This is a genomic window from Streptomyces sp. NPDC022910, assembly GCF_055561075.1.
Genome location: NZ_JBVHHL010000048.1, coordinates 1 through 57,671, shown reverse-complemented (window position 1 = coordinate 57,671; position 57,671 = coordinate 1). Strand labels below are relative to the sequence as shown.

Annotated in this window: 44 protein-coding genes, 1 tRNA gene and 2 pseudogenes (1 of these 47 running past the window's edge); 25 read left to right on the top strand and 22 right to left on the bottom strand. The window is 70.6% G+C overall.

The window, feature by feature from the left end:
• Together ACZ3TS_RS32430 and ACZ3TS_RS32425 are read right to left on the bottom strand one after the other, a co-directional pair.
• Positions 1–311, bottom strand: the 5' end (the start) of a protein-coding gene (locus tag ACZ3TS_RS32430) for a dihydrodipicolinate synthase family protein (protein WP_467624971.1). Its footprint begins 841 nt before the window's first position; only the first 311 of its 1,152 coding nucleotides appear in the window; its start codon is at positions 309–311; its stop codon lies beyond the left edge, outside the window.
• Positions 308–1,459, bottom strand: a complete 1,152-nt coding sequence (locus tag ACZ3TS_RS32425) for a Gfo/Idh/MocA family protein (protein WP_467624968.1) — start codon at positions 1,457–1,459, stop codon at positions 308–310. The genes ACZ3TS_RS32430 and ACZ3TS_RS32425 overlap by 4 nt, the downstream gene beginning before the upstream one ends.
• Positions 1,460–1,836: 377 nt before the next feature.
• Here ACZ3TS_RS32425 and ACZ3TS_RS32420 point away from each other — a divergent pair, with 377 nt between their 5' ends.
• From ACZ3TS_RS32420 to ACZ3TS_RS32400, 5 genes are all read left to right on the top strand, one after another.
• Positions 1,837–2,877, top strand: a complete 1,041-nt coding sequence (locus tag ACZ3TS_RS32420) for a LacI family DNA-binding transcriptional regulator (RefSeq protein WP_467624966.1) — start codon at positions 1,837–1,839, stop codon at positions 2,875–2,877.
• A 178-nt stretch (positions 2,878–3,055) separates the two neighbouring features.
• Entirely contained in the window at positions 3,056–3,988 is a 933-nt protein-coding gene (locus tag ACZ3TS_RS32415; protein ID WP_467624964.1) for a bifunctional helix-turn-helix transcriptional regulator/GNAT family N-acetyltransferase, read from the top strand.
• A 44-nt stretch (positions 3,989–4,032) separates the two neighbouring features.
• Positions 4,033–4,833 carry a sugar phosphate isomerase/epimerase family protein gene (locus ACZ3TS_RS32410; RefSeq protein ID WP_467624978.1) on the top strand — a complete coding sequence of 267 codons (801 nt, stop codon included), beginning with the start codon at positions 4,033–4,035 and terminating at the stop codon, positions 4,831–4,833.
• A gap of 205 nt (positions 4,834–5,038) precedes the next feature.
• Positions 5,039–6,865 (top strand): glycoside hydrolase family 3 protein, encoded by a 1,827-nt coding sequence (locus ACZ3TS_RS32405; RefSeq protein WP_467624962.1) that lies wholly within the window; start codon positions 5,039–5,041, stop codon positions 6,863–6,865.
• Between the two features lie 114 nt (positions 6,866–6,979).
• Positions 6,980–7,603 (top strand): hypothetical protein, encoded by a 624-nt coding sequence (locus tag ACZ3TS_RS32400; RefSeq protein WP_467624960.1) that lies wholly within the window; start codon positions 6,980–6,982, stop codon positions 7,601–7,603.
• A 25-nt stretch (positions 7,604–7,628) separates the two neighbouring features.
• On the opposite strand, the gene ACZ3TS_RS32395 is transcribed toward ACZ3TS_RS32400, so the two are convergent.
• The 5 genes and pseudogenes from ACZ3TS_RS32395 to ACZ3TS_RS32375 form a co-directional block, all read right to left on the bottom strand.
• A complete protein-coding gene (locus ACZ3TS_RS32395; protein WP_467624958.1) occupies positions 7,629–9,050 on the bottom strand; it encodes a S28 family serine protease in 1,422 nt (473 codons plus the stop codon).
• Positions 9,051–9,175: 125 nt separating this feature from the next.
• Positions 9,176–9,562, bottom strand: coding sequence for a hypothetical protein (locus ACZ3TS_RS32390; protein WP_467624975.1), 387 nt, complete (start codon positions 9,560–9,562; stop codon positions 9,176–9,178).
• Positions 9,563–9,642: 80 nt separating this feature from the next.
• Positions 9,643–13,377 (bottom strand): ABC transporter ATP-binding protein, encoded by a 3,735-nt coding sequence (locus ACZ3TS_RS32385; protein WP_467624955.1) that lies wholly within the window; start codon positions 13,375–13,377, stop codon positions 9,643–9,645.
• A gap of 115 nt (positions 13,378–13,492) precedes the next feature.
• Positions 13,493–14,603 (bottom strand): annotated as a pseudogene (locus tag ACZ3TS_RS32380) (esterase-like activity of phytase family protein).
• Positions 14,604–14,673: 70 nt separating this feature from the next.
• Positions 14,674–15,537, bottom strand: coding sequence for a serine hydrolase (locus tag ACZ3TS_RS32375; protein WP_467624953.1), 864 nt, complete (start codon positions 15,535–15,537; stop codon positions 14,674–14,676).
• 229 nt (positions 15,538–15,766) lie between these two features.
• Here ACZ3TS_RS32375 and ACZ3TS_RS32370 point away from each other — a divergent pair, with 229 nt between their 5' ends.
• Positions 15,767–18,067 (top strand): ArnT family glycosyltransferase, encoded by a 2,301-nt coding sequence (locus ACZ3TS_RS32370; protein ID WP_467624950.1) that lies wholly within the window; start codon positions 15,767–15,769, stop codon positions 18,065–18,067.
• 63 nt (positions 18,068–18,130) lie between these two features.
• Here the strand turns inward: ACZ3TS_RS32370 and ACZ3TS_RS32365 are convergent, their stop codons facing one another.
• The 3 genes from ACZ3TS_RS32365 to ACZ3TS_RS32355 form a co-directional block, all read right to left on the bottom strand.
• Positions 18,131–19,816 carry a thiamine pyrophosphate-binding protein gene (locus ACZ3TS_RS32365; protein WP_467624948.1) on the bottom strand — a complete coding sequence of 562 codons (1,686 nt, stop codon included), beginning with the start codon at positions 19,814–19,816 and terminating at the stop codon, positions 18,131–18,133.
• Positions 19,813–20,820: an agmatinase gene (gene speB / locus ACZ3TS_RS32360; RefSeq protein WP_467624945.1), complete on the bottom strand. Its 1,008-nt coding sequence runs from the start codon at positions 20,818–20,820 to the stop codon at positions 19,813–19,815. The genes ACZ3TS_RS32365 and speB overlap by 4 nt, the downstream gene beginning before the upstream one ends.
• 104 nt (positions 20,821–20,924) lie before the next feature.
• On the bottom strand, positions 20,925–22,385 hold the full coding sequence (locus tag ACZ3TS_RS32355) for a sodium:solute symporter family protein (RefSeq protein ID WP_467624944.1): 1,461 nt from the start codon (positions 22,383–22,385) through the stop codon (positions 20,925–20,927).
• A gap of 195 nt (positions 22,386–22,580) precedes the next feature.
• Here ACZ3TS_RS32355 and ACZ3TS_RS32350 point away from each other — a divergent pair, with 195 nt between their 5' ends.
• Entirely contained in the window at positions 22,581–24,203 is a 1,623-nt protein-coding gene (locus ACZ3TS_RS32350) for a helix-turn-helix domain-containing protein (RefSeq protein WP_467624943.1), read from the top strand.
• Positions 24,204–24,292: 89 nt separating this feature from the next.
• A complete protein-coding gene (locus ACZ3TS_RS32345) occupies positions 24,293–25,090 on the top strand; it encodes a phosphatase (RefSeq protein ID WP_467624941.1) in 798 nt (265 codons plus the stop codon).
• Positions 25,091–25,130: 40 nt separating this feature from the next.
• Here the strand turns inward: ACZ3TS_RS32345 and tesB are convergent, their stop codons facing one another.
• The 3 genes from tesB to ACZ3TS_RS32330 form a co-directional block, all read right to left on the bottom strand.
• Positions 25,131–25,997, bottom strand: a complete 867-nt coding sequence (gene tesB, locus ACZ3TS_RS32340; RefSeq protein ID WP_467624940.1) for an acyl-CoA thioesterase II — start codon at positions 25,995–25,997, stop codon at positions 25,131–25,133.
• Between the two features lie 35 nt (positions 25,998–26,032).
• Positions 26,033–27,190, bottom strand: a complete 1,158-nt coding sequence (locus ACZ3TS_RS32335; RefSeq protein ID WP_467624938.1) for an acyl-CoA dehydrogenase family protein — start codon at positions 27,188–27,190, stop codon at positions 26,033–26,035.
• Between the two features lie 117 nt (positions 27,191–27,307).
• Entirely contained in the window at positions 27,308–27,916 is a 609-nt protein-coding gene (locus ACZ3TS_RS32330) for an SACE_7040 family transcriptional regulator (RefSeq protein ID WP_467624936.1), read from the bottom strand.
• A gap of 86 nt (positions 27,917–28,002) precedes the next feature.
• Here ACZ3TS_RS32330 and ACZ3TS_RS32325 point away from each other — a divergent pair, with 86 nt between their 5' ends.
• The 11 genes from ACZ3TS_RS32325 (at position 28,003) to ACZ3TS_RS32275 (ending at position 41,511) form a co-directional block, all read left to right on the top strand.
• Positions 28,003–29,619: a carboxyl transferase domain-containing protein gene (locus tag ACZ3TS_RS32325; RefSeq protein ID WP_467624934.1), complete on the top strand. Its 1,617-nt coding sequence runs from the start codon at positions 28,003–28,005 to the stop codon at positions 29,617–29,619.
• 9 nt (positions 29,620–29,628) lie between these two features.
• A complete protein-coding gene (locus ACZ3TS_RS32320; RefSeq protein ID WP_467624931.1) occupies positions 29,629–31,593 on the top strand; it encodes an acetyl/propionyl/methylcrotonyl-CoA carboxylase subunit alpha in 1,965 nt (654 codons plus the stop codon).
• Complete coding sequence (locus ACZ3TS_RS32315; protein WP_467624929.1) at positions 31,590–32,528, top strand: hydroxymethylglutaryl-CoA lyase; 939 nt, start codon at positions 31,590–31,592, stop codon at positions 32,526–32,528. The genes ACZ3TS_RS32320 and ACZ3TS_RS32315 overlap by 4 nt, the downstream gene beginning before the upstream one ends.
• A 5-nt stretch (positions 32,529–32,533) precedes the next feature.
• A complete protein-coding gene (locus ACZ3TS_RS32310; protein WP_467624927.1) occupies positions 32,534–33,694 on the top strand; it encodes an acyl-CoA dehydrogenase family protein in 1,161 nt (386 codons plus the stop codon).
• Positions 33,695–33,729: 35 nt separating this feature from the next.
• Positions 33,730–34,092, top strand: a complete 363-nt coding sequence (locus ACZ3TS_RS32305) for a hypothetical protein (protein WP_467624926.1) — start codon at positions 33,730–33,732, stop codon at positions 34,090–34,092.
• Between the two features lie 284 nt (positions 34,093–34,376).
• Entirely contained in the window at positions 34,377–35,426 is a 1,050-nt protein-coding gene (locus ACZ3TS_RS32300; RefSeq protein ID WP_467624925.1) for an ABC transporter substrate-binding protein, read from the top strand.
• 47 nt (positions 35,427–35,473) lie between these two features.
• The gene (locus ACZ3TS_RS32295) at positions 35,474–36,349 is read left to right on the top strand and encodes a siderophore-interacting protein (protein WP_467624923.1); all 876 of its coding nucleotides are present in this window, start codon (positions 35,474–35,476) and stop codon (positions 36,347–36,349) included.
• A 123-nt stretch (positions 36,350–36,472) separates the two neighbouring features.
• On the top strand, positions 36,473–37,930 hold the full coding sequence (gene desA, locus ACZ3TS_RS32290; protein WP_467624921.1) for a lysine decarboxylase DesA: 1,458 nt from the start codon (positions 36,473–36,475) through the stop codon (positions 37,928–37,930).
• Positions 37,914–39,191 carry a lysine N(6)-hydroxylase/L-ornithine N(5)-oxygenase family protein gene (locus tag ACZ3TS_RS32285; protein WP_467624920.1) on the top strand — a complete coding sequence of 426 codons (1,278 nt, stop codon included), beginning with the start codon at positions 37,914–37,916 and terminating at the stop codon, positions 39,189–39,191. Before desA ends, ACZ3TS_RS32285 begins: the two co-directional genes overlap by 17 nt.
• Positions 39,188–39,736, top strand: a complete 549-nt coding sequence (locus ACZ3TS_RS32280) for a GNAT family N-acetyltransferase (RefSeq protein ID WP_467624918.1) — start codon at positions 39,188–39,190, stop codon at positions 39,734–39,736. Before ACZ3TS_RS32285 ends, ACZ3TS_RS32280 begins: the two co-directional genes overlap by 4 nt.
• Positions 39,733–41,511: an IucA/IucC family protein gene (locus ACZ3TS_RS32275; RefSeq protein ID WP_467624916.1), complete on the top strand. Its 1,779-nt coding sequence runs from the start codon at positions 39,733–39,735 to the stop codon at positions 41,509–41,511. Before ACZ3TS_RS32280 ends, ACZ3TS_RS32275 begins: the two co-directional genes overlap by 4 nt.
• Positions 41,512–41,577: 66 nt before the next feature.
• Here the strand turns inward: ACZ3TS_RS32275 and ACZ3TS_RS32270 are convergent, their stop codons facing one another.
• A complete protein-coding gene (locus ACZ3TS_RS32270; RefSeq protein ID WP_467624973.1) occupies positions 41,578–43,170 on the bottom strand; it encodes a beta-N-acetylhexosaminidase in 1,593 nt (530 codons plus the stop codon).
• A 153-nt stretch (positions 43,171–43,323) separates the two neighbouring features.
• Positions 43,324–44,805: pseudogene (locus tag ACZ3TS_RS32265) on the bottom strand (purple acid phosphatase family protein); the annotation flags it as partial.
• Positions 44,806–44,970: 165 nt separating this feature from the next.
• On the opposite strand from ACZ3TS_RS32265, the gene ACZ3TS_RS32260 reads away from it, so the two are divergent.
• Together ACZ3TS_RS32260 and glmS are read left to right on the top strand one after the other, a co-directional pair.
• Positions 44,971–45,228 carry a hypothetical protein gene (locus ACZ3TS_RS32260; RefSeq protein ID WP_467624914.1) on the top strand — a complete coding sequence of 86 codons (258 nt, stop codon included), beginning with the start codon at positions 44,971–44,973 and terminating at the stop codon, positions 45,226–45,228.
• Positions 45,229–45,280: 52 nt separating this feature from the next.
• Positions 45,281–47,098, top strand: a complete 1,818-nt coding sequence (glmS, locus tag ACZ3TS_RS32255; RefSeq protein ID WP_467624913.1) for a glutamine--fructose-6-phosphate transaminase (isomerizing) — start codon at positions 45,281–45,283, stop codon at positions 47,096–47,098.
• A 145-nt stretch (positions 47,099–47,243) separates the two neighbouring features.
• Here the strand turns inward: glmS and ACZ3TS_RS32250 are convergent, their stop codons facing one another.
• Both ACZ3TS_RS32250 and ACZ3TS_RS32245 read right to left on the bottom strand, forming a co-directional pair.
• A complete protein-coding gene (locus tag ACZ3TS_RS32250; RefSeq protein WP_467624910.1) occupies positions 47,244–47,810 on the bottom strand; it encodes a GPR1/FUN34/YaaH family transporter in 567 nt (188 codons plus the stop codon).
• Positions 47,811–48,067: 257 nt separating this feature from the next.
• Entirely contained in the window at positions 48,068–48,595 is a 528-nt protein-coding gene (locus tag ACZ3TS_RS32245; protein WP_467624908.1) for a universal stress protein, read from the bottom strand.
• Positions 48,596–48,956: 361 nt separating this feature from the next.
• Here ACZ3TS_RS32245 and ACZ3TS_RS32240 point away from each other — a divergent pair, with 361 nt between their 5' ends.
• The 4 genes from ACZ3TS_RS32240 (at position 48,957) to ACZ3TS_RS32225 (ending at position 51,943) form a co-directional block, all read left to right on the top strand.
• Positions 48,957–49,277: a hypothetical protein gene (locus ACZ3TS_RS32240; protein ID WP_467624906.1), complete on the top strand. Its 321-nt coding sequence runs from the start codon at positions 48,957–48,959 to the stop codon at positions 49,275–49,277.
• Between the two features lie 377 nt (positions 49,278–49,654).
• Complete coding sequence (locus ACZ3TS_RS32235; protein ID WP_467624905.1) at positions 49,655–50,887, top strand: helix-turn-helix domain-containing protein; 1,233 nt, start codon at positions 49,655–49,657, stop codon at positions 50,885–50,887.
• 264 nt (positions 50,888–51,151) lie between these two features.
• Positions 51,152–51,754, top strand: coding sequence for an oligoribonuclease (orn, locus tag ACZ3TS_RS32230; protein WP_467624903.1), 603 nt, complete (start codon positions 51,152–51,154; stop codon positions 51,752–51,754).
• A 116-nt stretch (positions 51,755–51,870) separates the two neighbouring features.
• Positions 51,871–51,943, top strand: a tRNA-His gene (locus tag ACZ3TS_RS32225).
• A gap of 51 nt (positions 51,944–51,994) precedes the next feature.
• Here the strand turns inward: ACZ3TS_RS32225 and ACZ3TS_RS32220 are convergent.
• From ACZ3TS_RS32220 to ACZ3TS_RS32200, 5 genes are all read right to left on the bottom strand, one after another.
• Entirely contained in the window at positions 51,995–52,381 is a 387-nt protein-coding gene (locus tag ACZ3TS_RS32220; protein WP_467624902.1) for a VOC family protein, read from the bottom strand.
• 24 nt (positions 52,382–52,405) lie between these two features.
• The gene (locus tag ACZ3TS_RS32215) at positions 52,406–53,461 is read right to left on the bottom strand and encodes a LacI family DNA-binding transcriptional regulator (RefSeq protein WP_467624899.1); all 1,056 of its coding nucleotides are present in this window, start codon (positions 53,459–53,461) and stop codon (positions 52,406–52,408) included.
• A gap of 201 nt (positions 53,462–53,662) precedes the next feature.
• Entirely contained in the window at positions 53,663–55,120 is a 1,458-nt protein-coding gene (locus ACZ3TS_RS32210; RefSeq protein ID WP_467624898.1) for a GH1 family beta-glucosidase, read from the bottom strand.
• A 207-nt stretch (positions 55,121–55,327) separates the two neighbouring features.
• The gene (locus ACZ3TS_RS32205; RefSeq protein WP_467624895.1) at positions 55,328–56,248 is read right to left on the bottom strand and encodes a carbohydrate ABC transporter permease; all 921 of its coding nucleotides are present in this window, start codon (positions 56,246–56,248) and stop codon (positions 55,328–55,330) included.
• Between the two features lie 14 nt (positions 56,249–56,262).
• A complete protein-coding gene (locus tag ACZ3TS_RS32200; protein WP_467624893.1) occupies positions 56,263–57,261 on the bottom strand; it encodes a carbohydrate ABC transporter permease in 999 nt (332 codons plus the stop codon).
• Positions 57,262–57,671: the final 410 nt, after the last annotated feature.

Genomic DNA, 57,671 nt, shown 5'->3' with positions numbered 1-57,671 from the left:
TCCGCCGCGGACCGGCGGATCAGTTCCGCCGCCCCCGCCCAGTCCAGGCCCATCCCGCGTTGAGCGGTGTCCATGGCCTCGGCGACACCCAGTCCGTGCGACCACAGATGGCGGCGGAAGGCGAGCGTCGCCTCCCAGTCGACGGCGGCGGGCGAGTCGGGGGACACGTCCGCGTAAGGGTCGGCGACGACGTGCGCCGCCGAGAAGACCGTACGCGAGGCGAAGGGGGTGCGGACGGAGAGGACGAGGGGGGCGCGGCGCGGCTCGTACACCGTCGAACCACCGCGCGCGTCCGGGAGTCGGATGGTCACAGCGAGATCTCCGGTACGTCGATGCGGCGGCCCTCGGCCGAGGACGTCAGGCCCAGTTCGGCGAGCTGGACGCCGCGGGCGCCGGCCAGCAGGTCCCAGCGGTAGGGCGCGTCGGCGTACACGTGCTTGAGGAACAGCTCCCACTGGGCCTTGAAGCCGTTGTCGAACTCGGCGTTGTCCGGCACCTCCTGCCACTGGTCGCGGAAGGCCTCGGTGGCGGGGATGTCCGGGTTCCAGACGGGCTTGGGGGTCGCGGACCTGTGCTGCGCCCGGCACTTCCGCAGTCCGGCGACGGCCGAGCCCTCCGTGCCGTCCACCTGGAACTCGACGAGCTCGTCGCGGTTGACGCGCACGGTCCAGGAGGAGTTGATCTGGGCGATCGCGCCGCCCTCCAACTCGAAGATGCCGTAGGCGGCGTCGTCGGCCGTGGCGTCGTACGGCTTGCCGTTCTCGTCCCAGCGCTGCGGGATGTGGGTGGTGGCCAACGCCTGGACGGACGTCACCCGGCCGAACAGCTCGTGCAGCACGTACTCCCAGTGCGGGAACATGTCGACAACGATGCCACCGCCGTCCTCGGCGCGGTAATTCCACGAGGGCCGCTGGGCGGGCTGCCAGTCGCCCTCGAAGACCCAGTACCCGAACTCGCCGCGGACGGACAGGATCCGGCCGAAGAAGCCGCCGTCGATGAGCCGCTTCAGCTTCAGCAGGCCGGGCAGGAAGATCTTGTCCTGGACGACGCCGTGCTTGATGCCCTTCGCGTGGGCGAGACGGGCCAGTTCCAGGGCGCCCTCCAGACCCGTCGCCGTCGGCTTCTCGGTGTAGATGTGCTTGCCCGCCGCGATCGCCTTCTTGATCGACTCCTCGCGTGCGGAGGTGATCTGGGCGTCGAAGTAGATCTCGACGTCCGGGTCGGCGAGGACCGCGTCCACGTCGGTCGACCAGTGGCCGAGTCCGTGGCGCTCGGCGAGAGCCTTCAGGGCGTACTCGCGGCGGCCGACGAGAACGGGCTCGGGCCACAGCACGGTGCCGTCACCCAGGTCGAGGCCGCCCTGCTCGCGTACGGCCAGGAGGGAGCGCACGAGGTGCTGCCGGTACCCCATGCGTCCCGTCACGCCGTTCATGGCGATACGCACCGTCTTGCGTGTCACGTCATTCCCTTCGTAGGCGTCCGGCGCCCCGTACGCCCACGGGCGAGCGTGACAGCAAGCGCTTTCTACACAGGAAGACGCTAGCCTCTGTGCGGTGGATCGGACAAGACCGCGTAGATGACGGGATCACGCGTGTCCGTATACAACGTCACATGAGGTGACACGGCGGATACGGGACGGTGAAGTTGGTCGGTCCGTCGAACACGGGGGGACCGCGGGCCTGTACACGGGTGTCCGGAGGGCTGTAGATGGATCTCTGTGGATCCGTGCGTGCCCGCACGACGATCTCCTTGCCCTGAGCAGGACGAGAACGGCGAGAACGACGTAGTACCGAGAACGACGAGAACGACGAGACGCGCGACCGGAGGACGACGACGATGACGGTGACCCTGGCGGACGTGGCGGCGCGCGCGCAGGTGTCGCCCGCCACCGTGTCGCGCGTGCTGAACGGGAACTACCCCGTGGCGGCGTCCACCCGGGAGCGGGTACTGCGCGCGGTGGACGAGCTGGACTACGTCCTCAACGGCCCGGCGAGCGCGCTCGCCGCGGCCACCTCCGACCTGGTCGGGATCCTCGTGAACGACATCGCCGACCCGTTCTTCGGGATCATGGCGAGCGCGATCCAGTCGGAGATCGGGGGCCCGGGCGGGCGGGCCGGCGGCGAACGGCTCGCCGTGGTCTGCAACACCGGCGGCTCGCCGGAGCGGGAACTGACCTATCTGACGCTGCTGCAGCGACAGCGGGCGGCGGCCGTGGTGCTGACCGGCGGCGCGGTCGAGAACAGCGGGCACATGGAGGCCGTCGGCGCGAAACTGCGCAAGCTCGCGGCGGCGGGGACCCGCGTGGTCCTGTGCGGGCGGCCACCCGCCCCCGAGGCGATCGCGCTGACCTTCGACAACCGCGGCGGCGGACAGCGGCTCACCGAGCACCTGATCGGGCTCGGCCACCGGCGACTCGGGTACATCGCGGGCCCCGAGGAGCGTACGACGACACGCCACCGGCTGGAGGGACACCGGGCGGCACTGGCCGCCGCCGGGCTGGAGGACGACCCCCGGCTGACAGTGCACGGCCGCTACGACCGCCGCGCCGGATACGAGGCGACGCTGGAACTGCTGCGCCGTGACCCGTCGTTGACGGCGATCGTGGCGGCGAACGACACGGTGGCGCTGGGCGCGTGCGCGGCGCTGCGGGACTCGGGTCTGCGCATCCCCGAAGACGTGTCGGTCGCCGGCTTCGACGACCTCCCGTTCGCGATCGACGCGGTACCGGCGCTGACGACGGTCCGCCTGCCCCTCTCGGAGGCGGGCGCCCGCGCGGGCCGGATCGCGATGGGACGGGAGGAGCCGCCGCCGGGCGGAATCGCCACGGTGCGAGGGGACTTGATGGTGCGAGGGTCGACGGGGACGCCGCGGGTGTAGCACGGACCCGGCGGTCGGCCGTCGCGCGCAGTGGCCGAGAGCCGCCAAGCGCACCCCCTGGATGCCGGAGCCCGCACGATGCCGGGCGTGCGCGGGCCATGGACGGCGGGCGCGGGCCGTCGTACGCTCGCTCCGTACCTCTGACTGAGTCAACTATCGGACAGCGGGGGATCGAACCATGACCGTCCAGGACATCCGCTCGTTCAACCGCTTCTACACGAACGTCATCGGCGCGCTGGACTACGGCCGCCATCTCTACGCCCCGTACACGCTCACGGAGTCCCGTGTGCTGTACGAATTGGCGCACGGCTCCCGCACGGACGCGGCCGACCTGCGTGCCGAACTCTCGCTGGACGCGGGGTACCTGAGCCGCATCCTCAACAAGTTCGAGCAGGACGGGCTGGTCGAGCGGGCGCCCTCCGACACGGACCCGCGCCGCCGGCGGATCACACTGACCGCGCGTGGCCGGGATGCGGCGACGCTGCTGGAGGAGCGGGCGCGCGAGACGGTCGCCGCGCTGCTCGACAGCGTCTCCCCCGCCGACCGGCCCCGCCTGACGGAGGCCATGCGCACGATCCGTACGGTCCTCGGGGACGGGCGCGCCCCGCGTCCGCGGGACGTCGTGCTGCGCGACCCGGTCCCGGGCGACCTGGGCTGGATCGTGCAGCGCAACGCGGCGGTGTACGCCGCTGAGTACGGCTGGAACACCGACTACGAGGGGCTGGTGGCGAGGATCGTCGCCGACTTCGCCGAGGACCACGACCCGCACCTGGAGCGGGTGTGGATCGCCGAACTCGAGGGACGGCCGGTGGGGTGCGTGATGTGCGTACGGGACGAGACCCCGGCCACCGCCCGGCTGCGGCTGCTGCTCGTCGAACCCGATGCGCGCGGCTTCGGCATCGGCGACCGGCTGGTCGCGGCGTGCGTCGACTTCGCGCGTGGCGTCGGCTACCGGGAGGTGGTGCTGTGGACGAACGACGTCCTCACCGCCGCTCGCCGGATCTACCAGCGCCACGGCTTCGTCCTGGTCGCCGAGAAGCCCCACCGTTCCTTCGGCAAGGATCTGGTGGGGCAGGACTGGCGGCTCGACCTGCTCGGCACGCCCGAGTGACGCCGGGGGGCGTTCCGCGCGCCTGACGAGTAGGGTCCGTGAGCATGAAGCTGGCCTTCTCCACCCTCGGCGTCCCCGGCCTGCCCATACCGGACGTGGTCCGGCTCGCGGCCACGCACGGCTACCACGGCGTGGAGCTGCGCGCACACCCTGAGGAACCGGTGCACCCCGGCATCGGCCCGGCGGAGCGGGCCGACGCGGCCGCCGAGTTCAAGGCGGGAGGCATCGAGATCCTGGGGCTCGCGGGGTACGCGCGTGTCGCCGCGCCCGGTGACGACGAACCCGTACTCGCCGAGATCCGCGGGCTGCTCGACCTGGGCCACGACTTGGGCGCCCCCTACATCCGGGTCTTCCCCGGCGGCAGCGCCGAGCAGCGCTCCGAAGAGGCCGACGCCACCGCCGCGCGGCGCCTGGGCACGGCCGCCGAGTACGCCGCCGACCTCGATGTACGGATCCTGCTGGAGACCCACGACTCGCACCGCACCGGCGCGGACGCCATCCGTGTCCTCGGCGCGGTCGGCCACCGTCATGTGGGCGCGCTGTGGGACGTGATGCACACCTGGCTGGGCGGGGAGCAGCCCCAGGAGACGTTCGCGGCGCTGTCCCCGTACCTCGGCTACGTCCAGGTCAAGGACATCGCGTCCGCCGACGACAAGGCCCCGCTGCCGCTCGGCTCCGGCGTCCTGCCGCTGACCGAGTGCGTGGAGGTCCTCTCCCGCCATGGCTGGGACGGCTGGCTGTGCTGGGAGTACGAGAAGCGGTGGTACGAGGCGGCCGCGCCGCTGCCGGAGCTGCTCGGGCGCGGGCGGGAGCACCTGGCCCGGCTGCTCAGCGAGTCGGCGTGACGGGCTGTTGTCCCGTGCCGCTGCCCGGCCAGTAGGGGTCGCCCGTCACGCGGAGCGCCCAGTGAGCCTCGCGGAGGCGCCCAGGCACCACTCCAGTACGGCGGGCCAGCCGGTTACTGTGCATTCCCTTGACTGGCAGAAACTTCCCGGATATTGGTGGCTCCTTGGAAGTTTCCTTCAGTGATCTCCTCCGGAAGGAGCGCAGGTGCACGACGCCGGCACGGGAAGCACCCCGACCCCCTCCAGACGTACGGTCCTCGCCGCCACCGCGGGCCTGACCGCGGCCCTCGCCCTCACCCCGGGCACCGGGCACGCCGCGGTGCCGCCGGACGAGCGGCTCCGGGCCCTCATCTCCCGCATGACACTCGAAGAGAAGGTCGGCCAGCTCTTCGTGATGCGGGTCTACGGCCACTCGGCCACCGACCCCGACCAGGCCGACATCGACGCCAACCTCAAGGAGATCGGCGTACGGACGGCCGCCGAGCTGATCGCCAAGTACCGCGTGGGCGGCATCATCTACTTCGCCTGGGCGCACAACACCCGCAACCCGCACCAGATCGCGGACCTCTCGAACGGGATCCAGAAGGCATCCCTCGACCAGCCCCGCGGACTCCCCGTGCTCATCGCCACGGACCAGGAGCACGGCATAGTCGCACGCGTGGGCAGGCCTGCCACCCTATTCCCGGGCGCGATGGCGATCGGCGCGGGAGGCTCACGGTCCGACGCCCGTACGCTCGGCCGGATCGCCGGTGCCGAACTGCACGCCCTCGGCATCCGCCAGGACTACGCACCCGACGCCGACGTGAACGTCAACCCGGCCAACCCGGTCATCGGCGTTCGCTCCTTCGGCGCCGATCCGGACGCGGTGGCGGACCTGGTCGCCGCGGAGGTGAAGGGTTATCAGTCGTCGGGAGTCGCGGCGACCGCCAAGCACTTCCCGGGCCACGGCGACACAGCCGTCGACAGCCACTTCGGCTTCCCGGTCATCACCCACAGCCGCGAACTGTGGGAGAAACTCGACGCGGTGCCCTTCCGAGCGGCGGTCCGCGCCGGGATCGACGCGATCATGACCGCGCACATCATGGTCCCGGCGCTCGACGACTCCGGTGACCCTGCGACGCTCTCGCACCCGATCCTCACCGGCATCCTGCGCGGGGAACTGGGCTACGACGGGGTCGTGGTGACCGACTCGCTGGGCATGGAGGGCGTACGCCAGAAGTACGGCGACGACCGGGTGCCCGTGCTCGCCCTCAAAGCAGGCGTGGACCAGTTGCTCAACCCGCCGTCCCTCGACGTAGCGTGGAATGCCGTGCTGAAGGCGGTCCAGGGCGGCGAGCTGACCGAGGCCCGGCTGGACGAATCGCTTCTGCGCGTCCTGCGGCTGAAGGCGAAGCTGGGGCTGCTCGACCGGCCGTACGTCTCCGACGGGGGCGTCGAGCGGACCGTGGGCATCCCGGAGCATCTGCGCGCGGCGGACCGCATCGCGGACCGCACGACCACGCTGCTGGTCAATGAGGGGAGCCTGCTGCCGCTGTCACGCCGTACGCACCCGAGGCTGCTGGTGGTCGGCGCGGACCCGGCATCGCCGTCCGGCACCGACGGACCGCCCACCACCGTGCTGGCGAACGCCCTCACCGGCCTCGGCTTCACGGCCACCGCACGGTCCACCGGCACCGCACCCTCCTCGACGACGATCGACGCGGCGGTGACGGCGGCGGGGAACGCGGACGCGGTGGTCGTGGCCACGTACAACGTGAGCGCGACCAGCTCCCAGCGGACCCTGGTCAACCGGTTGATCGCCACCGGGAAGCCGGTGATCGCGATCGCCGTACGCAACCCGTACGACGTGGCCCAGCTCCCCGACGCCAAGGCCTGCTTGGCGTCCTACTCCTGGACGGACGTGGAACTGCGCGCGGCCGCCCGGGTGATCGCGGGGCAGGTGAGTCCGCGCGGCAGGCTGCCGGTGCCGGTGCAGCGGGCGGACGACCCGGCGCAGGTGCTGTACCCCATCGGGTACGGGTTGTCGTACTAGGGGTACGCCCCGCACCGGGCACCTCACCCCCAACGGTCGCAAAGCACCCCCCATGTCTGGCGTGGGCCGTGATCGCGGGTCACGCTGGACCGGGGTGGACCAGGGGGTTCGCAGATGCGAGGGACACGAGCGTTGCTGGGTGCGCTGCTGACGACCGTACTGGCGGGGGCCGGGCTCTCCGGGTGCCAGACGTCGCCGGGGGCGGCGAAGGACCGTCCGGGCGGGGGTGCCACGTCCACGCAGCCGTCCGGGTACGGGGCCGAGTTCCTCGCGGACGACGAGTGCAGCTCCTTCGGGACGACGAGCTTCACGGAAGTGCCGTGCACGAGCGAACGAGCGGCGGCCCGGGTGATCGCACGGTACGACGGCAACCCGTCCGAGGGGCCCGGCTGTCCGGCGACCACGGACTTCGTGCTGCACATCAGCGAGTCGAAGGCCGCGGCGGACGAGGACGGGGACGGGGCGGTGCCGCGGGGCTACGCCTGCATGCGGAACCTGGAGCCGCCGCATCCGGGCGACCCGGGGGGCGGCGGCGGACCGCGCACGATCGCGGGCGACTGTGTGTACGGTGCCGGCAAGGGCGAGGTCCGCGAAACGGCCTGCGACGGCAAGGGCAAGCACGCGCCCGAGTACAAGGTGACGTCGGCGGTGACGCGGCGCTCGCAGTGCCCGAAGTCGACGGTGCTGTACGTGCAACTGGGCGGCACCAAGTCCGTGGGGTGCGCCCGGCCGGTATGAGCACCGGCCGGGCACGGTACGGGAGTTACGGCCGCAGTCCCGGCTCGCGTTCCACGTCCCGGCGGTCCAGCTTCGCGTCGAACGTGGCCAGTGGCTTCGCCGACGACGGGTTCGAGCGGACCGCCGCCGACGCGACGCCCGCCCAGTCCAGGATGCGGGCCGTGGCCAGAGCCTTCTGGTCGGGGACCAGGCCCGCCACGTTCGCGCCGTGGTTCAGACCCGGGGCCGTGAAGACGTACGCGTCACGGGCGCCCGTGCCGAGCCGGAAGCGTTCCGCCCCCCATGGATCGTTCTGGCCGTACACGAAGAGCATGTGGTGCGCGTGGTGCCGGACCCAGGTGTCCACGTCCCGCATCGCCGACGGCTGGAACCTCATCGGGATGGAGCGGGGCACGAAGTTCCGGGGCGGCTGGTAGCCGTAGCGGACGTACTTCTTCTCGATGTACGGGAAGTGGATCGTCGGCGCCCCCAGCTGCGTGCCCGCCTGGTAGTAGTATGGCGTGTACGGCTCGAGCCCCTGGTCGGTGTAGAAGGAGAAGCCGGAGATCGTGTCCACGGAGTTCCAGATCTCGTCGTCCGTGGCGTTCTTCGCGTCCGCCGGGATCGTCTCGCAGTCCGACAGCAGGCTGTACTGCCAAAAGCCCCACACGTAGTCGAGGACGACCGCCTCGTACGCCCGGTCCAGGCTGCCGATCGTCGTGAACGTGTAGCCGTTCTGCGCCGCGTACTGCGCGTATTTCTTCTCCAGCGGCTCCCGGCGCACCAGCGCCTCGCGCTGCACCGCCTGCAGCCGGTCGCGGCACTCCTTCGTGCCGACCGTCGTGAAGAAGCGGTCGTAGGCCGAGTCCTCGTCGTTCACGACGTCGTTCGGGGCGACGTACGCGACGACACCGTCCATGTCGTGGGGGTAGAAGCGCTCGTAGTACGTCGCCGTCATGCCGCCCTTGGAGCCGCCCGTCGAGATCCACCGCTGGGTGTAGATCGGCTTGAGCGCCTCGAAGATGCGGTGCTGGTCGCCGGCCGCCTGCCAGATGTCGAGCTTCGACCAGTCGGCGGGCTGCGGGCGGGAGGGCGTGAAGAAGCGGTACTCCATGGAGACCTGGTTGCCGTCCACGATCTGGGTCGGCTCACGGCGGCCCGGGTTCGTGGAGACGTTGTAGCCGCCGGTGTAGAAGACCGTCGGGCGGGAGACGTCCTTGTGCAGCACGGTGATCCGCTGCTGGAACGTGCCCTTGGACGGGTGCCGGTGGTCGATCGGCTGGGTGTAGTTCAGAACGAAGAAGCGGTACCCGGTGTACGGCTTCTCCTCGATCAGGCTCATGCCGGGTATGGCGAGCAACCGGTCCTTGATGTCCGTGTCGGCCGCGGTGGCGGTGGCCGCCCCGGCCGTACTCAGCGTGCCGATGAGCACCACGAGCGCCAGCAGCCATCTGAGCGCCTTGCGCATGCACCCTCCCCTGGTAACGCGGATGTCCGCCGGAACCTAGCGGAGCAACTGCCGTCACACCAGGGGACGTTGGAGAAACCTGTGAAATGGCGAAGAAGGTCCCCCGGGTCCCTTTCAGCGACCCTTCAGCACAGGATCCAGCCCGAGCTGACCGACCCCGACCCCACGGAACCGCGCACCCACACACACCGGTGGCCGGCGTGCACGGTCACGGGACCGGCGTGATGCCTGTACCGGCCGATGTCCGCGACGGGACGGCTGCCGCGCGCCTGCACGCTGACGGACATCGACTTCCGGCCGGACACCTTCTTCGCCACCGTCATCGCGCACACATAGCCGTTGTGCTTGTAGATCCGCACGGAGCCGGTGGAGAACGGGAGCGTTCGGACCTGCCGCCCCGAACAGTGGTCGGCCGCCTGAGCGTTCGCCGGGCTCGCCACCGCGAGCAGACCGGACGCCGTCAGCGCGGCCAGGCCGAGCGCCACACGTCGGCGTATCGCACCACTGTCCACTGTTGTCCTCCCCGCGACGATCAGCGTACTGATGTACGGACGCAGGACGTACGTCGGACGGTTGCGTCGTACCGATGCGGTCATGCCGTGGAGCCCACCGGCTCCTCCGGCTCCGGCTCGCCCACGAAGGTCCGCCACAGCTCCGCGTACTGTCCGCCGCGCGCCAGCAGTTCCTCGTGGGTGCCGTCCTCGGCGACCCGGCCGTGGTCCATCACCACCACACGGTCCGCCCGGGCGGCCGTGGTCAGCCGGTGGGCGACCACAAGCGTCGTACGACGGCCGGCGAGGCGGTCCGTCGCCTGGTTGACCTGTGCCTCGGTGGCCAGGTCGAGCGCGGCGGTCGCCTCGTCGAGCAGCAGGATGTCGGGGTCGACGAGCTCCGCACGGGCGAGGGCGATCAACTGCCGCTGCCCGGCGGAGAGGTTGCGGCCGCGCTCGGCCACCTCGTGCAGATAGCCGCCCGTAAGCCGGGCGATCATGTCGTGCGCACCGACCGCCCGTGCCGCCGCCTCCACCTCGGCGTCCGTCGCGTCCGGACGCCCGTAGGCGATGGCGTCCCGCACGGTCCCCGCGAACAGGTACGCCTCCTGCGGGACGACGCCGAGACGGTGCCGGTACGAGGACAGGTCGAGCAAGCGCAGGTCGGTGCCGTCGACGAGCACCCGGCCGCGCGTGGTGTCGTAGAACCGGGCAACCAGCTTCACCAGGGTCGACTTGCCCGCCCCCGTCTCGCCGACGAAGGCGACGGTCTGCCCGGCGGGGATGGTCAGGTCGACGCCGCTGAGCGCCTCCTCGTCGTCCCCGTAGGCGAAGTCGACGCCCTCGAAGGCGATGTCGCCGCGCAGCGACAGCACCTCCAGTGGCTGGTCCGCTGCCTTCGTCGTGGTCGGTTCCTGGAGCAGTTCCTGGATGCGGCCGAGCGACACCGTGGCCTGCTGATAACCGTCGAAGACCTGCGACAGCTGCTGCACCGGCGCGAAGAAAAGGTCGATGTACAGCAGGTACGCGACCAGCGCACCGGTCGTCAGCGTCCCCCCGTCGACCCGGTGCGCGCCCACGATCAGGACGGCCGCCGCGGCCACCGACGACAGCAGCTGCACGAAGGGGAAGTACACGGAGATCAGCCACTGGCCGCGGATGCGCGCCTGGCGGTAGCTGTCGCTGCCCTCCGTGAACCGCCGTCCGCCGTCCCTCTCCCGCCGGAACGCCTGCAGGATCCGCAGCCCGGACACGGACTCCTGGAGGTCCGCGTTGACCGCCGACACACGCTCCCGGGCGAGTTCGTACGCCTTCACGCTCGCCCGGCGGAAGAAGACGGTCGCCACGATCAGCGGCGGCAGCGTGGCGAAGACGACGAGCGCGAGCTGTATGTCGATCACCAGCAGCGCGACCATGATGCCGAAGAAGGTGACGACGGAGACGAAGGCGGTGACGAGGCCCGTCTGCAGGAACGTGGACAGCGCGTCCACGTCGGTCGTCATACGGGTCATGATCCGGCCGGTCAGCTCCCGCTCGTAGTAGTCGAGTCCGAGCCGCTGGAGCTGGGCGAAGATCTTCAGCCGGAGCGAGTAGAGGACGCGTTCGCCGGTCCGTCCGGTCATCCGCGTCTCGCCGATCTGCGCCACCCACTGGATGAGGACGGCGACCAGCGCGAGCAGGGACGCGGCCCAGACGGCGCCGAGGGCCATCCGGGAGACGCCCTGGTCGATGCCGTGCCGGATCAGGATCGGCAGCAGCAGGCCCATGCCCGCGTCGACCGCGACCAGGGCCAGGCTGACGAGGAGGGCCAGGCCGAAGCCGCGCAGCAGCCGGGTGAGTCCGTACGACTCCTCGGGCCGGACCGCGCGGGCCTCGTCGATGCCGGGGGTGTCGGTGGCCGGGGGCAGCTTCTCGACCTGGGCAAGGAGCTCCGGGGTCGCCGGGGAGCCGGTGAGCGCCTGGTCCTTGGGCTCGCGGTCGCCGGTCCACAGGTGCGGGGTGACCCCGCGCTCGGCGTCGAACTCGGCGTCCAGCTCCTCCCGGACGGTGGTGTCCTCCTGCGGGGATGGGGAGGGCAGTGCGTGGCCCGGGGAGACGCCGCCCAGCTCGTCCGGGTCGGTGAGCAGCCGTCGGTAGAGGGCGGACCCCTCCTGCAGCTCCTCGTGCGTGCCGATGTCGGCGAGGCGGCCGCCGTCGAGGACGGCGATGCGGTCGGCGAGGTTGAGGGTCGAGCGCCGGTGGGCGATCAGCAGGGTCGTCCTGCCCTCCATGACCTGCTTGAGGGCCTGGTGGATCTCGTGCTCGACGCGCGCGTCCACCGCGGAGGTCGCGTCGTCGAGGACCAACAGCCGCGGGTCGGTGAGGATCGCGCGGGCGAGGGCGATGCGCTGGCGCTGACCGCCGGAGAGGGTGAGGCCGTGCTCGCCGACCTTGGTGTCGTACCCGTCGGGCAGCTCGGCGATGAAGCGGTCGGCCTGCGCGGCCCGAACAGCCCGCTCGATCTGCTCGTCGGTCGCGTCGGGGCGGCCGTAGGCGATGTTGTTGCGGACCGTGTCGGAGAAGAGGAAGGAATCCTCGGGGACCAGGCCGATCGCGCAGCGCAGCGACGAGAGGGTCAGCTCGCGCACGTCGTGGCCGCCGACGAGGACGGCGCCGTGTGTGACGTCGTAGAAGCGCGACAGCAACAGCGAGACCGTCGACTTGCCGGAGCCGGAGGAGCCCACGACGGCGAGGGTTTCACCAGGTCGGATCTCGAAGGAGAGCCCGTCGAGGACCGGCCGCCCGTCGCGGTAGGCGAAGGAGACGTCGTCGAACTCGACCGTCGCGGGAGCGTCGGCGGGCAGCTCCTTGGCGCCGTCCTTCAGCGACGGCTGGGTGTCGATCAGCTCCAGGACGCGCTCGGCGCCCGCGCGGGCCTGCTGGCCCACGGTGAGGACGACGGCGAGCATGCGCACGGGGCCGACGAGCTGGGCGAGGTACGAGGAGAAGGCGACGAACGTGCCGAGCGTGATGTGTCCGCGCACCGCGAGCCAGCCGCCGAGCGCGAGCATCGCGACCTGGCCGAGGGCGGGCACGGCCTGGAGGGCGGGGGTGTACGTGGCGTTCAGCCGGATGGTCCGCAGCCGCCCCGCGAAGAGTCGGCGCCCGACCTCGCGGAGCTTCCCGGTCTCCTGCTCCTCCTGCCCGAAGCCCTTCACCACGCGTACGCCGCTGACGGCGCCGTCGACCACGCCCGCCACGGCGGCGGCCTGGGCCTGGGCGTACCAGGTGGCCGGGTGCAGCCGGGCGCGGCTGCGCTTGGCGATGAACCACAGGGCGGGCGCGACGGCCAGCGCCACCATCGTCAGCGGCAGCGACAGCCACGCCATGATCACCAGGGAGATCACGAAGAGGAGCAGGTTCCCGATGGTCATCGGGAGCATGAAGAGGAGCCCCTGGATCAGCTGGAGGTCGCTGGTGGCGCGGCCGACGACCTGGCCGGTGGACAGCTCGTCCTGACGCCGCCCGTCGAGCCGGGTGATCGTCCCGTACATCTCCGTGCGCAGGTCGTGCTGGACGTCGAGGGCGAGCCGACCGCCGTAGTAGCGGCGGATGTAGGTGAGGACGTAGACGACGACGGCCGCACCGATGAGGGCGCCGGCCCAAGGGGTCATGGACCGGGTGTGGTTCCCGACGACGTCGTCGATGATCACCTTGGTGAACAGCGGGACCAGTGCCATGACGGCCATGCCGCCGAGGGAGGACCCGAGCGCGAGGACGACGTCCTTCGGGTGCCGCCAGGCGTAACCGGCCAGCCTCCGCGCCCAACCCCGCGTTTCCCCCTGGTGCGCTGCCACGCCGGTGCCTTCCTCGAGACCTGATCTTCCGCAAGGCACTAACGCGAACAGAAGCGGATTTCATCCCTCCGCAACAATTCCCCGACCAAGGTCGGAGGGAAGGGGTGCCTCGGACCTAGGACGCCGTGGGGTGTGGGAGACGGACCCGCAGCGCGTACAGACGGGTGATCCGTGCCGCGTTCTGGTTGTCGTCGCTGACCAGGAGGAGGTTCAGCCGGCCGTGGGGGGTGCCCGTGATCGTCATGCCCTCGATGTTGTCGAGGAGCGGGTTCGGCTGGGGCTGCTTGGCCTGCGCGCCGAGGGAGGGACAGTTCACCAGGTCGGCGAGGAGGGTCTTGCGGGCGAGGCGCACACCGTCCTGGCCGGTCAGCGTGTCGATGCCGCTCGTGTCGGTGGCGTGGCGCACATCGGCCAGGTAGAGGCGGATCGTGTTGCCGTACCCGGACGTGAACCCGCGCTCCAGGACGAGCAGCCGGCCGTCGGGGGTCGCCGTGGTCTCGGAGACGCCGAGGCCGGTGTCGGTGCGGTAGCCGTACTGAGTCCCGAGCGCGAAGTGCTTCCCCTGCCGCGTCCACGTCTGGAAGCGGACGACGCCGGAGGTGTCACCGCTCAGCGAGCCCTCCATGTCGGCGAGCAGCGTGTGTCCGCCGGGCAGCAGGGTCAGCCCCTCGAAGGTCTGGTTCGAGGTGGCGCGGCCGGCCGGGGCGGCCCCCAGCGCGTCCGGCACCGGGAGGCGGTCGAGGATCTTCCCGTCGCGGGAGTGGCGGCGTATCGACGGCTCGGTCTCGGAGGTGACGAGCCGGGTGCCGAGGGGGTCCCCCCGCTCGAGCGAAGCCGAGAGTGGGGGAGGTCGACGGCGAGTCCCTCGGAGTCGAGGGCGGCGCCCTTCTCGTGGGCGAGGTTCACGACGCTCGTGGGCTTCAGGCCGCCCCGGCCGAGGGTGAAGAGCGACGAGCGGTCGGAGAGCGCGGCGATCTGCCCGATGGGGTCCCCCTGCTCGAGCGAAGCCGAGCGTGGGGGAGGTCGACGGAGAGCGCGGAGAGGTTGCCGACGAACGTGCCCTCGTACGTCGTCTTGTCGAGGGCGTCGGAGAAGCTCTCGATGCCGACGGTGGAGGAGCAGGCGTGAGCGGCCGTGCCGGTCGCGGCGGCAGATCCGGTGGCGGCCGGCGAGGTGGCCGCCACCAGAGTGGCGGTGACGGTGGCGAGAAGGATTCTCAGGCGCAAGCCGCCACCGTAGGGCGAGACGCGTGGCACGGAGGTGGACTCCCCGTGAACCGCGGGGAGTTCGACCGTGTCAGCTCGCGGGGACCGCCGGAGTGGCCTCCTGCGGCGTGCTCGTGGGTACGTACGCGCTCGTCGTGGAGGTCGTGGGCACCAGGTCCTTGTGGATGGCCTTGGCCACGTTCTGGATGGTGGTGACGCCGTAGCTCATGGTGCTGTTGTCCTGGGTGAGCACGGTGATCATGTAGTCGTGGCCGCGGCCGTTGAACGTGCCGACGCTGTGCACGCGCCAGCCGTGCGTGGCGCGCGGCAGCCAGCCGTTCTTGACGTGCACGGAGACCCCGGACGGAGCGCCCGCCGGGGTGCCCCAGCGCTGCGAGGAGACGACCTTCCCCATCAGCTTCAGGATGTACGCGCGGGAGTTGTCGCTCAGCACGGAGTTCTTGGCGGTGATGAGTTTGAGCAGCTTCTGCTCGTCCTGCACGGTGATCTGGGTCAGACCCCAGTAGCCGTTCGCGCCCGGCTTGGTGTGCGTCATGCCGGCGGCGGCCAGGAAGCCTTTGATCTTCGTCATGCCCAGCTGCTTCCACAATGTGCTGGTCGCGCTGTTGTCCGACTTGGTGATCATCGCCGTGGCGAGGCTCGCCTCACGACTCGTCAGATAGCGGTTGTGCTTCTTGGCGTCCCACAGCAGCGTGGCGAGCACGGTGACCTTGACGACGCTGGCCGAGTCGTAGGCGCTGGTGCTGCGCAGCGAGCAGGTGGTGTTGGTGGAGCGGTCGTAGAGGCCGACCGCGACGCTCCCCTTGCGGCCCGCGAGAGCCGCGGTGATGTCCTTCTGCAGTTTGGCGGCCAGGCCCGCCTTGCCCGACGTACAGCTGACCGTCGGCGTGACAGCGGCGGCGGGCGCGGCGGCCGCCACGAACGGTATGAGCATCCCGGCTCCGAGGCCCGCACAGAGCACACGGGCACGCCGGGACATCCGGTGAGTCATGAAGGTCCCATCCCTTGCGTGGATTCGTACGTGCCCCGGCACGTACGACCCTCATGACGCACAGGTGGTGGCGAATGGTTGTATGAGGCCTTACTCATTCCTCGGAGAATTCACAGGGAAGCGCCAGGTACGACACAGCGCTCGCCCACTCGGGCCGTGCAGCATGCGCCTCGTGACGTCTGCCACTGATCCGTATCCCCACACCCCCGTGTCTCCCGTGGCGCCTCCCGCGCCACCGCCACAGCCGCCGGCTCCGCCGGGGAAGGCACCGCGCTGGTCGCTTCCCGCGCTGCTCGCCGTCATGGCGCTGGCCGCGGTCCTGTACTCGTGGAACCTGTCCGGCTCCACGCTCAACAGCTTCTACAGCGCGGCCGTGCTCAGCGGCACGCAGAGCTGGAAGGCGTGGTTCTTCGGCTCGCTCGACGCGGGCAACTTCCTGACCGTCGACAAGCCGCCGCTGGCGCTCATGGTCATGGGGCTGTCGTGCCGCGTGTTCGGCTTCGGCACCTGGCAGATGATGCTGCCGATGATCGTGGCCGCGCTCGCCACGATCTGGATCGTGCACTCCTCGGTGAAGCGGGTGTGGGGCCACGGCGCCGCGGCCGTCGCGGCACTGGTGCTGGCGCTCACCCCGATCACGGTCGCCATCAACCGCGACAACAACCCCGACACACTGCTCGTCCTGCTGATGGTCGGCGGCGCGGCTCTCGGGCTGCGCGCGGTGACGAACGGCAGGCTGCTGCCGCTGGTCGGCTCGGCGGTGTGCTTCGGGCTCGCGTTCAACACGAAGATGCTGCAGGGCTACATCGCGCTGCCCGCCGTCTTCGCGGTCTACCTGTACGCGGCCCGGATCGGACTCGCGAAGCGGATCGTGAACCTGCTGCTCGCAGGCGTGGCCCTGGCCGTCTCCAGCTTCTGGTGGGCGGCGGCCGTGTCGCTGGTGCCCGCCTCCGAGCGGCCCTACATCGGCGGCTCGACGGACGGCACCGCCTGGAACCTGATCATGGGCTACAACGGCCTCGGCCGGATCTTCGGCGGCGAGGGCAACCGCGGTGGAGGCGGCGGTGGCGGCGGTGGCGGCGGCTTCTCCGGCACCGCGGGCCTCGGACGGATGTTCAACGACATCCTCGGCGGCCAGATCTCCTGGCTGATCCCCTTCGCGGGCATCGCTCTCGTCGGCGGCCTGGTGCTGTGCGGCCGCGCCCCGCGCACCGACCTGAAGCGTGCCGCGCTGCTGCTGTGGGGCGGCTGGACCGCGCTGCACTACCTGACCTTCAGCATGGCCGAGGGCACGATGCACCCGTACTACACGACCGCGCTCGCGCCCGGTGTCGCGGCGCTGTGCGGGGGCGGCGGCACGATGCTGCTGCGCGCGTTCCGTACGGACAGGCGGTGGGTGTGGGTGCTGCCCGTGGGGCTCGGCGTGACCGCCGTCTGGGCGGTCGTGCTGCTGCGCCGGGCCTCCGGTTGGAACACCTGGCTGTGGCCGACGGTCGCGGTGCTGATGGTGCTGGCGATCGCGGGGCTGTTCGTCTTCCGCTCCGGCAACCGGGTACGGCTGCTCGCGGCCTCCGTGGGGGCGGCGATCGTGGCGGCGGTCGCGGGCCCGGCCGCGTACGCCTGGTCGGTGCCCTCCGGCTCGGGCGGCGGCATGGGCGGCACCAACCCGACGGCCGGCCCTTCGACGGGCAGCGGCTTCGGCGGCGGACCGGGCGGCGGCCGGGGCCACTTCCCCGGCGGCGGAAACGGCGGCCCGGGCAACGGCGAGATGCCGGGCGGTACCCAGCAGGGCGGCCAGAACAGCCAGGGGAGCGGCGGCTTCCCGGGCGGCGGCACTCCCAGCGGCGCCCCGAACGGCGAGCTGCCCGGCGGCACCCAGCAGGGTGGCGGCTTCCCGGGCGGGCAGCAGGGCAACGGCGAGGCTCCCGGCGGCCAGACGGGCGGTACGCCACCGAACGGCACCGGGAACGCCCGGTCCGGCCGGACCGGCGCCGGCGCCATGGGTGGCTTCGGCGGCGGCGCGAGCAGCGAGCTCGTCTCGTATCTGAAGAAGCACCAGGACGGCGCCAAGTGGCTGCTCGCGGTGTCCAGTTCGCAGAGCGCCGCACAGCTGATCCTGAGCAGTGGTGAGCCCGTGATCTCCATGTGGGGCTGGTCCGGCACCGACAAGGCGATGACGCTCGCCACACTCAAGGAACTGGTGAAGAAGGGCGCGCTGCACTACATCCAGCTCGGCGGCGGCATGGGCGGCGGGATGGGCGGCGGCTCCGGCGTCAGCTCGGAGGTCACGGCCTGGGTGCAGAAGCACGGCACCGCGGTGAAGAAGAGCGCGTACAGCAAGAGCACGGCGTCGGGCTCCGGTTCGGGATCCGGTTCGGGATCCGGCTCCGCCTCGTCGAACTCCTCGTCGAACTCATCGTCGCAGAGCAACCAGTCGTCTCTCTACCGCCTGGACCCCTCGGACCTGACCTGACGGACCCGCGACGCGTGGCGGCCCCCGACCATCCCGGCGGGGGCCGCCACGCGTGGCAGACCGTCAGCCGAGGTGCGTCGGCGCGAACATCCGCAGGACCGCCGGGAGGACGACCACCGACGGGCCCGGCTCGGCCAGTGCCTTCGCCAGGTCCGTCTCCAGCGTCTCGGGGGAGGTCCGGACCCCCGGGACGCCGAACGACTCGGCGAGGGCCACGTAGTCCGGGCGCGTCAGTTCCGTCGCCGTCGCCTGACCGAAGGCGTCCGTCATGTACTCGCGCAGGATGCCGTAGCCGCCGTCGTCGACGATCAGCCAGGTGACGTTGAGGTGGTACTGCCGTGCCGTCGCCAGTTCGGCGATGGAGTACAACGCGCCTCCGTCGCCCGAGACTGCCAGGACCGGCCGCGTCGGGTCCGCCGTGGCGGCGCCCAGTGCGGCCGGGAAGCCGTAGCCGAGGCCGCCCGCGCCCTGCGCCGAGTGCATGGTGTTCGTACCCCGCGGGTCGAAGGCCGACCACGCCCAGTAGGCCAGGATCGTCATGTCCCAGAAGGACGGCGAGTCGGCAGGGAGGGCGCGGCGTACCGACGCCAGCACGTTTTGTTCCAGGGTGAGTTCCTGGGACGCGATGCGGTCGGCGACCTTCGCGAGCAGCGTTCGCACGCGGCCTGGAGCCGTGTCGTCCTCGCGCGTCTCGACGGTCTCCAGCAGCGCCTGCAGGGCGAGGCGGGCGTCCGCGTGGATGCCCAGGGCGGGGTGGTTGGACTCCAGCTTGCCGAGGTCCGCCTCGATCTGGATCACCCGGCCGCGCGGCTTGAACGTGTGGTAGTTCGAGGACAGTTCACCGAGGCCCGAGCCGACCACCAGCAGGACGTCCGCGTCCTCCAGGAGGTCCGTCGTGTGGCGGTCCTCCAGCCAGGACTGGAGGGAGAGGGGGTGCTCCCAGGGGAAGGCGCCCTTGCCGCCGAAGGTGGTCACCACCGGAGCCTGAAGCCGCTCCGCCAGCGCCAGGAGCTTGCCGACGGCGTCCGCCCGGACCACCCCCCCGCCCGCGATGATCGCCGGGCGCTCGGCACGGGAGAGCAGGTCGGCGGCCACAGCCGTCAGTTCGGGGCGCGGCACCAGTTCGTCCGGCGTCGCGTCCACCGCCGTCACCACGGGCAGACGCGTCTCCGCGAGCAGCACGTCCTGCGGGATCTCCACCCACACCGGCCCGTGTGGAACCGTCAGCGCCGACCTCCACGCCGCCGCGATCGCCGACGGGATCTGGGACTGGGTGCGGACCGTGTGGACGGACTTGACCACGCCCCTGAACGAGGCCGTCTGGTCGGGGAGTTCGTGCAGATAGCCGTGTCGGCCGCCGCCCAGACCCGCGGTCGGGATCTGGCTGCTGATCGCCAGGACCGGGGCCGAGGCCGCCGCCGCCTCCTGGAGCGCGGCCAGCGACGTCAGCGCGCCCGGGCCGGTCGACAGCAGGAGCGGGGCCGCCTCTCCGGTGATCCGGCCGTACGCGTCCGCGGCGAAGCCCGCGTTGTTCTCCACCCGCAGGCCGACGTACCGCAGATCGGAGCGACGGAGCGCGTCGAACATGCCGAGCGCGTGCTGGCCGGGCAGTCCGAAGACCGTCGTCGCGCCCAGCCCGGCCAGGGTCTCCACGACCAGATCTCCGCCGTTGCGGCCGGGGGGAGGGTTCAGCGCGGCCTCGGTCTGCGCCGCCGTGGGGCGCAGGACCAGGTCGTGGTCGTGGGTCACTTGGTCTCGCTCTCCTCACCTGCGCGGGCCGCCGCGATCTGGCGGGTCATGACGGTCGTCAGCTCGTACGCGGTGTGGGACGCGGCCACCGACGTGATCTCCGCATGGTCGTAGGCGGGCGCCACCTCGACGACGTCTGCGGAGACCAGGTTGCAGGAGGCCAGGCCGCGCAGGATCTCCAGCAGCTCGCGCGAGGTCATGCCGCCGGCCTCGGGGGTGCCGGTGCCGGGAGCGTGGGCCGGGTCGAGGCAGTCGATGTCGATGGAGATGTACAGCGGGCGGTCGCCGATGCGCTGACGGAGCTGGTCGGCGACCTCGTCCGCGCCGCGCCGGTAGATGTCGGCGGACGTGACGATGCCGAAGCCCATCTTCTCGTCGTCGGTGAGGTCCTGCTTGCCGTACAGCGGGCCGCGGGTGCCGACGTGGGAGAGCGCGGAGGTGTCGAGGATGCCCTCCTCGACGGCGCGGCGGAACGGGGTGCCGTGGGTGTACTCGGCGCCGAAGTACGTGTCCCAGGTGTCGAGGTGGGCGTCGAAGTGCAGCAGGGCCACCGGGCCGTGCTTCTTGGCGACGGAGCGCAGCAGCGGGAGCGCGATGGTGTGGTCGCCGCCGAGGGTCATCAGGCGGGCGCCCGTGCCGAGCAGCTCGTCGGCGGCGGCCTCGATGGTCTCCACGGCCTCGTTGATGTTGAACGGGTTCACCGCGATGTCGCCGCCGTCCGCGACCTGCGCGAGGGCGAAGGGGGAGGCGTCCTGCGCCGGGTTGTAGGGGCGCAACAGGCGGGACGCTTCACGGATCGCGTTGCCGCCGAAGCGGGCACCGGGACGGTAGGAGACGCCCGAGTCGAAGGGCACGCCGACCACGGCGACGTCCGCGGTGCCGACCTCGTCGAGACGGGGCAGCCGGGCGAAGGTCGCGGGGCCCGCGTACCGGGGGATGCGGGAGGAGTCGACGGGGCCGCGGGGCCGGCTGTCGCCTGCTGCGGTGGTCTCGGTGCTGCTCATCGTCGAACTCCTCCAGGTCATGCGTGTTTCCTCCAGTGTCGCGGACCCCGCGGAAGGGCCCGACCGGCCCGGCGCCGCACGGCTGCCGGGCCGAAGCAACGGGGCTAGGCGCCCACCGCCGCGGGCTCGTCCGCGGTCGCCGCGCCGCGTCCCGCGAGCCGCTCGCGCCATGTGGCCAGCACGGCCGCGTCCGTCGGCTTCGTCACGAGCGACACCACGACGTACGCCGCCAGCGAGGCCAGCAGTCCGTAGTAGACGGGCTCGTTCGCGAGGATGCCGTAGGACACCATCAGGCCGATGACGGCGAGACCGCCGACCACCACCGAGGCGAGGGCGCCCTGCACGGTGCCGCGCTTCCACAGCAGTCCGCCGAGGATCGGGACGAGCAGACCGCCGACGAGCAGGTTGTAGGCGACGGTCAGCGCCTCGACCACGTTGTTCAGCGCGATGGCCGTACCGATCACAGCGACCCCCATGATCAGGATGAAGGCACGGTTGCCCTTGACCTCGTCGTGCGCCCCCTCGTCGTGACGCCCGACACCGCGCAGCCGCGACCAGATGTCGTTGTTGGCGACGGTCGCACATGCGATGAGCGCGCCGGAAGAGGTCGACATCACCGCGGCGAGGGCGGCGGCGAGCACCAATCCCCGTACGCCGACGGGCAGTTCGTCCTTGACGATGGTCGCGAAGGCGTCGTCCGGGCTGCTCAGCTTCGGGTACATGACCTTGGCGGCGGTGCCGATGACGGCGCCGGCGAGGGCGTACACCAGACAGTAGGTCCCGGCCACCGTGCCGCCCCACTGGGCGGTCTTGTCGCTGCGCGCGGTGAACACGCGCTGCCAGATGTCCTGCCCGATGAGCATGCCGAACGTGTAGATGAGGACGTAGGTGAAGATCGTCTCGCCGCCGATGCCCAGCGGGTCGAAGTACGAGGTCGGCAGCTTGGCCTTCATCTCGCTGAAGCCGCCCGCCTTGACGACCGCGATCGGCAGCAGCAGGAGCAGGACGCCGATGGTCTTCACCACGAACTGCACCATGTCGGTGAGCGTGATGGACCACATCCCGCCGAGCGTCGAGTACGCGACGACGATGGTGCCACCGAGGATGATCGCGACGGTCCGGTTCATGTCGAAGAGGACGTCGAAGATGGTGGCGTAGGCGATGGTCGAGGTGACCGCGAGCATGAGGGTGTACGCCCACATGACCACGCCCGATATGACGCCCGCCCGGCCGCCGTATCTCAGGTCGAGCATCTCGGAGACGGTGTAGACCTTCAGACGGGCGATACGCGCGGAGAAGAAGACCGACAGCGCGAGCAGGCCGAGACCGATGGTGAACACCATCCAGGCGCCGGAGAGCCCGTACTGGTAGCCGAGGCCGACGCCGCCGATGGTGGACGCGCCGCCGAGGACGATCGCGGCCATGGTGCCGGAGTACATGGCGGGCCCGAGGCGACGGCCCGCCACGAGGAACTCGCTCTTGGACCTGGCGCGGCGCATGCCCCACCAGCCCATGGCCAGCATGCCGGCCAGATAGACGACGATCACTGCGTAGTCGACGGCCATGTGGGGCCCTCCTTCGTGCACTTTCCGGTGGCGTGTCGTGCAGGTACGTGGGGAGTGGGGACGTCGGCAGCGGCTCGCGGGGACATCCGCCCGTACCCGCGGCTGCCGGTCCGGACCGACACTAGGTGGCCGGAAAGCGACTGCGAAGTGTACGTTTCATCCATTCGAGCGGAACGGGCTGGAGGGAACGCACATATGCCGGACGCATCCTCACCAGCGGTCCCACCCACCCCGCCGGTCCCGCTGTCGGCGCTCCTGGCCCGGGAGGACCTGGCCCTGCGCCAGATCGCCGGGCCGGCCGGCCCCGACATCGTGATCCACTGGGCGCACACCTCGGAGATGGCGGACCCCTACCCGTATCTGCTGGGCGGCGAGCTCCTGCTGACGGCGGGCGTGCACGTGCCCCAGGCAGCCGGCTCCGGCAGCTGCTCCGACTACTTCGACGACTACGTCTCCCGGATCGTGGCCGCCGGCGGCGCGGCCCTCGGCTTCGGCCTCGCTCCGGTGCACGACACGGTGCCGCGTGCGCTGGTCGCGGCCTGCGACGCCTACGGGCTGCCGCTCCTGGAGGTGCCGCCGCAGACCACCTTCTCCGGCGTGGCCCGTGCCGTCTGGCAGCTGATGGCCCAGGCGCGCCTGGCCGAGCTGCGCCGCGTCACAGAGGCCCAGCAGAGCCTCGCGGCCGCCGCCTCCCGGCCCGACCCGGTGCCGTCCGTGCTGCGGCAGCTGGCCCAGCGGCTCGGCGGCTGGTCGGTGCTCTACGGACCGGACGGGACGGAAACCGCCTCGGCGGGCCGGGAGCCGGGCACCGAGGCACGGGGGGCGATGGCGGAACTGGCGCGGGTCGTGCGGCCCGCCGGCGCCGCGACACGGCCGCCCGGCACGGCACCGCACTCCGCGACGGCCGCGCGGCCGGAGGGTCCTGCCGGGGCGGTTCGCCCGCAGCCGGCCGGGAGACCGGCTCCGTCCTCCGCCGCCGACACCGTCGCCGGCACCCACCTCGCCGCCTACGCCCTGGCCCCCGGTCAGGGCTTCGTCCTCGGGGTCGCGTCCCCGCAGCGCGACCCCGGGGACCACACCATCGCCTCGGTCGCCGCGGTACTCCTCTCCCTCCTCACCGGCGAGCAGCAGAGCGGCGCGGGTGCGGCGCGTTCGTCGGCGCTCGTGCGGCTGCTGCTGGGAGCCGCGCCGGAGGCGGTCGCGCCGCTGCTGGGGGCCGAGCGGTGGCTCGTCGTGCACGCGCGCCCGGACGCACCGGCCGCGCCACGATCCCGGCCGCACCCGACCGGAGGAGACTCCCCTGACGCCATGGCCGCCTCCGCGCTCGGCGCGGCGCTCGGGTCCACGCTGATCGACCTCATGGACGACGTCGTACGAGTCCTCGTCCCGGCCGACCGCGAACCGGCCCCGCAACCCGGCTGGGCCCTCGGCGTCAGCGCCGCCGCCGCCCCGCACGACTGGTCCTCCGCCGACACCCAGGCGGCCCGCGCCCTGGCCCGCGCCCGCGCCACCCGCGCGACCCTGGTCCGCCACGGCAGCCGTCCAGGCCTCGCCGACCTCGTCCCCCACGAGGAGGCCGAGGCGCACGCGCGCACCCTCCTCGCCCCGATCAGCGCCACCTCCGCGCTCACCGAGACCCTGCGCACCTGGCTCTCCCTGCACGGCAGCTGGGACCGCACGGCAGTGGCCCTCTCCGTCCACCGCAACACGGTCCGCCAACGCATCGCCCGTTGCGCGGCGTTGCTGAACGCGAACCTGGACGATCCGGACGTACGCATGGAGCTGTGGTTCGCGCTGAAGCAGACGGGACACGGCTGACGGGCCGGTACCCCCGACGCCGAGTGACGCACGTCCCACGGTGCGGAACAACGGCTGACCCGGCGCGGCGCACCGGCAGAATGGGGAGCATGCCGATACCCGGGACCCCCAGCCGCGCCGAACTCGTCGACCACCTCGTACGGACCCGTATCGCGGGCGACGTCGCCACGCCCCGTGAGAACAACCTCTCCCACTACCGCAAGCTCGCGAACGGCGACCGCAACTACTGGCTCGGCCTGGAACTCGGGGACCGCTGGACCGACGAGCAGGACGTCCTCGCGGTCATGGCGGAGCGCTGCGGCGTCCACGACGACCCCGAGTACCGCTACGGCCAGGACACCATCGACCCGGAACTGACGGTCGACGCCCTGGAACGCCTCGCGGCCCGTCTGCGCAAGGCCGCCGACGGCGAACAGCGGGTCCTGTTCGCCACCGGTCACCCCGGCGGACTCCTCGACGTCCACCGCGCCACCGCCGCCGCGCTGCGTGCCGCCGGCTGCGAGATCGTCGTCGTCCCGGACGGGCTGCAGACGGAGGAGGGGTACGTCATGCAGTTCGCCGACGTGGCCGTCCTGGAGCACGGCGCCACCCTCTGGCACACACACTCCGGCGAGCCGATGCGTGAGATCCTGAAGGGTCTGGAGCGCGAGGGCCGCCCCCTGCCCGACCTGGTGGTCGCCGACCACGGCTGGGCGGGCTGCGCGGGCCAACTCGGCGTCGACTCGGTCGGCTACGCGGACTGCAACGACCCGGCCCTCTTCCTCGCCGAGGCCGAAGGCACCGTCCAGGTGACGGTGCCGCTGGACGACCATGTCGTCAGCCCCCGCCACTACGACCCGCTGACGGCCTACCTGCTCGGCGCGGCGGGACTGACGAACGGCGACTGACCCGCCCGGGGATGCGACCCCGCACGGTCCCTCGGAACGGTCACCGCGGGACGCGGACCACTCCCTCCTGGATCACCGATATCGCCATCCGGCCGTCCTGGGTGTAGATGCGGGCCTGGCCCAGACCGCGGCCGCCGTTCGCCGACGGGGACTCCTGGTCGTACAGGAGCCACTCGTCGGCCCGGAACGGGCGGTGGAACCACATCGCGTGGTCCAGCGAGGCCCCGACGACGTCACCGACGGCCCAGCCGCCGCGCCCGTGCGCGAGCAGGACGGAGTCGAGGAGCGTCATGTCGGAGACGTAGGTGGCGAGCACGACGTGCAGCAGGGGGTCGTCGTCGAGTTTGCCGTTGGTGCGGAACCACACCTGGGAGTGCGGTTCGCGCGGCTCGCCGAACTTCCCGTACGGCGGTTCGTCGACGTAGCGCAGGTCGACCGCCTCACGCGCCTCCAGGAACCGCTCCACCACGTCGGACGGGAGGTGGCCGTAGCCGCGCATCCGCTCCTGCGAAGTGGGCAGCGTCTCCGGGTCGGGCGCGGGGGGCATCGGAGCCTGGTGGTCGAGACCTTCCTCGTGGGTCTGGAACGACGCCGAGAGGTGGAAGATCGGCTGCCCGTGCTGGACGGCGACGACCCGGCGCGTGGTGAAGGAGCGGCCGTCGCGGATGCGGTCCACGGTGTAGACGATGGGTGCGCCGGGGTCGCCGGGGCGCAGGAAGTACGCGTGCAGCGAGTGGGCGTGCCGGTCCTCGGGGACCGTCCGCCCCGCGGCGACCAGCGCCTGGGCCGCCACCTGCCCGCCGAAGACCCGCGGGACGACGGCGGACCGGGACTGGCCGCGGAAGATGTCCTGCTCGATCCGCTCCAGGTCGAGCAGATCGAGCAGGGACTGAAGTGCCTGACTCATGGGGTCAGTTGTACCGTGCAGTAATTTCGCGGGCCTTACAGGCCCATGTCCTTCGCGATGATCGACTTCATGATCTCGCTGGTGCCGCCGTAGATGCGGTTGACGCGGTTGTCGGCGTACAGACGGGCGATCGGGTACTCGTTCATGTAGCCGTAGCCGCCGTGCAGCTGGAGGCAGCGGTCGATGACCCGGTGCGCGACCTCGGTGCAGAAGAGCTTGGCGCTCGCGGCCTCGGCCGCGGTCAGCTCGCCCGCGTCCAGTGCCTCCAGGGCGCGGTCGGCGACCGCCTCGGCGGCGTCCACCTCGGCCTGGCAGGCGGCCAGCTCGAACTTGGTGTTCTGGAAGTGGGCGACCTGCTTGCCGAAGACGGTGCGCTCCTGCACGTACTGCTTGGCGAACCGGACGGCGGCCTTGGCCTGCGCGTAGGCGCCGAAGGCGATGCCCCAGCGCTCGGAGGGCAGGTTGGCGCCGAGGTAGTAGAAGCCCTTGTTCTCCTCGCCGAGCAGGTCCTCGACCGGCACCTTCACATCGACGAACGCCAGCTCGGCGGTGTCGGAGGTCTTCAGGCCCAGCTTGTCGAGCTTGCGGCCGACGGAGTAGCCCTCGGACTTGGTGTCCACGGCGAGCAGGGTGATGCCGTAGCGGCGGTCCTCGGCGGTCGGCGGGGAGGTGCGGGCGCAGACGATGACCTTGTCGGCGTGGACGCCGCCGGTGATGAAGGTCTTGGCGCCGTTGAGGACGTAGTGCGTGCCGTCCTCGGAGAGCTTGGCGGTGGTCTTCATGCCCGCGAGGTCGGAGCCGGTGCCCGGCTCGGTCATCGCGATGGCCCACATCTCCTCGCCGGAGACGAACTTCGGGAGGTAACGCTTCTTCTGCTCGTCGGTGGCGAGCATCTTGATGTAGGGCAGGGCGAGCAGCACATGCACGCCCGAGCCGCCGAAGCTGACGCCCGCGCGGGCCGTCTCCTCGTACTGGATCGCCTCGAACTTGTGCGTCTCCAGGCCGGCGCCGCCGAACTCCTCCGGCACGTTGATGCCGAACAGACCGAGCTCGGCGATCTTGTAGTAGAACTCGCGCGGCGCCTGGCCGGCGGCGAACCACTCGTCGTGGACCGGTACGACCTCGGCCTCGATGAAGGCGCGCAGGGTCTCCCGGAACGCCTCGTGATCCTCGTTGAACACCGTACGGCGCACGCGCCACCTCCACCTGTGCTCTGTCTAAGCGCTTGCTCACCCACCGTACCGGTGGGTACGAACACCCGTCCAGGGGAGTGGGCCCGTAACGCTCGTCACGCTTGCGGAGCAGCCGCCTCAGTCCGCCTCGGCCGCCGCGAACGCCCCCCGGGCCATCCGGTGCAGCAGCTCAGCAGTCACCCCGCGACCCGGCAGTGAACCAGGGCGGCCGAGATGCGGCGTCGAGTTCAGCAGGCCGAACACCGAGTGCACGGCCGAGCGGGCGGTCGGCTCGGCGAGCTCCGGATACACCTCGCGGACGACCTCCACCCACAGCTCGACGTACTGCCGCTGCAGCTGCCGTACGAGCTTGCGGTCGCTGTCCCGGAGGCGGTCCAGCTCCCGGTCGTGCAGGGTGATCAGGGGACGGTCGTCGAGCGCGAAGTCGATGTGCCCCTCGATCAGCGAGTCGAGGACCGCCTCGGGGTTCCGCCCCACGACTCCCCCGTCGGCCTCGGCGACCCGCCGCCTGGCTCCGGTCAGCAGCTGCCCGCTGATCCCCACGAGCAGCTCGGCGAGCATCGCGTCCTTGCCCGCGAAGTGCCGGTAGAGACCGGGTCCGCTGATGCCGACCGCGGCTCCTATCTCGTCCACGCCGACGCCGTGGAAGCCGCGCTCGGCGAACAGCCGCGCCGCCTCCTTCAGGATCTGCTCGCGGCGGGTGGGGGCGTCGGTTCTCGTGGCCATGAAATCAATTCTAGACAGGGAGGTTAGCGCTCGTTAACCTGAAGGAAATGCGTTAACGCTCATTAACAAGGTGAGGGGACCGCAGGATGCTGGAGGCACCGGAGCTGACGAGCGCGGCAGACCCCGCGTCGGAGGCCTGGCGGGCCAACGAGGAGGCGCATCGCGCGCTGGGCGAGGATCTGCGGGCCAAGCTGGCCGCGGCCCGGCTCGGCGGCGGTGAGAAGGCCCGCGCTCGTCACACCGCGCGCGGCAAGCTGCTGCCGCGCGACCGCGTGGACACCCTGCTCGACGCGGGGTCGCCCTTCCTGGAGCTGGCACCCCTCGCCGCCGACGGGATGTACGACGGGCAGGCGCCGGCCGCCGGGGTGATCGCGGGGATCGGGCGGGTCAGCGGCCGCGAGTGCGTGATCGTCGCGAATGACGCCACGGTCAAGGGCGGCACGTACTACCCGATGACGGTGAAGAAGCATCTGCGGGCCCAGGAGGTGGCGCTCGAGAACCGCCTGCCCTGCGTCTACCTCGTCGACTCCGGGGGTGCCTTCCTGCCCCTGCAGGACGAGGTCTTCCCCGACCGCGAGCACTTCGGGCGGATCTTCTACAACCAGGCGAGGATGTCCGGGGCCGGCATCCCCCAGATCGCGGCCGTCCTCGGCTCCTGCACGGCGGGCGGGGCGTACGTGCCGGCGATGAGCGACGAAGCCGTGATCGTGCGCGACCAGGGCACGATCTTCCTGGGCGGTCCGCCCCTGGTGAAGGCGGCCACCGGCGAGGTGGTGACCGCCGAGGAGCTGGGCGGCGGCGAGGTCCACGCGCGCGTGTCGGGCGTGACGGACCACCTGGCGGAGGACGACGCGCATGCACTGCGGATCGTCCGGACCATCGTCTCCACGCTCCCCGCGCGCGGCCCGCTGCCCTGGGAGGCCGTCCCGTCGGTGGAGCCGAAGGTGGATCCGTACGGCTTGTACGGGGCGGTGCCGGTCGACTCCCGCACCCCCTATGACGTCCGTGAGGTCATCGCGCGCGTGGTGGACGGATCACGCTTCGCCGAGTTCAAGGCGGAGTTCGGGCAGACCCTCGTCACCGGCTTCGCCCGTATCCACGGCCACCCGGTCGGGATCGTCGCCAACAACGGCATCCTGTTCTCCGAATCCGCCCAGAAGGGCGCCCACTTCATCGAGCTGTGCGACCAGCGCGGCATCCCGCTGGTGTTCCTGCAGAACATCTCGGGCTTCATGGTCGGGCGCGACTACGAGGCCGGCGGGATCGCGAAGCACGGCGCCAAGATGGTCACTGCGGTCGCCTGCACGCGCGTACCGAAGCTCACGGTCGTCATCGGCGGCTCGTTCGGCGCGGGCAACTACTCGATGTGCGGCCGGGCGTATTCGCCGCGCTTCCTGTGGATGTGGCCCAACGCCAAGATCTCGGTGATGGGCGGCGAACAGGCCGCGTCGGTCCTCGCCACCGTCAAGCGCGACCAGTTGGAGGCGCGCGGGGAGTCCTGGCCCCTGGAGGACGAGGAGGCCTTCAAGGCCCCGATCCGCGCACAGTACGAGCACCAGGGGAACGCCTACTACGCGACGGCACGCCTGTGGGACGACGGCGTGATCGACCCGCTGGAGACCCGGCAGGTGCTGGGCCTGGCGCTGACGGCGTGCGCCAACGCCCCGCTGGGCGAGCCCGGCTTCGGCGTCTTCCGGATGTGAGGGGGATCCATGTTTGACACGGTGCTTGTGGCCAACCGCGGCGAGATCGCGGTCCGGGTCGTCCGCACGCTGCGGTCGCTGGGCGTGCGCTCGGTGGCCGTCTTCTCCGACGCGGACGCCGACGCCCGGCACGTCCGGGAGGCCGACACGGCGGTACGGATCGGACCGGCGCCCGCGGCCGAGAGCTATCTGTCGGTGGAGCGGATCCTTCAGGCGGCGGCACGGACCGGCGCTCAGGCCGTGCACCCGGGGTACGGATTCCTGGCCGAGAACGCCGCGTTCGCGCAGGCGTGCGCGGAGGCGGGGCTGGCCTTCATCGGGCCCTCCGCGGAGGCGATCTCGCTCATGGGAGACAAGATCCGGGCCAAGGAGACGGTGCGGGCGGCCGGGGTCCCGGTCGTGCCGGGATCGAGCGGAAGCGGGCTGACGGACGCGCAGCTTGCCGACGCCGCCCGCGAGATCGGTATGCCGGTGCTGCTGAAGCCGAGCGCGGGCGGCGGCGGCAAGGGCATGCGGCTGGTGCGGGAGCCGGAGCGGCTGGCCGACGAGATCGCCGCCGCCCGGCGCGAGGCCCGCGCCTCCTTCGGCGACGACACGCTCCTCGTCGAGCGCTGGATCGACCGCCCCCGTCACATCGAGATCCAGGTCCTGGCGGACGCCCACGGGAACGTGGTGCACCTGGGCGAGCGCGAGTGCTCCCTCCAGCGCCGCCACCAGAAGATCATCGAGGAGGCGCCGAGCGTGCTCCTCGACGAGGACACGCGCGCGGCGATGGGCGAGGCGGCGGTCCAGGCGGCCCGCTCGTGCGGGTACCGGGGGGCGGGCACGGTGGAGTTCATCGTGCCGGGCGGCGACCCTTCGTCGTACTACTTCATGGAGATGAACACCCGCCTCCAGGTGGAACACCCGGTCACCGAGATGGTCACGGGCCTCGACCTGGTGGAGTGGCAGCTGCGGGTGGCGGCGGGCGAGCCCCTGTCCTTCGGGCAGAAGGACGTCACGCTCACCGGGCACGCGGTCGAGGCCCGCATCTGCGCCGAGACCGTTTCCATCAAGGAGGGGGCCCGTGGCTTCCTCCCGTCCGGCGGCACGGTGCTGTCGCTGCACGAGCCGCAGGGCGACGGGGTGCGCACCGACTCGGGCCTGACCGAGGGCACCGAGGTCGGCAGCCTCTACGACCCGATGCTGTCGAAGGTCATCGCCTACGGCCCCGACCGCGCGACCGCGCTGCGGAAGCTTCGGGCGGCCCTGGCGCGGACCGTCATCCTGGGCGTGCAGACCAACACCGGTTTCCTGCGCCGACTGCTGGACCATCCGGCGGTCGTGGCGGGCGAGTTGGACACCGGGCTGGTGGAGCGCGAGATGGACGGCCTCGTACCGGCGGACGTGCCCGAGGAGGTGTACGAGGCCGCGGCCGCCGTGCGTCTCGACGCGCTGCAACCGCGCGGGACGGGCTGGACCGACCCGTTCTCCGTGCCGAGCGGCTGGCGGCTCGGGGGCGAGCCAAAGCCGCCGGCTTTCCCGCTGCGAGTGTCCGAACCGGTGGAGTACGCCCCCAGGGGGACCCACACGGTCACCGACGACTCGGTGTCCGTCGTGTTGGACGGCGTCCGCCACACCTTCCACCGCGCCGCCGACTGGCTCGGCCGCGACGGCGACGCCTGGCACGTGCGTGACCACGACCCGGTCGCCGCCTCGCTCACCGGAGCCGCCCGCTCCGGCACCGATTCGCTGACCGCGCCCATGCCCGGCACGGTGACCGTCGTGAAGGTGGCCGTCGGGGACGAGGTGACCGCCGGGCAGAGCCTGCTGGTGGTCGAGGCGATGAAGATGGAGCACGTCATCTCCGCCCCGCACGCCGGGACGGTCGCCGAACTCGACGTCTCCCCCGGCACGACGGTCGCCATGGACCAGGTGATGGCCGTGATCGCACCGCACGAGGAAGCCCACGTGGACACGGAGGCGGAGCAATGACCGCTCGGGGACTGCCTATGGTCGTACCGTCCGAGGACCTGCCCCCGCGGGTCAGGATCCACGAGGTCGGCGCGCGGGACGGGCTGCAGAACGAGCAGCGCACCGTGCCGACGGAGGTGAAGGCGGAGTTCATCCGCCGCCTCGCCGACGCGGGCCTGACCACCATCGAGGCCACCAGCTTCGTCCATCCCAAGTGGGTGCCCCAACTCGCGGACGCGGAGCAGTTGTTCCCGCTCGTCGCCGATCTGCCGGTGACGCTCCCGGTCCTCGTGCCGAACGAACGCGGCCTGGACCGCGCCCTCGCGCTGGGCGCACGCCGGATCGCCGTCTTCGCCAGCGCCACCGAGTCCTTCGCGACGGCCAACCTCAACCGCACGGTGGACGAGGCCCTGGCGATGTTCGACCCGGTGGTCCGGCGCGCGAAGGACCGGAAGGTGCACGTCCGCGGCTATCTGTCGATGTGCTTCGGCGACCCCTGGGAGGGCCCGGTTCCCATGCACCAGGTCGTCCGCGTCAGCAAGGCGCTCATGGACATGGGCTGCGACGAGCTGAGCCTGGGCGACACGATCGGCGTGGCGACACCGGGCCACGTCCAGGACCTCCTGTCCGAGCTGAACGAGGAGGGTGTGCCGACGAGCGCGATCGGTGTGCACTTCCACGACACCTACGGACAGGCGCTCGTCAACACCCTGGCCGCGCTCCAGCACGGAGTGACGACCGTCGACGCCTCCGCGGGCGGCCTCGGCGGCTGCCCCTTCGCGAAGTCCGCCACGGGAAACCTCGCCACCGAGGACCTCGTGTGGATGCTCCAGGGCCTCGGTATCGACACCGGGGTCGACCTCGGCCGGCTCACCGCCACAAGCGTGTGGATGGCCGCACACCTGGACCGGCCCAGCCCGTCCCGCACCGTCCGAGCCCTCTCCCACAAGGAGTGAACCCCATGGACCACCACCTCTCTCCCGAGCTGGAGGAACTCCGGCGCACGGTCGAGGAGTTCGCTCACGACGTCGTGGCACCCAAGATCGGCGACTTCTACGAGCGCCACGAGTTCCCGTACGAGATCGTCCGCGAGATGGGCCGCATGGGCCTGTTCGGGCTGCCGTTCCCGGAGGAGTACGGCGGTATGGGCGGTGACTACCTGGCCCTGGGGATCGCCCTGGAGGAGCTCGCCCGGGTGGACTCCTCGGTGGCCATCACCCTGGAAGCGGGTGTCTCCCTGGGCGCCATGCCGGTCTACCGCTTCGGCACGGAGGCCCAGAAGCAGGAGTGGCTCCCGCGCCTGTGCTCCGGCGAGACACTGGGCGCCTTCGGCCTCACGGAACCGGACGGCGGCTCGGACGCGGGCGCGACACGCACCACGGCCCGGCTGGACACCACGACGGACGAGTGGGTGATCAACGGCACGAAGTGCTTCATCACCAACTCGGGCACGGACATCACGGGCCTGGTGACGGTCACGGCGGTCACGGGCCGCACGGAGGACGGCCGCCCGCAGATCTCCTCGATCATCGTCCCGTCCGGCACGCCCGGCTTCACGGTGGCGGCCCCCTACTCCAAGGTCGGCTGGAACGCGTCGGACACCCGCGAACTGTCCTTCGCGGACGTCCGCGTGCCGGCCGCGAACCTGCTCGGCGAGGAGGGCCGCGGCTACGCCCAGTTCCTCCGCATCCTCGACGAGGGCAGGATCGCCATCTCGGCGCTGGCGACGGGTCTGGCGCAGGGCTGTGTGGACGAGTCGGTGAAGTACGCGAAGGAACGGCACGCGTTCGGCCGCAGCATCGGCGCGTACCAGGCGATCCAGTTCAAGATCGCGGACATGGAGATGAAGGCCCACACCGCCCGCCTGGCCTGGCGCGACGCCGCGTCCCGCCTGGTCTCCGGCGAACCCTTCAAGAAGGAGGCGGCCCTGGCGAAGCTCTACTCGTCCACGGTCGCCGTCGACAACGCCCGCGACGCCACACAGATCCACGGCGGCTACGGCTTCATGAACGAGTACCCGGTGGCCCGTATGTGGCGCGACTCCAAGATCCTGGAGATCGGCGAGGGCACGAGCGAGGTCCAGCGGATGCTGATCGCTCGGGAGCTGGGGCTGGCGGGCTGAGCCACCCAGAACCGAATGCTCACTACTCTGGGAACATGGACTACGCGACGATGCGCGCGATCGCCGAGGACCTCACGGCGTACGCAGAGCACCTGGAGGGGGCCTGGAACGTCGAGATCGGACCGTCCGGCCCCTTCCTCGCGATGATCAGCCCTTCGAAGCGACCCGAGGGCACGGTCCGCTGCGTCCGCAGCCAGCTCAACGCACAGCTTCCAGCTACCCGGCCGGGGTATATGTGCGAAATCGGGCCCGCGATCGAGCACGCCGCGATCGGCCGTATGAGGCGTCCGGACGCCGCGCCTGGCCTCTCGGCCCAAGGACGTCCGTCGCACCGAGCACTCGGTCGAGCGCGACAAGTGGGTGCGGGGATCGCCACCCCGCGACAGCCAGGCCGATGACGGCGGCCCCGCCCGTCGCATGTGGCCCGCCGGAGTGCCGGGCACCTGCGCCCAAGGGGAGTTCAGCGCCGCGCTGCCCACCGGCGGCGGAGGGCGCAAGCCGTCACCCGGCGTCATCCGTGCGGGCATCATCCCTTCCGCACTGCCAGGGGCCGAGTGTCTTACGGGCACCACGCCCGACTCCGTAGCGTCGCCCCACCCTCTGGACAAGTAGTGAGGTTAGGCTAACCTACCTTCGAACTCGCCCGGCGGATGCTCCGCCCCGTTCGAAAGCAGCCACACTCATGTCCAACGCCCGTGCCACCCGTCTCACCCGCCGCGGCATCCTCGCCGCCGGCGGCGCCCTCGGCCTCGGTGCCGTACTCGCGGCCTGCGGCGACGACAACGGCAAAAGCACCGGCTCGGACGGCGGGACAGCCGCGGCCAAGTCCGGCCCCTGGTCCTTCAAGGACGACCGCGGGCAGACCGCGAAGGCGGACAAGACCCCGTCGGGCATCGTCGCGTTCGTGGGCGTGGCCGCCGCGCTGCACGACTACGGCATCGACGTGAAGGGCGTCTTCGGGCCGACGAAGACCAAGGACGGCAAGGCCGACGTCCAGGCCGGCGACCTCGACATCAGCAAGGTCACGATCCTGGGCAACGAGTGGGGCCAGTTCAACATCGAGAAGTACGCGGCCCTCGCTCCCGATCTGCTCGTCACCACGATGTTCGACGACGCCGGAACCCTGTGGTATGTCCCGGAGGAGTCCAAGAAGAAGATCCTCGCCGTCGGCGCCCCGACCGTCGGGATCTCCGTCTACGACCGCCAGATGACCGAGCCGCTGCAGCGCATGCTGGAGCTCGCGAAGTCGCTCGGCGCGGACACCGCCTCCACGGAGATCAGCCAGGCGAAGAAGCGGTTCGAGGACGCGGCGGCCCGGCTGCGCGCGGCCGCCAAGGCCAAGCCCGACATCAAGGTGCTGGCGGGTTCCGCGAGCCAGGACATCTTCTACGTCTCCGGCTCGAACCTCTCCGTCGACCTGGAGTACTTCAAGGCACTCGGCGTGAACTTCGTCGAGCCGTCCGCCTCCGCGCTCAAGGCCAGCGGCGGCTGGTTCGAGAACCTGAGCTGGGAGAACGTGGACAAGTACAAGGCCGACGTCATCATGATGGACAACCGCACCTCGGCCATCCAGCCCACCGACATCACCGAGGCGACCTGGAAGAAGCTCCCTGCCGTCAAGGCGGACCAGGTCATCGCCCGCAACCCCGAGCCCATCCTGTCGTACGACAAGTGCGCCCCGCTGCTCGAGGACCTCGCCAAGGCGATCGAGACGGCGAAGAAGGTCAGCTGACCCGCCACCTTCCTGAATCCCAGGAGCTCTGCCCCTCAGGAGCCCATATGACGACGGCCGTAGCCGCCCCGTTCCGTTTCTTCTCCCTCCAGGTCGTACGGACGAGGCGGCTCGGTCCGTCTCTGGTCCGTATCACCTTCGCGGGAGAAGACCTGCGCGCGTTCCACTCCGACGGACGCGACCAGAGCCTGTCCCTCTTCCTGCCGCACCCCGGCCAGAGCGAGCCCGCCGTACCGATCGAACTCGGCGACCAGTGGTGGCAGGGCTGGCGCGAACTCCCCGACGACGTACGGGCGGTGATGCGCTCGTACACGCTCCGGGACCTGCGGCGCGATCCCGACGAGATCGACATCGACTTCGTGCTGCACGGCGTGGAGCCGGGTGCCGCCGTCCCGGCCGGGCCGGCCTCGCTCTGGGCCTCCCGCGCCACCCCCGGAGACCGGGTCGTCCTCCTCGGTCCGGCCGTCGCGGACAACCGCGCGATCCGCTTCCGTCCGCCCGAGCACACCGACTTGGTGGTGATCTGGGCCGACGAGACCGCCGTGCCCGCCGCCTCCGCGATCCTCGAATCGCTGCCCCCGGGCACCCGTGTCCGCGCCTGGCTGGAGTCCGGGCACTCCGGTGACATCCAGGACCTGGTGACCGAGGCCGACGCCGAGATCACCTGGCTCGTGCGCGGCGAGGTCCCCCACCACCCCAAGGGCGCGGGAGGTGCCCCCGTCCCCGTAGCCCTCGCCGCGCTTCAGGATGCCGAACTCCCTGCGGCGCAGGCCCCGTACATCTGGATCGCGGGTGAGTCCGGGCGCGTCAAGGAGCTGCGCCGGCACTTCGTCGGCGAGCGCGGGATCGACCGCCGCCGCGTCACCTTCGTCGGCTACTGGCGCCGCGGGCTCAGCGAGGAACAACTGCGCGCACAGGAGTGACGGCGGTCACGAGGGAGGGCGAAAGTGCGCGAGATCAAACTTAGGTTAGGCTAACCTAAGTTTGACGAGGCGACCCCGCCCTCTCCTGTCCCGCACGGACTGTCCCCACCGGGAGGCCCCCACATGCGCTCGCACCTGCTCAATGACCTGACCGCGGAGCACTACCGCCGCTCCGTGACCGAAGGAGTCGAGCGGGTGGCCGCCAAACTCGCCGCCACCGACCGTCCGTTCACCGGCGTCACGGTCGACGCTCTCGCGCCGCACATCGAGCGGATCGACCTGGACCGCCCGCTGCAAGACACCTCCGCGGTCCTGGACGAGCTGGAGGAGATCTACCTCCGCGACGCGATCTACTTCCACCACCCCCGCTACCTCGCCCATCTCAACTGCCCGGTCGTCATCCCGGCCGTCCTCGGCGAGGCCGTCCTGTCCGCCGTCAACTCCTCCCTCGACACCTGGGACCAGTCGGCCGGCGGCACCCTCATCGAGCGCAGGCTCATCGACTGGACCGCCGAGCGCATCGGCCTCGGCACCTGTGCCGACGGCGTGTTCACATCCGGCGGCAGCCAGTCCAACCTCCAGGCGCTGCTGCTCGCGCGCGAGGAGGCCAAGCCAGGGCGGGAAGCTGGGGACACGCTCGCCGAATTGCGCGTCTTCACCTCCGAGGCCAGCCACTTCAGCGTGAAGAAGTCGGCCAAACTGCTCGGCCTGAGCCCCGAGTCGGTGGTGTCCCTCCCCGTCGGCAACGACAAGCGCATGCAGACCGTCGCCCTCGCCCACGAGCTGGAGCGCTGCACCCGGGACGGCCTCGTTCCGATGGCCGTCGTCGCCACCGCCGGCACCACCGACTTCGGCTCCATCGACCCGCTGCCCGAGATCGCGGAGCTGTGCGCGCAGTTCGGCGTGTGGATGCACGTGGACGCCGCCTACGGCTGCGGACTGCTCGCCTCCCTCAGGCACCGGGACCGCCTCGCCGGCATCGAGCGCGCCGACTCGGTCACCGTCGACTACCACAAGTCCTTCTTCCAGCCGGTGAGTTCGTCCGCCGTACTGGTCCGGGACGCCTCCACCCTGCGCCATGCGACCTATCACGCGGAGTACCTCAACCCCCGGCGCATGGTCCAGGAACGCATCCCCAACCAGGTCGACAAGTCCCTCCAGACGACCCGCCGCTTCGACGCCCTCAAGCTGTGGCTGACCCTGCGCACGATGGGCGCCGACGGCATCGGACAGCTCTTCGACGAGGTCTGCGAACTGGCGCAGGACGGCTGGAAGCTGCTTGCCGCCGACCCGCGCTTCGACGTGGTGGTCCGGCCGGAGCTGTCCACCCTCGTCTTCCGCTACATCCCGGCGGCCGTCACCGATCCGGCCGAGATCGACCGCGCCAACCTGTACGCCCGAAAGGCCCTGTTCGCCTCCGGCGACGCCGTGGTCGCGGGCACCAAGGTCGCCGGCCGCCACTACCTGAAGTTCACCCTGCTCAACCCCGAGACGCAGGCGGACGACATCGCCGCCGTACTCGATCTGATCGCCGGCCACGCCGAGCAGTACCTGGGAGAGTCCCTTGACCTCGCTTCCTGAAGCCACCGACAAGACGTACGACTTCGTGGGGATCGGGCTCGGCCCCTTCAACCTCGGGCTGGCCTGCCTCACCGAGCCGATCACCGGGCTCGACGGCGTCTTCCTGGAGTCGAAGCCGAACTTCGAATGGCATGCGGGGATGTTCCTGGACGGCGCCCACCTCCAGACCCCGTTCATGTCGGACCTGGTCACCCTGGCCGATCCGACGTCCCCGTACTCCTTCCTCAACTATCTGAAGGAGCAGGGCAGGTTGTACTCGTTCTACATCCGCGAGAACTTCTACCCGCTGCGCGTCGAGTACGACGACTACTGCCGCTGGGCCGCCTCGAAACTGCACTGCGTCCGTTTCGGCACGACGGTCACGGAGGTGACGTACGAAGGGGAGCTGTACGTCGTCCGGACGCAGTCCGGGGACAGCTACCGGGCCCGCCATCTGGTCCTCGGCACGGGCACCCCGCCACACATCCCGGAACCCTGCCGCGGTGTCGGCGGCGACGTCATCCACAACTCCCGCTATCTGGACCACAAGCACCGGCTCCAGGCCAAGGAGTCGATCACCCTGGTCGGCAGTGGACAGTCCGCCGCCGAGATCTACTACGACCTGCTCGGCGAGATCGACGTCCACGGATACCAGCTGAACTGGGTCACCCGCTCCCCGCGCTTCTTCCCGCTGGAGTACACCAAACTCACCCTGGAGATGACCTCCCCCGAGTACGTCGACTACTTCCACGCGCTGCCCGAGCGGACCCGCTACCGCCTCACCGAGCAGCAGAAGGGCCTGTTCAAGGGAATCGACGGCGATCTGATCAACGAGATCTTCGACCTGCTCTACCAGAAGAACCTCAACGGCCCGGTCCCCACCCGCCTCCTCACCAACTCCGCGCTCACCGGCGCCCGGTACGAGGACGGTGCCTACACGCTCGCCTTCCGCCAGCAGGAGCAGGAGAAGGACTACGAGCTGCGTTCCCAGGCCCTCATCCTCGCCACCGGCTACAAGTACGTCGAGCCGGAGTTCCTGAAGCCCGTCCGCGACCGCCTGCGCTACGACGAACACGGCAACTTCGACGTGGCCCGCAACTACTCCGTCGACACCACGGGCCGGGGCGTCTTCCTGCAGAACGCCGGTGTCCACGCGCACAGCATCACCAGCCCCGACCTGGGCATGGGCCCGTACCGGAACTCGTACATCATCCGGGAGCTGCTCGGCACCGAGTACTACCCCCTCGAGAAGACCATCGCGTTCCAGGAGTTCGCCGTATGAGCACGACCGCCGGTGCCCTCGGCACCTTCACCTTCCGTCCCCTCGACCCGATCGAGGACGCCGAGCTCCTGCACGGCTGGGTCACCCACCCCAAGGCTGCCTTCTGGATGATGCAGGACGCCAGGCTGGAGGACGTCGAGCGCGCCTACATGGAGATCGCGGCCGACGAGCACCACCACGCGCTCCTCGGGCTGCACGACGGCGAGCCGGCCTTCCTGATGGAGAGGTACGACCCGGCCCACCGTGAGCTGGTCGGCCTGTACGAACCCGGGCCCGGTGATGTCGGCATGCACTTCCTGGTCGCGCCGGCCGAGACCCCTGTGCACGGATTCACCCGGGCCGTCATCACCGCCGTGATGCGGCACCTGTTCGACGACCCGGCGACCGAACGTGTCGTCGTCGAACCGGACGTCCGCAACACGGCCGTGCACGCCCTGAACGCCGCCGTCGGCTTCGTTCCCGAGCGTGAGATCCAGAACCCCGAGAAGACGGCGCTGCTCAGTTTCTGCACCCGTGAGCAGTTCGAGAGGGCGGTGGCGGCATGACCCTCGCCGACGCCGTCTCCCACCTCTCCCCCGAGCGCTGGGAGCGCGCCAACCGCCTCCTCGTCCGCAAGGCCCTGGCGGAGTTCGCCCACGAGCGCCTGATCACCCCCGAGCCGGAGGACGGCGGGGACGGCACGTACGTCGTCCGCAGCGACGACGGGCTCACCCGCTATCGGTTCTCCGCCGTCCTGCGCGGCCTCGACCACTGGCAGGTGGACCCCGACTCGATCAGCCGCCACCGCGACGAGGCCGAACTGCCGCTCGCCGCACTGGACTTCTTCATCGAGCTGAGGACGTCGCTCGGCCTGGGCGACGAGGTGCTCCCGGTCTATCTGGAGGAGATCTCCTCCACCCTCTCCGGCACCTGCTACAAGCTCACCAAGCCGAAGGTGACCTCCGCCGAGCTGGCGATGAGCGGGTTCCAGGACATCGAGACCGGGATGACGGAGGGCCACCCCTGCTTCGTCGCCAACAACGGGCGGCTCGGCTTCGGCGTCCACGAGTACCTGTCGTACGCGCCCGAGACCGCGAGCCCCGTCCGGCTGGTGTGGCTGGCCGCGCACCGCTCGCGGGCGGCGTTCACGGCGGGGGCCGGGATCGAGTACGAGTCCTTCGTACGTGATGAGCTGGGTGAGGCGACGGTCGAGCGGTTCCACCGGCGGCTGACCGACCTGGGCCTGGCGCCCGCCGACTACCTCCTCATACCCGTGCACCCCTGGCAGTGGTGGAACAAACTCACGGTCACCTTCGCCGCCGACGTCGCCCGACGGCACCTCGTCTGCCTCGGCGAGGGCGACGACGAGTACCTGGCCCAGCAGTCCATACGGACCTTCTTCAACAGGAGCAACCCCGGGAAGCACTATGTGAAAACGGCCCTGTCCGTCCTCAACATGGGCTTCATGCGCGGGCTCTCGGCCGCCTACATGGAGGCCACCCCGGCGATCAACGACTGGCTGGGCCGGCTCATCGAGAGCGACCCGGTGCTGAAGTCGACCGGCCTCACGATCATCCGCGAGTGCGCGGCCGTCGGCTACCGCCACCTGGAGTACGAGGCCGCCACCGACCGCTACTCCGCGTACCGCAAGATGCTCGCCGCCCTGTGGCGCGAGAGCCCGGTGGCCTCGCTCCAGGAGGGCGAGACCCTGGCGACCATGGCGTCGCTCGCCCATGTCGACCAGGACGGCGCGTCCTTCGCGGGAGCGCTGATCGAGCGGTCGGGGCTCGCGCCGACGCAGTGGCTGCGTCGCTATCTGCGGGCGTACCTCACGCCGCTGCTGCACAGCTTCTACGCCTACGACCTGGTCTTCATGCCGCACGGCGAGAACGTCATCCTCGTCCTGAGGGACGGCGTCGTGCAGCGCGCGGTCTTCAAGGACATCGCCGAGGAGATCGCGGTCATGGACCCGGACGCGGTGCTGCCGCCGCAGGTCGCGCGGATCCGCGTCGAGGTCCCGGAGGAGAAGAAGCTCCTGTCCATCTTCACGGACGTCTTCGACTGCTTCTTCCGGTTCGTCGCGGCGAACCTCGCCACCGAGGGGGTCTTGGAGGAAGAGGACTTCTGGCGGACGGTCGCCGAGGTGGTCCGCGAGTACCAGGACGCGAACCCCCACCTCGCCGAAAGGTTCCGGCAGTACGACATGTTCGCCCCGGAGTTCGCCCTGTCCTGCCTCAACCGGCTCCAGCTGCGCAACAACCGGCAGATGGTGGACCTGGCGGATCCGTCGGGTGCGCTCCAGCTGGCCGGGAACCTGAAGAACCCGATCGCGGGGCTGTAGCGCCGCGCGAAGACGGGCGGGCACCCCGGTGCACGGTCCACCGGGGTGCCCGTCGTGGTGCTCGGACTACCGCGTCGGCCAGGGCACCTGCGGCGACCGGTAGTACCTGATCCCCAGCGCCTCCCAGCGCGGCCCCTGCGCCGCGAGCCGCAGCCGGTAGGCGTTCCAGTCGTGCGTGGAGGCGGGCGACCAGCCCAACTCGGCCGCGCCCGGCAGCCGCGGGAAGGTCATGTAGTCGATGTCGGCGTCCGTGACGATCGTCTCGGACCACAGCGGTGCCTCGACGCCGGCGATCGCCGAGGCCGGCACGCCCGGAAGGTAGTTGCCCGGGTCCCAGTCGTAGGACCGCTTGACCTCCACCAGGCCCGCCCAGTCCTGACCGAGCGGTGTGTCCTCGGTGTACTTCATGTCGAGGTAGACCCGGTCGGCCGGGGACAGGATCAGCCCGGTGCCGTTCTGCGCGGCCCTGGCGACCTGGGCCTTCTCGTCGGCGCTGGTGTCGTCGAGCCCCCAGTACTGCGCGAGCGCGCCCTTGTCGGGGTGCGCGCCGGTGAGCTGGTGCCAGCCGATCACGGTCTTGCCGTACTCGGCGACGATCGGCTGCACCCGGTCCATGAACTTCACGTAGTCGTCGTGGCTGGTGGAGTGCGCCTCGTCGCCGCCGATGTGGAGGTAGCGGCCCGGTGTGATCGCGGCCAGCTCGCGGATGACGTCGTCCACGAAGTCGTACGTCACCTGCTTGGAGACGCACAGCGAGCTGAAGCCGACGTCGGTACCGGTGTAGAGCGGGGGTGCGACGCCGTTGCAGTTCAGCTGGGCGTACGAGGCGAGGGCGGCGTTGGTGTGGCCCGGCATGTCTATCTCCGGGACGACCTCCAGGTAGCGGGAGGCGGCGTAGCGGACGATCTCCTGGTACTGCGCCTTGGTGTAGTAACCGCCCTTGCCGCCGCCGACCTGGGTCGAGCCGCCGTAGGTCGCGAGGCGCGGCCAGGAGTCGATGGCGATGCGCCAGCCCTGGTCGTCGCTCAGATGCAGATGCAGGGTGTTGATCTTGTAGAGGGCCAACTCGTCGATGTACCGCTTGACCTGGGCGACGCTGAAGAAGTGGCGGGAGACGTCGAGCATGGCGCCGCGGTAGGCGTAGCGCGGGGAGTCCTTGATGGTGCCGCCCGCGACCGTCCACGGCCCGGGCTGCACGGTCTTCTTCTCGACGGCCGCCGGCAGGAGCTGGCGCAGGGTCTGGACACCGTGGAAGAGCCCGGCGGGCTTTCGGGCGGTGATCGTGACGCCTCGGGCGCCGCTGTCGAGGCGGTAGCCCTCGTCGCCGAACGGGCCGCTGTCCAGGCGGAGTCGGATACCGCCGGTGCCGCGCGTGGTGACCGGCAGGGGGTAGCCGGTCGAGGGCCGCAGGACGTCCGCGAGGTACTCGCCGACCTGACGGGCCGTGTGCGAGTCGTCCACAAGGATGTGCGTGCCACGGGTGATGCGGTACGGGGATCCGCCGGCGTCGGCGGAGGCGGGCGCCGGTATCACCCCGCTGAGGGGTGCCGCGGTGCCGTCGGCCGCGGCGGGTGCCGTACCGACCGCTGCGTAGAGTCCGGCAGCCGCCATGAGCAGCAGCGTACCGAGGAGGCAGGGTGTTCTGTGGTGCTGCCTCACATGCGCTCCCTTCCAGGAGGGTTCACGGGCTCGTCCGACCCGGAGCCGATGGGTATAGACCACTCTCTCGCACAGCCGGTGGAACGCTCCCCCCTCATCGCGTAAATCATCCAGAAGGACGGCCCCTGGACGTTCGACGGCGACGCCCCGCGGCCGACCCCGGGACGCGACAGGAGCGTCGGTCTGTGCCGCAAGACGCTGGGCGAACTCACCGTACCGTGAGCGTGTCTCGTCCTGCTTGCCACCGCTGACGTTGATGAACGAGCACACGGACTCGACCTCGTTCTCGTGGCCCTCGTACGACAGCGGGGCGCTGAACGCGTACAGGCTGCGGCCCGCCGCGCCGGCCGTCACGTACACGACGCCTTCGGTCTCGGGGTACGCCGTGCCGCCGATCGGGAGCTTCTTGGTGACCGCGCCCGCCTTGATGACGTCGGTGCGCTCGTACTGGTGGTTGTGGCCGTTGATGACCAGGTCCACGGTGTACTTCTCGAACAGCGGCACCCACTCCTGACGGACGCCCCCCTCCGAGGCGTGCGCGGTGGAGGTGCAGTACGCGCAGTGGTGGAAGAAGACGACGATGAAGTCGACGTCCTTGCTCGCCCGGTACTTCTTCAGCTGCGCCTCGAGCCACTTGGTCTGGGTGCCGCCGGAGATGCCGAGGTTGGCCGGGATCTCGAACGAGATGTCGTTGGCGTCCTGCGAGATGACCGCCGTGTTGCCGTAGACGAAGGAGTAGACGCCCGGAAGGTTCTTCTTGTCCGGTCCGTTGTCCGGCAGGGTCCAGCGGGCTTCCTCACCGCCGTAGCCGTTGGGCGAGTACCAGGCCTCCATGTCGTGGTTGCCGTAGGCCGGCATCCACGGGACCTGCTTGGCGACGGACTCGGTCTGGTACAGGAACTGGTCCCACACGCGCGAGTCGAAGCCGGTGTCGGTGGTCTTGCCCTGGCCCGCCGGGTCGCCGTAGGCGATGTCACCGGCGTGCAGGTGGAAGGCCGGGTTCTGGCCGAGCAGCAGGCTGTTGTTGGCCAGGGCGTGGTAGCTGACGCCCTGGTCTCCGAAGGCCGTGAAGGTGAACGACTCGGCGCGCGAGGGCGCGGTGGTGAAGGTGCCGAGGGTGCCCAGCAGGTGACGCTCGGCCGGGTCGAAGCCCGCGTGGCCCACGCCGTAGTAGTACGTCATGCCGGGGCGCAGGTTGGTGAGCTTGGCGTGCAGGTAGTACTGCGTGTGGTCGCCGCTCGCGCCGACGCCCGCCGGGGTGTACAGGGTGCGGACCTCCGCGGGGATCTTGCGGGAGAGGTCCGTGGGGTGGGCACCGATGCGGATGAACGGGTTCTTCACCGCGACCGGGACCTGCCAGGAGACGGTGATCTCGGTGCGGGGGTCGTTGCCGAAGGCGAGGTGGCGGCCGAAGGGGGCGACGAGGGCGCCGTCGACCGTCTCGACCGCGGGGGCCGTGCTCTGGGTGGGAACGGCGGCCTCAGCGGTGGCACCCGAAACGAACGCGCCACCCGTGACGGCGCCGAGGGCGACGGCACCCCCCCTGATCATTGTGCGCCGGGAGAATCTCGCGCGCAGGTACTCGTGCTGCTCCGCCATGCTCATGCGGGCCGCGAGCTTCCCAGGCACTCCCATACGAGGTATGTCCGTGTGGCCAGAAGTTCCTCCCCATAGGAAACGTGGCGCAAGACACCGGATGGACAGTTGTCAAACAGGGCCCCATAAGAGTTTCAACAGCCATCTGCCCGAAATCGGGCACGATTCTTGCGATCCCGGCGCTCGTACTTCAGGATCTACCGGGTGCACGACGAACTTGTTGATCATCTGACGCGGTCCACGACCCTCAGCCGGGGCGAGGCGCTGCGCGTGGTCCAGGACGTGCTCGCCTACTTCGACGAGACGACCGAGGATTTCGTCCGTCGCCGCCACCGCGAGCTGCAGGCCCAGGGCATGGTGAACGCGACGATCTTCGAGCGGATCGAGGCGGACCTGAAGTACCGCGCGGTCGCACCGCCCGAGCTCACACTCCGGCAGTTGCGCCGCATCGTCTACGGCTGAGACGCCGAGGCCACTTCATCACAATAGGGACAAAAGGGACTTAAGGACTTATATGTGCGGAATCGTCGGATACATCGGTAAGCGCGACGTGGCCCCGCTGCTGCTCGAGGGCCTGCAGCGGCTGGAGTACCGCGGCTACGACTCGGCGGGCATCGTCGTCACGTCCCCGAAGACGGCCGGGCTGAAGACGGTCAAGGCCAAGGGCCGGGTCCGCGACCTGGAGGCCAAGGTCCCCGCGCGCTTCAAGGGCACCACAGGTATCGCCCACACCCGATGGGCCACCCACGGCGCCCCCTCCGACGTGAACGCCCACCCTCACCTGTCGGCCGACAACAAGGTCGCGGTCGTCCACAACGGCATCATCGACAACGCCTCCGAGCTGAGGAAGAAGCTGGAGGCGGACGGCGTCGAGTTCCTCTCCGAGACCGACACCGAGGTCCTCACCCACCTCATCGCCCGCTCCCAGGCCGAGACCCTCGAGGAGAAGGTCCGCCAGGCACTGCGGGTCGTCGAGGGCACCTACGGCATCGCCGTGATGCACGCCGACTTCTCGGACCGCATCGTCGTGGCCCGCAACGGCTCCCCGGTCGTCCTCGGCATCGGCGAGAAGGAGATGTTCGTCGCCTCCGATGTCGCCGCGCTGGTCGCCCACACCCGCCAGATAGTCACCCTCGACGACGGCGAGATGGCCACCCTCAAGGCCGACGACTTCCGCACGTACACCACCGAGGGCACCCGTACGACGGCCGAGCCGACCACCGTGGAGTGGGAGGCCGAGTCGTACGACATGGGCGGCCACGACACGTACATGCACAAGGAGATCCACGAACAGGCCGACGCCGTGGACCGCGTGCTGCGCGGCCGCATCGACGACCGGTTCTCCACCGTGCACCTGGGCGGCCTGAACCTGGACGCCCGCGAGGCGCGTGCCGTGCGCCGCGTGAAGATCCTCGGCTGCGGCACCTCTTACCACGCGGGCATGATCGGCGCCCAGATGATCGAGGAGCTGGCCCGCATCCCGGCGGACGCCGAGCCGGCCTCGGAGTTCCGCTACCGCAACGCGGTCGTGGACCCCGACACGCTGTACGTGGCGGTCTCCCAGTCCGGCGAGACCTACGACGTGCTGGCCGCCGTCCAGGAGTTGAAGCGCAAGGGCGCGCGGGTGCTGGGCATCGTCAACGTCGTCGGTTCGGCGATCGCGCGTGAGGCGGACGGCGGTATGTACGTCCACGCGGGGCCCGAGGTGTGCGTGGTGTCCACCAAGTGCTTCACCAACACCACCGTGGCCTTCGCACTGCTCGCACTGCACCTCGGACGCACACGTGACCTGTCGGTGCGCGACGGCAAGCGGATCATCGAGGGACTGCGCAGGCTGCCCGGGCAGATCTCCGAGATCCTTGCGCAGGAGGAGGAGATCAAGAAGCTGGCGGACCAGTTCGCGGACGCCCGCTCGATGCTCTTCATCGGACGCGTGCGCGGCTACCCGGTGGCCCGCGAGGCCTCGCTGAAGCTGAAGGAGGTCTCGTACATCCACGCCGAGGCGTACCCGGCCTCCGAACTCAAGCACGGCCCGCTGGCCCTGATCGAGCCGGCTCTCCCGACCGTCGCGATCGTGCCGGACGACGACCTGCTGGAGAAGAACCGCGCGGCCATGGAGGAGATCAAGGCCCGAAGCGGCACGATCCTCGCGGTCGCCCACCAGGACCAGGAGAAGGCCGACCACACGATCGTCGTCCCGAAGAACGAGGACGAGCTGGACCCGATCCTGATGGGCATTCCGCTGCAACTCCTCGCCTACCACACGGCCTTGGCGCTGGGCCGGGACATCGACAAGCCGCGCAACCTGGCCAAGTCGGTGACCGTGGAGTAGCAACTCCCCCACTGCGGGCCCGAATGTGAACGACCCCCTGTGTGCCACCAGCACAGGGGGTCGTTCCTTCAGGGGCCGGGGCCGCCCTCCCCCACGTTCTCGCCTTCACGCGAACAGGGGGACCCATCCCCGGCCAGGCGCTGCGTCAGCCGGCGGCCGTCACCCCCCGGCCGGCAGCACGTCGCGGCAGGGCCGTGGGCCACTTGGCCAGCACCGCCGTCGCCGCGTACCAGGCGACGGCGCCCGCGGCGACCGCGAACCAGCCGCCGGCCTTGCCCAGAGAGTCGTTGCCCGCCAGGCGCGCGATGGCGAGCAGGAGCAGCGAGACGAAGAGCAGCCCGTAGGTGCCCTGGTCGAGGACACCGCCGGTGGCTCCGAGCGCCAGGCTCAGCGCCACGAGGGCGAACAGCAGAAGGAAGAGTCCGGCTGCGTTGTCGGACATCTGGTTGCCGGCCGTGACGGCCCAGGTGAACCACAGGGCGCCGAGCGCCGAGAAGGCCGTACCCGTGGCGGTGTCGCGGTCGCGGAGAGCGAACAGGCCGGCGAGGAACAGGGCCACGCCGCCGACATAGTGGGCCAGTGACACGGCGTCGGCCGTCGTCACGCCGTCGATCACCTTGGTTGATCCGAGACCGAAGGCCAGCAGCGTGATGCCCAGTGCCAGTCGGCCGACGGTCGAGGTGGTGCTTCCCGCAGAGACGTCGTTGTCCACGGCGGGCTCCCTTCTTGTCCTGCATATACGGTGGTGCGGTGACCGATATATGCCCTTCACAAGGGCACAAACACCTCTACGCGCGAGTAGGTTCAGGCGGTCACACAAGGGAGTTGGCGCTACCCACCGTGCATCTCACCTGGGCCAACGCCGAGTTGCGGAATGACAACACCGGGATTGCGACGGCACTGTGCGGGGGCGACGCCGAACGGTCGGACGCAAGAGCGCACCGGCCGTGACGGTGCGCCTGAGAAGTGTCAGGGGATGACGACCACGGGGCGCTGGGCGCGCTTGGCGAGGCGGCCCGCCACCGAGCCGAAGATACGGCCCACTATGCCGTGGGTGGACCCGACGACGATCGCGTCCGCCTCGTACTCCCGCCCGACCTCTTCGAGTTCGTGGCAGATGTCACCGCCGCGCTCCACCAGGATCCAGGGCACTTCGGCGAGGTGGTCCGCGCAGGCGAGTTCGAGGCCGAGGACTTCGGTGCGGTGGTCCGGAACGTCGACGAAGACCGGGGGCTCACAGCCCGCCCACACCGTGGTGGGCAGCCGGTTGGCGACATGGACGATGATCAGGCCCGAGCCGGAGCGGTAGGCCATGCCGATCGCGTACGCCAGGGCACGCTCGCTGGAGGTGGAACCGTCGAAGCCGACCACGACGCCGTGCTTGAAGGCGGGGTCGCAGGACGGGCGTGACTCTTCGGCCGCCAAGGGCTCGGCCGCCGTGGGATCGGCGACGGGGCGCTTGCGGTCCGCGGGATCGAAGAATTCGTGACCGGCCATGAGTGTCTCGGCGTTGTGATCCTCGTGGGTGGGACGACAGTGTGCGGCGGAGCTGTGTCCGGGAATCATCTTCCCAACCCCATACCCCCAAGGGTACGGCGGCACGCCTCCTTAGCCCAGATCCCGCGCACACCGCACGGGGTTCCAGGGAGCATGCACGAGGGGGCGCCCGCAACGCAATGGTTGCTGCCCCGTACAGGCGGTTTGCACAGGGTTCACCCAGGAACGGGGCCGCGCCACGCGCCCGGCGCAGCCCCGGGGCCGTACGCCGGAGCGCGGACCGCAGACCGCGGGACCCGGCAGTGACCCACCGGTCGAACAGGCGTTGAATCCGGTGACCCACCGCCGTAGGGAGCACCCCGTGTCCGGACCCCGCACCGCCCCCCAGAAACACCCCGAGCCGGACACCACGAGCGACGTGGTGCGCTGGGCCGCCTTCTGCTGTGTCCTGGTCCCCGTCATCCTCGTCTGGTACGGCACCTCGCCGGCCGCCGCGCTCAGCACAGCACTGGGCCTCGCGGTCGTGACCGGGGCGTGCCGCGCGCTGCTGCGGCAGTCCGAGCGGGGCGCGGCGCAACTTCAGGCCGAAGAGCCCACCCCGCACCGGGCACGGCACGGCTGGACCGGAACGGGGGCGCACAGGGGCGGACGCCACACTGGGGGAAACACTCCGGTCGACTGACCGGTTTCCGCGCACGCGCCCGCTTCTTTTCAGCCAACTTCTGAACCGTATGCGTCACGGGCCCGTAGGACCCCCCACCCCCCGTTCGACCTGCGCCGAAAGGGACTCGAAGGGCGCGCGCACCCTACGTGGATTGGCCACTGGGACGAGGCGCACTTCCCTGCACGGCCCACGAGTGCAACGCTTCGTGATCGAATGCTTCACGCCAAGTTGCCATGTCGACAATGTGCCGGATGGTGAACTGGTCACGCCGGCACCACGGGACACAGTAGATTCGATCATGATTGTCTACGGCGGGGGACTCGTGCAGGACCGAGGGGAAACGTGCAGGAGCGACACAACCGAGGAGCCGCGACCACCGAGGGGGGCTTAGCAGTATGAGCCACGACTCCACTGCCGCGCCGGAAGCCGCGGCCCGGAAGCTTTCCGGGCGACGCCGCAAGGAGATCGTCGCGGTGCTGCTGTTCAGCGGCGGCCCCATTTTCGAGAGTTCCATACCGCTTTCGGTGTTCGGGGTCGACCGCCAGGACGCCGGAGTGCCGCGCTACCGACTGCTGGTGGCTGCCGGCGAGGAAGGCCCGCTGCGGACCACAGGGGGCCTGGAACTCACCGCGCCGTACGGCCTCGAGGCGATCTCGCGGGCGGGCACCGTCGTCGTGCCGGCCTGGCGGTCGATCACCTCGCCGCCGCCGGAGGAGGCGCTCGACGCACTGCGCCGGGCGCACGAAGAGGGCGCCCGCATCGTCGGGCTGTGCACCGGCGCCTTCGTACTGGCCGCCGCCGGACTGCTGGACGGACGGCCGGCCACCACACACTGGATGTACGCGCCGACGCTGGCCAAGCGCTATCCGTCGGTGCACGTCGATCCGCGTGAGCTGTTCGTGGACGACGGAGACGTCCTGACGTCCGCGGGTACCGCGGCCGGCATCGACCTCTGTCTCCACATCGTGCGCACGGACCACGGTAACGAGGCGGCCGGCGCGCTCGCCCGGCGTCTCGTGGTCCCGCCGCGACGCAGCGGCGGCCAGGAGCGCTACCTCGACAGGTCTTTACCGGAGGAGATCGGCGCCGACCCGCTCGCGGAGGTCGTCGCCTGGGCGCTGGAGCACCTCCACGAACAGTTCGACGTGGAGACGCTGGCCGCGCGCGCGTACATGAGCCGACGGACCTTCGACCGGCGCTTCCGCTCGCTCACCGGGAGCGCGCCGCTGCAGTGGCTGATCACCCAGCGGGTATTGCAGGCGCAGCGGCTCCTGGAGACCTCCGACTACTCGGTCGACGAGGTCGCCGGGCGCTGCGGCTTCCGCTCCCCGGTCGCGCTGCGCGGGCACTTCCGGCGCCAGCTCGGCTCGTCGCCCGCCGCGTACCGCGCCGCGTACCGGGCGCGCCGCCCGCAGGGCGACCGGCCGGGGGACGCGGACGGTCCCGGAGGCCCATCGGCGCCGCAGATCCCGCAGGAGGCGGCCCCGGTCCCCCTGCAGACCCGCCGCACGGCGGCCGCGAGCGCGCTCGGCCCCACGGCCTCCCTGTCCACGGACAACGGCAGGCACGTCCCGGAGCTGTACGCGACGAGCCGCCCCAGCCTGCCCGGCCAGCGCAGCGCGCCGTAGCACCGCCGTACCACTGAGGACGGGCGGGATCCCGAGAACGTACGCGCCGGGGACCCCGCCCGTCCCCCGTGCCGCGCGCCGGACCCGCGTGCTTCCGGGGCCGGGCCCCCTTGTCTTCGGCTGTCTTCGGCTGTCTTCGGCGCCCACCCCGCATACCCCGGACCCCCTCTTCGCGCTCTCGGCGGGGTCTCCTCGCGCCGGCGACGGCCGTCCTGTCATGCACGGGCGGTCCGCCCGGCCCCGACGGGCCATAAGGTGGGACACATGAACGATCGCATGGTGTGGATCGACTGCGAGATGACGGGGCTCTCGCTGTCCGACGACGCGCTCATCGAGGTGGCCGCGCTGGTCACCGACTCCGAGCTGAACGTACTCGGCGAAGGAGTGGACATCGTGATCCGGCCGCCGGACACGGCGCTGGAGACGATGCCGGAGGTGGTGCGTCAGATGCACACCGCCTCGGGACTGCTCGACGAGCTGGCAGCCGGCACGACGCTCGCCGACGCCGAGGAGCAGGTCCTCGCGTACGTACGGGAGCACGTCAAGGAACCCGGCAAGGCCCCGCTGTGCGGCAACTCCGTCGGCACGGACCGCGGCTTTCTGACCCGCGACATGCCGACGCTGGAGGACTACCTCCACTACCGGATCGTGGACGTCAGCTCGATCAAGGAGCTGGCCCGGCGCTGGTATTCGCGGGCGTACTTCAACAGCCCCGAGAAGAACGGCAACCACCGGGCACTGGCCGACATCCGCGAGTCGATCGCGGAGTTGCGCTACTACCGGGAGGCGATTTTCGTGCCGCAGCCGGGTCCCGACTCGGACACGGCGCGCACGATCGCGGCCCGGCACGTGGTGCCCGCCAAGTAGCGGCCTCGACGGGGCCCGGCCCGGGCCCCGGAGAAACGCTGGCGCGAGCATCCCTTCGGACCCTGTACACTTTTTCTCGGCCGGTGGGGGAAACCACTCGAAAAACACCGGTCATGGTGGGTGTAGCTCAGCTGGTAGAGCACCTGGTTGTGGTCCAGGATGTCGCGGGTTCGAGTCCCGTCACTCACCCTGTTCGGTCAGCCGGTGGCCCGCGGAAGCGGGCCACCGGCTGACCGGTTTTCAGGAACCTTCCGCCCCGTGCCCGGTGTCGATGACACAGAACCGGTTGCCGTCCGGGTCGGCCAGCACGACGAAGTCGGCGTCCTCGGGATACAGGTCCCAGTCGACACGCCGCGCGCCGAGCGCGACGAGCCGCTCGACTTCGGCCGCCTGATCGGCGGCGTCGCCCGCGTACAGATCGAGATGCACGCGCGGATGCTCCTGTACGGGCGTCTCGCTCAGCCCGAGCGACAGCCGCGGTCCGGCGGCTGTGCCCGGCGGCACCAGCACGACCCAGTCGTCCTCGATGACCCCGTCCCGTGGCACATGGCCCAGCGCTTCCGTCCAGAACGCGGCGGCGCGTCGCACATCGGACACACCCATCACGACCGACCCGATGCTCAGCATGCCCCCATTCTGTCCACCACGGGCTCAGGAGGAGTCCCGCAGCACCAATTCCGTCGGCAGGACCACCTGGCGGCGTTCCAGGGTCCGGGGCGCCGGCGGACGGCGGTCCGCGATCTCGTCCAGCAGCAGGTCGATCATCGCCCGGCCCATCTCGTCGATCGGCTGGCGCACGCTCGTCAGGGGCGGGTCCATGTGGCGGGCGATCGCCGAGTCGTCGTAGCCGACCAGCGCCACGTCGTCGGGGATGCGCCGGCCCACTTCGCGCAGCACCTGACGGGCGCCCGCCGCCATCACGTCCGACTCCGCGAACACCGCGTCCAGACCGGGGCGGCGGGCCAGGAGTTCCGTCATCGCCCGGCGGCCGCCCTCCTCCGTGAAGTCACCCGGGACGATCAGGGCCTCGTCCACCTCCCGGCCCGCGTCCCGCAGGGCGTCACGGTAGCCGTCGATACGCCGCTGGGCGCCGTACACGTCGAGGCGGCCGGTGATCGTGGCGATGTGCCTACGACCGCGGGCTATCAGGTGCTCGACGGCGGAGCGGCCGCCGCCGTAGTTGTCCGAGTCCACCGACGGCAGCGTCTCGTGCTCCGAGCGCGGACCGCTGATCACCGCCGGGATCTCCAGCTGGGCGAGCAGGTCGGGCAGCGGGTCGTCCGCGTGCACCGAGACCAGCAGCACCCCGTCCACCCGGTGCGCCGCCAGGTACTGGGCCAGTCTGCGGCGCTCGCGGTCGCTGCCCGCGAAGATCAGCAGCAGCTGCATCTCCGTGTCCGACAGCTCGGCGCCCACGCCTCTCAGCATGTCCGAGAAGTACGGCTCCGCGAAGAAGCGGGTCTCCGGTTCGGGGACGACGAGGGCGATGGCGTCCGTACGGTTGGCGGCCAGCGCCCGGGCCGCCGTGTTCGGCACGTAGCCGAGCTCCGCGACCGCCGCCTCGACGGCCGCGCGCGTCGCATCGCTGACCCGGGGCGAGCCGTTGATCACCCGGGAGACCGTGCCGCGGCCGACGCCGGCGCGTGCGGCGACCTCCTCCAGCGTCGGCCGTCGGCCGCCCCGGCCCCGCCCTCCGTTGACTGCCATGGTCTCCGCCTCCCGTTCCCGGCCGTCAGGCCAGGAATGTGTTCGCAGCCGTCTGGCCAGGAATGTAACAAGCGGGAGCCTGCCGCATCCGGTCCCATCATCCCGCCCCGTCGAGGTGGCCTTTTCCGTCGGGCCGGGTAAGCGCCGCCGAGGGGCGCCGCAACGGCCACGGCGGCGCCCCTCGGGTCGGGCGGTCAGGCGTTACTGCTGCCCACCGACGGTCGGCAGCGCGTTCCTCCGGATCACGTCGGCGTACCAGTGGGCGCTCGCCTTGGGGATGCGGCGCTGGGTCGAGTAGTCGACGTAGACGGTGCCGAAGCGCTTCGAGTAGCCGTAGGACCATTCGAAGTTGTCCAGCAGGGACCACAGGAAGTAGCCGCGCACGTCCGCTCCGTCGGCGATGGCCCGCCGCACGGCGTCCAGATGGGCGTGGAGGTAGGCGATCCGCTGCGGGTCGTTCACCTCGCCCTCGGGCGAGATGTAGTCGTCGAAGGCGGCGCCGTTCTCGGTGACCATCAGCGGCAGCCGCGGGTGCGACGCGGCCAGATCGGTCAGCAGGGTGTGCAGCCCGCTGGGGTCGATGGCCCAGTTCATCGCCGTGAGGTCGCCGTTGGCGAGGTGGAAGGCGACGTGCTCGGAGCCGGTCCACGGCGAGTGGTCGCTCGCGCCGTGGCCGTCGTTCTTGGTGGTGCCGGCGCCGTCGGTGGCCAGGGAGACCACGGTCGGCGAGTAGTAGTTGACGCCGAGCACGTCGATGGGACGGGAGATCTCGGCCAGATCGCCGTCCTGCACCAGCTGATCCCAGTCGACGATGCGCGCGGTGTCTTCGAGCAGGTCCTCCGGGTAGGCGCCGTCGAGGATGGGGCCGGTGAAGACCCTGTTGCCGACCGCGTCGATGCGGCGTGCGGCCTCTGCGTCCTCGGCGCTGCCGGTGAGGGGGCGCACCTGGTGCAGGTTGAGGGTGATGGAGGTCTGCGCGGACGCCGGCAGGGCCGAGCGCAGTGCCCCGATCGCCTGGCCATGGGCCAGGTTGAGGTGGTGGGCGGCGCGCAGAGTGGCGGCCGGGTCGGTGCGGCCCGGCGCGTGCACGCCGGAGCCGTAACCGAGGAACGCCGAGCACCACGGCTCGTTGAGGGTGGTCCACACACCGACCTTGTCCCCCAGGGCCCGGGCCATGATGTCGGCGTACTCGGCGAAGCGGTGCGCGGTGTCGCGGTGCGGCCAGCCGCCCGCGTCCTCGAGTTCCTGAGGCAGGTCCCAGTGGTAGAGGGTGGCGACGGGGGTGATGCCCGCCTCCAGGAGCTCGTCGGTGAGCCGACGGTAGAAGTCCAGGCCCCGCTCGACGGCGGGCCCGCGGCCGGTGGGCTGCACCCGGGACCAGGAGACGGAGAAACGGTACGCCTTCAGTCCGAGGTCCTTCATCAGCGCCACATCGTCGCGGTACCGGTGGTAGTGGTCGGCAGCGATGTCACCGGTGTCGCCGTTGCGGACCTTTCCGGGGGTGTGGCTGAAGGTGTCCCAGATGGAAGGGGTGCGGCCGTCCTCGGTGGCGGCGCCCTCCACCTGATACGCGGCGGTTGCGGCGCCCCAGACGAAGCCGGGCGGGAAGGATGTGGCCGAGGCCGACTGGGTAGTCGTCTCGGGTCGTACGGCGGTCATCGTGAGAACGCTCCCAAAGTGGCGGATGGAAAGGTCGGAGGGTGGTCCGGCGGTAGGGGAAGGCGAGCGGGACGCGGAGGTGGATGCCCGTCCGGTACGGCCCGCGCGGGCGGGCCGTACGGGACGGCGGACGGGGCGAGCCGTGGGGACGGCGGACGCGGCAAGCGCCTCGGGCCGCCGGTTGCGTGCTCCGGCGCCGGCCCGGCGTCAGCCCTTGACGGCGCCCGACATGATGCCCCCGACGATCTGCTTGCCGAAGATCACGAAGACCAGCAGCAGCGGCAGCGTGCTGATCAGGGCTCCGGCCATGACGATGCTCTGGTCGGGGGTGTAGGAGGCACTGAGCTGGCCGAGGGCCACCTGGATGGTCGGGTTCTCCTGGTTCAGGGCCAGGAAGGGCCAGAAGAAGTCGTTCCAGGCCTGTACGAAGGTGAGCATGCCCAGCACCATCATCGCGGGCCGGGCCACGGGCAGGACCACGCTCCACACGATGCGGATGTTGCTCGCGCCGTCCACCTTGGCCGCCTCGACGAGTTCGTAGGGCAGGGCCTCCACCAGGTACTGGCGCATGAAGAAGACACCGAAGGCGCCGACGAGGGTCGGAAAGATCACCGACTCGAGCTTTCCGCCCCATCCGATGTCCGACATCATCATGAAGAGCGGGACGACACTGAGCTGCGGTGGAATGGTCAGCGTGGCGATGACCGCGGTCATCAGGACGCCGCGCCCGCGGAAGCGCATCTTGGCGAAGGCGTAGCCGGCGAGGGTGCAGAAGAACAGCGTCGCGGCGGTGATGCAGCCGGACACGATGACGCTGTTGACGATGGCCTTCCCCAAGTGCGCCTGTTCCCAGGCCGACTGGAGGTTGCTCCACAGATGGCCGCCCGGCACGAGCGGCGGCGGGCTGTCGAGGACCCGCTGCTGATCGTGCGAGGCGGCGACCAGGGTCCAGTACAGGGGAAATATCGACCCCAGGCCGACGATGATCAGGGCCGCGTAGGTGAACGGGCCACCCTTGAGCTGCTGGCCGGCGCCGAGCTTGAAACGGCCGCGGCCCTTGCCGCCAGTGTGGGGCAGCGCTGCCGGAACGAGGTCGGGCGCGGTCTTGGTGGGACTGGTGGTGGTCATCGATTTCGCTCCCGTCAGGCCGCGCTCTTGCGCACGAACCGGCCGACGATCCAGTTGATCAAGGCGATGAGCAGCAGCAGGACGAGCATCGCCCAGGCCACGGCCGCGGCCGGGCCCAGATGTCCCAGCTTCCAGCCGTAGTTGAAGAGATAGATGCTGAGGGTCTCGTACTGGTGCTCGCTGCCGCCGATGGAGCCGAGCGTTCCGCCCTGCAGCAGCAGCGGCTCACCGAACAGCTGCATGGAGCCGATGGTCGAGATGACGATCGTGAACAGGATCGTCGGCCGCAGCGAGGGAATGGTCACCTTGCGGAACTGCTGCCATCGCGTCGCTCCGTCGATCGAAGCCGCCTCGTACAGATCGGTCGGCACCGCCTGCATGGCCGCGAGATAGATCAGGGCGTTGTAGCCGGTCCATCGCCAGATCACGATGACCGAGATGGCGATCTTGGACGTCCACTCCCCGTTGCCCCAGTCGATGTTGCCGAAGCCGACGAAGTGCAGCACCCAGTTGAGCAGACCTCCGTCGGCCCGGAAGACCAGGGCGAAGACCAGGGCCGCCGTCGCCACCGAGGTGGCGTACGGGGTGAGGATCACCGTCCGCCAGAACGTGCTGGCGCGCAGCTTGTAGTTGAGCAGATGGGCGAGGCCCAGCGCCACGAGCAGCTGGGGGACGGTCGAGATGACGCCGATCACGAAGGTGTTGGCGACGGCCGTCCAGAACTCGGAATCCTGGAGGATCTTGGCGAAGTTGTCCCAGCCGACCCACTCGGACTGGTTGAGGCTCGTCATCTCCACCCGGTGCAGGGCGATCCAGCCGGTGTAGAGAAGCGGGTAGAGACCGAAGGCGCCGAAGATGAGGAAGAAGGGGGCGATGTACGCGTAGGGCGACGCCATGTCGTCGAAGCGCCACAGCCGACTGCGCCACGCCCGCCGGCCGCGTCCGTTCGACGGGGTGCCGGAGCCGCCGGGCGGCGGGCTGTAGGCGCCCCGGGTGGGGGTTGTTGTTGCCACGGAGGGAGTCCTTCTCTGGGGGTTCGGCCGGGTACGGGGCCGGGGACGAATCCATGGGCTAGGCGCCGGTCCCGTCGCGCCCCGGAGCGGGTCGGTGGGGTACCGGCCGGCTCCGCGCCCCCGGCCTGGAGTCCGTGTGGGGCAAGGTCCGGCCGCCGGATTCGGGCTGTGCCGCTCAGGCGCCGGGCCCGATCGGGGGATCGGGCCGGTCCCGGTCGGCGCTGTCGGACGAGCGCCGACCGGCGAAGCGGTCACACGGCACGGGCCGTCGGGGCGGGGGGGCCCCCCCCGGGGGGGGGGGGCCCCCCCCCCCGGCGGGGCCCCCCCCCCCGGCGGGGGGGGCCGCCCCCCGCGCGGGCCCCCCCCCCGGCGCAGGACCCGCGGGGGGGGGGGAGGTGGGGGGGTGCGGC

What these genes read in the sequence shown, in the direction of transcription:
- ACZ3TS_RS32420 (WP_467624966.1), top strand. Translation starts at nt 1,837, where the DNA reads ATGACGGTGACCCTGGCGGACGTGGCGGCGCGCGCGCAGGTGTCGCCC.
- ACZ3TS_RS32415 (WP_467624964.1), top strand. Translation starts at nt 3,056, where the DNA reads ATGACCGTCCAGGACATCCGCTCGTTCAACCGCTTCTACACGAACGTC.
- ACZ3TS_RS32410 (WP_467624978.1), top strand. Translation starts at nt 4,033, where the DNA reads ATGAAGCTGGCCTTCTCCACCCTCGGCGTCCCCGGCCTGCCCATACCG.
- ACZ3TS_RS32400 (WP_467624960.1), top strand. Translation starts at nt 6,980, where the DNA reads ATGCGAGGGACACGAGCGTTGCTGGGTGCGCTGCTGACGACCGTACTG.
- ACZ3TS_RS32395 (WP_467624958.1), bottom strand. Translation starts at nt 9,050, where the DNA reads ATGCGCAAGGCGCTCAGATGGCTGCTGGCGCTCGTGGTGCTCATCGGC.
- ACZ3TS_RS32375 (WP_467624953.1), bottom strand. Translation starts at nt 15,537, where the DNA reads ATGCTCATACCGTTCGTGGCGGCCGCCGCGCCCGCCGCCGCTGTCACG.
- speB (WP_467624945.1), bottom strand. Translation starts at nt 20,820, where the DNA reads ATGAGCAGCACCGAGACCACCGCAGCAGGCGACAGCCGGCCCCGCGGC.
- ACZ3TS_RS32355 (WP_467624944.1), bottom strand. Translation starts at nt 22,385, where the DNA reads ATGGCCGTCGACTACGCAGTGATCGTCGTCTATCTGGCCGGCATGCTG.
- ACZ3TS_RS32350 (WP_467624943.1), top strand. Translation starts at nt 22,581, where the DNA reads ATGCCGGACGCATCCTCACCAGCGGTCCCACCCACCCCGCCGGTCCCG.
- ACZ3TS_RS32345 (WP_467624941.1), top strand. Translation starts at nt 24,293, where the DNA reads ATGCCGATACCCGGGACCCCCAGCCGCGCCGAACTCGTCGACCACCTC.
- tesB (WP_467624940.1), bottom strand. Translation starts at nt 25,997, where the DNA reads ATGAGTCAGGCACTTCAGTCCCTGCTCGATCTGCTCGACCTGGAGCGG.
- ACZ3TS_RS32330 (WP_467624936.1), bottom strand. Translation starts at nt 27,916, where the DNA reads ATGGCCACGAGAACCGACGCCCCCACCCGCCGCGAGCAGATCCTGAAG.
- ACZ3TS_RS32325 (WP_467624934.1), top strand. Translation starts at nt 28,003, where the DNA reads ATGCTGGAGGCACCGGAGCTGACGAGCGCGGCAGACCCCGCGTCGGAG.
- ACZ3TS_RS32320 (WP_467624931.1), top strand. Translation starts at nt 29,629, where the DNA reads ATGTTTGACACGGTGCTTGTGGCCAACCGCGGCGAGATCGCGGTCCGG.
- ACZ3TS_RS32315 (WP_467624929.1), top strand. Translation starts at nt 31,590, where the DNA reads ATGACCGCTCGGGGACTGCCTATGGTCGTACCGTCCGAGGACCTGCCC.
- ACZ3TS_RS32310 (WP_467624927.1), top strand. Translation starts at nt 32,534, where the DNA reads ATGGACCACCACCTCTCTCCCGAGCTGGAGGAACTCCGGCGCACGGTC.
- ACZ3TS_RS32305 (WP_467624926.1), top strand. Translation starts at nt 33,730, where the DNA reads ATGGACTACGCGACGATGCGCGCGATCGCCGAGGACCTCACGGCGTAC.
- ACZ3TS_RS32300 (WP_467624925.1), top strand. Translation starts at nt 34,377, where the DNA reads ATGTCCAACGCCCGTGCCACCCGTCTCACCCGCCGCGGCATCCTCGCC.
- ACZ3TS_RS32295 (WP_467624923.1), top strand. Translation starts at nt 35,474, where the DNA reads ATGACGACGGCCGTAGCCGCCCCGTTCCGTTTCTTCTCCCTCCAGGTC.
- desA (WP_467624921.1), top strand. Translation starts at nt 36,473, where the DNA reads ATGCGCTCGCACCTGCTCAATGACCTGACCGCGGAGCACTACCGCCGC.
- ACZ3TS_RS32280 (WP_467624918.1), top strand. Translation starts at nt 39,188, where the DNA reads ATGAGCACGACCGCCGGTGCCCTCGGCACCTTCACCTTCCGTCCCCTC.
- ACZ3TS_RS32275 (WP_467624916.1), top strand. Translation starts at nt 39,733, where the DNA reads ATGACCCTCGCCGACGCCGTCTCCCACCTCTCCCCCGAGCGCTGGGAG.
- glmS (WP_467624913.1), top strand. Translation starts at nt 45,281, where the DNA reads ATGTGCGGAATCGTCGGATACATCGGTAAGCGCGACGTGGCCCCGCTG.
- ACZ3TS_RS32245 (WP_467624908.1), bottom strand. Translation starts at nt 48,595, where the DNA reads ATGGCCGGTCACGAATTCTTCGATCCCGCGGACCGCAAGCGCCCCGTC.
- ACZ3TS_RS32235 (WP_467624905.1), top strand. Translation starts at nt 49,655, where the DNA reads ATGAGCCACGACTCCACTGCCGCGCCGGAAGCCGCGGCCCGGAAGCTT.
- orn (WP_467624903.1), top strand. Translation starts at nt 51,152, where the DNA reads ATGAACGATCGCATGGTGTGGATCGACTGCGAGATGACGGGGCTCTCG.
- ACZ3TS_RS32220 (WP_467624902.1), bottom strand. Translation starts at nt 52,381, where the DNA reads ATGCTGAGCATCGGGTCGGTCGTGATGGGTGTGTCCGATGTGCGACGC.
- ACZ3TS_RS32215 (WP_467624899.1), bottom strand. Translation starts at nt 53,461, where the DNA reads ATGGCAGTCAACGGAGGGCGGGGCCGGGGCGGCCGACGGCCGACGCTG.
- ACZ3TS_RS32210 (WP_467624898.1), bottom strand. Translation starts at nt 55,120, where the DNA reads ATGACCGCCGTACGACCCGAGACGACTACCCAGTCGGCCTCGGCCACA.
- ACZ3TS_RS32205 (WP_467624895.1), bottom strand. Translation starts at nt 56,248, where the DNA reads ATGACCACCACCAGTCCCACCAAGACCGCGCCCGACCTCGTTCCGGCA.